The organism is Paenibacillus violae, from assembly GCF_032461945.1.
GTDB lineage: Bacteria > Bacillota > Bacilli > Paenibacillales > NBRC-103111 > Paenibacillus_E > Paenibacillus_E violae.
In genome coordinates, this window is sequence record NZ_JAWCUD010000010.1 from 287,716 (window position 1) to 337,703 (window position 49,988).

49 protein-coding genes, 1 rRNA gene, 1 other RNA gene and 2 riboswitches (1 of these 53 running past the window's edge) are annotated in these 49,988 nt (G+C 48.1%); of the genes, 37 read left to right on the plus strand and 14 right to left on the minus strand.

Annotated elements, in window-relative coordinates:
- Together recQ and RQP52_RS26050 are read left to right on the plus strand one after the other, a co-directional pair.
- A protein-coding gene (gene recQ, locus RQP52_RS26045) for a DNA helicase RecQ (protein WP_315954544.1) crosses the window boundary here: on the plus strand, positions 1–851 show its 3' end. The gene continues 958 nt to the left of window position 1, outside the view; the window shows 851 of its 1,809 coding nt (coding positions 959–1,809); its start codon lies off the left edge, out of view; its stop codon occupies positions 849–851.
- 34 nt (positions 852–885) lie between these two features.
- A complete protein-coding gene (locus RQP52_RS26050) occupies positions 886–1,194 on the plus strand; it encodes a 4a-hydroxytetrahydrobiopterin dehydratase (protein WP_315954545.1) in 309 nt (102 codons plus the stop codon).
- Here the strand turns inward: RQP52_RS26050 and RQP52_RS26055 are convergent.
- Positions 1,191–1,694: a GNAT family N-acetyltransferase gene (locus RQP52_RS26055; protein ID WP_315954546.1), complete on the minus strand. Its 504-nt coding sequence runs from the start codon at positions 1,692–1,694 to the stop codon at positions 1,191–1,193. The two genes, RQP52_RS26050 and RQP52_RS26055, sit on opposite strands and share 4 nt — an antisense overlap.
- A 129-nt stretch (positions 1,695–1,823) precedes the next feature.
- On the opposite strand from RQP52_RS26055, the gene RQP52_RS26060 reads away from it, so the two are divergent.
- The 4 genes from RQP52_RS26060 to RQP52_RS26075 all read left to right on the plus strand — a co-directional run bounded on the left by RQP52_RS26060 (position 1,824) and on the right by RQP52_RS26075 (position 6,282).
- Positions 1,824–2,411 (plus strand): hypothetical protein, encoded by a 588-nt coding sequence (locus tag RQP52_RS26060; RefSeq protein WP_315954547.1) that lies wholly within the window; start codon positions 1,824–1,826, stop codon positions 2,409–2,411.
- A gap of 68 nt (positions 2,412–2,479) precedes the next feature.
- Positions 2,480–2,953 (plus strand): GNAT family N-acetyltransferase, encoded by a 474-nt coding sequence (locus tag RQP52_RS26065; protein ID WP_315954548.1) that lies wholly within the window; start codon positions 2,480–2,482, stop codon positions 2,951–2,953.
- 822 nt (positions 2,954–3,775) lie between these two features.
- The gene (locus RQP52_RS26070) at positions 3,776–5,278 is read left to right on the plus strand and encodes a DHA2 family efflux MFS transporter permease subunit (protein ID WP_315954549.1); all 1,503 of its coding nucleotides are present in this window, start codon (positions 3,776–3,778) and stop codon (positions 5,276–5,278) included.
- 167 nt (positions 5,279–5,445) lie between these two features.
- Complete coding sequence (locus RQP52_RS26075) at positions 5,446–6,282, plus strand: sulfurtransferase (RefSeq protein ID WP_315954550.1); 837 nt, start codon at positions 5,446–5,448, stop codon at positions 6,280–6,282.
- Positions 6,283–6,393: 111 nt separating this feature from the next.
- On the opposite strand, the gene RQP52_RS26080 is transcribed toward RQP52_RS26075, so the two are convergent.
- Positions 6,394–6,972: a TetR/AcrR family transcriptional regulator gene (locus tag RQP52_RS26080; RefSeq protein WP_315954551.1), complete on the minus strand. Its 579-nt coding sequence runs from the start codon at positions 6,970–6,972 to the stop codon at positions 6,394–6,396.
- 259 nt (positions 6,973–7,231) lie between these two features.
- On the opposite strand from RQP52_RS26080, the gene RQP52_RS26085 reads away from it, so the two are divergent.
- The 3 genes from RQP52_RS26085 to RQP52_RS26095 all read left to right on the plus strand — a co-directional run bounded on the left by RQP52_RS26085 (position 7,232) and on the right by RQP52_RS26095 (position 9,851).
- On the plus strand, positions 7,232–8,026 hold the full coding sequence (locus RQP52_RS26085) for a VOC family protein (RefSeq protein ID WP_315954552.1): 795 nt from the start codon (positions 7,232–7,234) through the stop codon (positions 8,024–8,026).
- A gap of 136 nt (positions 8,027–8,162) precedes the next feature.
- Positions 8,163–8,717: a hypothetical protein gene (locus RQP52_RS26090; RefSeq protein WP_315954553.1), complete on the plus strand. Its 555-nt coding sequence runs from the start codon at positions 8,163–8,165 to the stop codon at positions 8,715–8,717.
- Positions 8,718–8,720: 3 nt separating this feature from the next.
- On the plus strand, positions 8,721–9,851 hold the full coding sequence (locus RQP52_RS26095) for a hypothetical protein (RefSeq protein WP_315954554.1): 1,131 nt from the start codon (positions 8,721–8,723) through the stop codon (positions 9,849–9,851).
- Positions 9,852–9,915: 64 nt separating this feature from the next.
- Here RQP52_RS26095 and RQP52_RS26100 read toward each other — a convergent pair whose 3' ends face one another.
- Complete coding sequence (locus RQP52_RS26100; RefSeq protein WP_315954555.1) at positions 9,916–10,671, minus strand: exodeoxyribonuclease III; 756 nt, start codon at positions 10,669–10,671, stop codon at positions 9,916–9,918.
- A 216-nt stretch (positions 10,672–10,887) separates the two neighbouring features.
- Here RQP52_RS26100 and cysK point away from each other — a divergent pair, with 216 nt between their 5' ends.
- Entirely contained in the window at positions 10,888–11,820 is a 933-nt protein-coding gene (gene cysK, locus RQP52_RS26105) for a cysteine synthase A (protein ID WP_315954556.1), read from the plus strand.
- Between the two features lie 64 nt (positions 11,821–11,884).
- Here the strand turns inward: cysK and RQP52_RS26110 are convergent, their stop codons facing one another.
- The gene (locus RQP52_RS26110; protein WP_315954557.1) at positions 11,885–13,738 is read right to left on the minus strand and encodes a putative bifunctional diguanylate cyclase/phosphodiesterase; all 1,854 of its coding nucleotides are present in this window, start codon (positions 13,736–13,738) and stop codon (positions 11,885–11,887) included.
- A 300-nt stretch (positions 13,739–14,038) separates the two neighbouring features.
- Between RQP52_RS26110 and RQP52_RS26115 the strand changes: the two genes are divergently transcribed.
- Both RQP52_RS26115 and RQP52_RS26120 read left to right on the plus strand, forming a co-directional pair.
- On the plus strand, positions 14,039–14,548 hold the full coding sequence (locus RQP52_RS26115) for a HugZ family pyridoxamine 5'-phosphate oxidase (RefSeq protein ID WP_315954558.1): 510 nt from the start codon (positions 14,039–14,041) through the stop codon (positions 14,546–14,548).
- A 28-nt stretch (positions 14,549–14,576) separates the two neighbouring features.
- Positions 14,577–15,038: a DinB family protein gene (locus tag RQP52_RS26120; protein WP_315954559.1), complete on the plus strand. Its 462-nt coding sequence runs from the start codon at positions 14,577–14,579 to the stop codon at positions 15,036–15,038.
- Positions 15,039–15,097: 59 nt separating this feature from the next.
- Here RQP52_RS26120 and RQP52_RS26125 read toward each other — a convergent pair whose 3' ends face one another.
- The 3 genes from RQP52_RS26125 to RQP52_RS26135 form a co-directional block, all read right to left on the minus strand.
- A complete protein-coding gene (locus tag RQP52_RS26125) occupies positions 15,098–15,619 on the minus strand; it encodes a hypothetical protein (protein WP_315954560.1) in 522 nt (173 codons plus the stop codon).
- Positions 15,616–16,086 (minus strand): hypothetical protein, encoded by a 471-nt coding sequence (locus RQP52_RS26130; RefSeq protein ID WP_315954561.1) that lies wholly within the window; start codon positions 16,084–16,086, stop codon positions 15,616–15,618. Before RQP52_RS26130 ends, RQP52_RS26125 begins: the two co-directional genes overlap by 4 nt.
- A gap of 117 nt (positions 16,087–16,203) precedes the next feature.
- Entirely contained in the window at positions 16,204–16,983 is a 780-nt protein-coding gene (locus RQP52_RS26135) for a lipase family protein (protein ID WP_315954562.1), read from the minus strand.
- Between the two features lie 136 nt (positions 16,984–17,119).
- On the opposite strand from RQP52_RS26135, the gene RQP52_RS26140 reads away from it, so the two are divergent.
- From RQP52_RS26140 to RQP52_RS26150, 3 genes are all read left to right on the plus strand, one after another.
- Entirely contained in the window at positions 17,120–18,835 is a 1,716-nt protein-coding gene (locus RQP52_RS26140) for an ABC transporter ATP-binding protein (protein WP_315954563.1), read from the plus strand.
- Between the two features lie 380 nt (positions 18,836–19,215).
- On the plus strand, positions 19,216–20,292 hold the full coding sequence (locus tag RQP52_RS26145) for an ABC transporter permease subunit (RefSeq protein WP_315954564.1): 1,077 nt from the start codon (positions 19,216–19,218) through the stop codon (positions 20,290–20,292).
- Positions 20,289–21,245, plus strand: a complete 957-nt coding sequence (locus RQP52_RS26150) for a hypothetical protein (RefSeq protein WP_315954565.1) — start codon at positions 20,289–20,291, stop codon at positions 21,243–21,245. The genes RQP52_RS26145 and RQP52_RS26150 overlap by 4 nt, the downstream gene beginning before the upstream one ends.
- Before the next feature lie 56 nt (positions 21,246–21,301).
- Here RQP52_RS26150 and RQP52_RS26155 read toward each other — a convergent pair whose 3' ends face one another.
- The gene (locus RQP52_RS26155; RefSeq protein WP_315954566.1) at positions 21,302–21,898 is read right to left on the minus strand and encodes a hypothetical protein; all 597 of its coding nucleotides are present in this window, start codon (positions 21,896–21,898) and stop codon (positions 21,302–21,304) included.
- 178 nt (positions 21,899–22,076) lie between these two features.
- On the opposite strand from RQP52_RS26155, the gene RQP52_RS26160 reads away from it, so the two are divergent.
- Positions 22,077–22,970, plus strand: coding sequence for a methyltransferase domain-containing protein (locus tag RQP52_RS26160; RefSeq protein ID WP_315954567.1), 894 nt, complete (start codon positions 22,077–22,079; stop codon positions 22,968–22,970).
- Between the two features lie 36 nt (positions 22,971–23,006).
- Here the strand turns inward: RQP52_RS26160 and sugE are convergent, their stop codons facing one another.
- From sugE to RQP52_RS26180, 4 genes are all read right to left on the minus strand, one after another.
- The gene (gene sugE, locus RQP52_RS26165) at positions 23,007–23,327 is read right to left on the minus strand and encodes a quaternary ammonium compound efflux SMR transporter SugE (RefSeq protein ID WP_127457638.1); all 321 of its coding nucleotides are present in this window, start codon (positions 23,325–23,327) and stop codon (positions 23,007–23,009) included.
- Between the two features lie 91 nt (positions 23,328–23,418).
- A riboswitch (guanidine-I (ykkC/yxkD leader) is annotated at positions 23,419–23,521 on the minus strand.
- 129 nt (positions 23,522–23,650) lie between these two features.
- Positions 23,651–24,124: a C40 family peptidase gene (locus tag RQP52_RS26170; RefSeq protein WP_145664846.1), complete on the minus strand. Its 474-nt coding sequence runs from the start codon at positions 24,122–24,124 to the stop codon at positions 23,651–23,653.
- Positions 24,125–24,127: 3 nt separating this feature from the next.
- Positions 24,128–24,266: riboswitch (cyclic di-AMP (ydaO/yuaA leader) on the minus strand.
- A gap of 168 nt (positions 24,267–24,434) precedes the next feature.
- Entirely contained in the window at positions 24,435–25,253 is an 819-nt protein-coding gene (locus RQP52_RS26175) for a hypothetical protein (protein WP_315954568.1), read from the minus strand.
- Positions 25,254–25,310: 57 nt separating this feature from the next.
- Positions 25,311–27,266, minus strand: coding sequence for a M1 family metallopeptidase (locus tag RQP52_RS26180; RefSeq protein WP_315954589.1), 1,956 nt, complete (start codon positions 27,264–27,266; stop codon positions 25,311–25,313).
- Positions 27,267–27,516: 250 nt separating this feature from the next.
- On the opposite strand from RQP52_RS26180, the gene RQP52_RS26185 reads away from it, so the two are divergent.
- Entirely contained in the window at positions 27,517–28,008 is a 492-nt protein-coding gene (locus RQP52_RS26185; protein WP_315954569.1) for a YwhD family protein, read from the plus strand.
- A gap of 182 nt (positions 28,009–28,190) precedes the next feature.
- Here RQP52_RS26185 and RQP52_RS26190 read toward each other — a convergent pair whose 3' ends face one another.
- Complete coding sequence (locus tag RQP52_RS26190; protein ID WP_315954570.1) at positions 28,191–30,293, minus strand: transglycosylase domain-containing protein; 2,103 nt, start codon at positions 30,291–30,293, stop codon at positions 28,191–28,193.
- 284 nt (positions 30,294–30,577) lie between these two features.
- Here RQP52_RS26190 and speE point away from each other — a divergent pair, with 284 nt between their 5' ends.
- The 4 genes from speE to argS all read left to right on the plus strand — a co-directional run bounded on the left by speE (position 30,578) and on the right by argS (position 34,942).
- Positions 30,578–31,405 carry a polyamine aminopropyltransferase gene (gene speE, locus RQP52_RS26195; protein ID WP_315954590.1) on the plus strand — a complete coding sequence of 276 codons (828 nt, stop codon included), beginning with the start codon at positions 30,578–30,580 and terminating at the stop codon, positions 31,403–31,405.
- Between the two features lie 726 nt (positions 31,406–32,131).
- Entirely contained in the window at positions 32,132–32,635 is a 504-nt protein-coding gene (locus tag RQP52_RS26200; protein ID WP_315954571.1) for a DinB family protein, read from the plus strand.
- A gap of 217 nt (positions 32,636–32,852) precedes the next feature.
- Positions 32,853–33,263, plus strand: coding sequence for a DUF1934 domain-containing protein (locus RQP52_RS26205; protein ID WP_127457631.1), 411 nt, complete (start codon positions 32,853–32,855; stop codon positions 33,261–33,263).
- 5 nt (positions 33,264–33,268) lie between these two features.
- Positions 33,269–34,942 (plus strand): arginine--tRNA ligase, encoded by a 1,674-nt coding sequence (argS, locus tag RQP52_RS26210; protein ID WP_315954572.1) that lies wholly within the window; start codon positions 33,269–33,271, stop codon positions 34,940–34,942.
- Between the two features lie 56 nt (positions 34,943–34,998).
- Here argS and RQP52_RS26215 read toward each other — a convergent pair whose 3' ends face one another.
- Positions 34,999–36,177, minus strand: coding sequence for a S8 family peptidase (locus RQP52_RS26215; protein WP_315954573.1), 1,179 nt, complete (start codon positions 36,175–36,177; stop codon positions 34,999–35,001).
- A gap of 389 nt (positions 36,178–36,566) precedes the next feature.
- On the opposite strand from RQP52_RS26215, the gene rpoE reads away from it, so the two are divergent.
- The 16 genes from rpoE to RQP52_RS26295 all read left to right on the plus strand — a co-directional run.
- Positions 36,567–37,148 (plus strand): DNA-directed RNA polymerase subunit delta, encoded by a 582-nt coding sequence (gene rpoE, locus RQP52_RS26220; protein WP_315954574.1) that lies wholly within the window; start codon positions 36,567–36,569, stop codon positions 37,146–37,148.
- Positions 37,149–37,474: 326 nt separating this feature from the next.
- Positions 37,475–39,079, plus strand: a complete 1,605-nt coding sequence (locus RQP52_RS26225) for a CTP synthase (protein WP_181646500.1) — start codon at positions 37,475–37,477, stop codon at positions 39,077–39,079.
- 156 nt (positions 39,080–39,235) lie between these two features.
- The gene (locus tag RQP52_RS26230) at positions 39,236–39,628 is read left to right on the plus strand and encodes a response regulator (RefSeq protein ID WP_079418635.1); all 393 of its coding nucleotides are present in this window, start codon (positions 39,236–39,238) and stop codon (positions 39,626–39,628) included.
- Positions 39,629–39,760: 132 nt separating this feature from the next.
- The gene (fba, locus tag RQP52_RS26235) at positions 39,761–40,615 is read left to right on the plus strand and encodes a class II fructose-1,6-bisphosphate aldolase (protein WP_127457626.1); all 855 of its coding nucleotides are present in this window, start codon (positions 39,761–39,763) and stop codon (positions 40,613–40,615) included.
- Between the two features lie 273 nt (positions 40,616–40,888).
- Positions 40,889–42,148, plus strand: coding sequence for a UDP-N-acetylglucosamine 1-carboxyvinyltransferase (locus RQP52_RS26240; RefSeq protein WP_127457668.1), 1,260 nt, complete (start codon positions 40,889–40,891; stop codon positions 42,146–42,148).
- A 69-nt stretch (positions 42,149–42,217) separates the two neighbouring features.
- On the plus strand, positions 42,218–43,516 hold the full coding sequence (gene rho, locus RQP52_RS26245) for a transcription termination factor Rho (protein WP_315954575.1): 1,299 nt from the start codon (positions 42,218–42,220) through the stop codon (positions 43,514–43,516).
- Between the two features lie 41 nt (positions 43,517–43,557).
- The gene (locus RQP52_RS26250) at positions 43,558–44,832 is read left to right on the plus strand and encodes a radical SAM protein (RefSeq protein ID WP_315954576.1); all 1,275 of its coding nucleotides are present in this window, start codon (positions 43,558–43,560) and stop codon (positions 44,830–44,832) included.
- A 127-nt stretch (positions 44,833–44,959) separates the two neighbouring features.
- Positions 44,960–45,157, plus strand: coding sequence for a 50S ribosomal protein L31 (gene rpmE, locus RQP52_RS26255; protein WP_029197218.1), 198 nt, complete (start codon positions 44,960–44,962; stop codon positions 45,155–45,157).
- 91 nt (positions 45,158–45,248) lie between these two features.
- Positions 45,249–45,662 (plus strand): hypothetical protein, encoded by a 414-nt coding sequence (locus RQP52_RS26260; protein WP_315954577.1) that lies wholly within the window; start codon positions 45,249–45,251, stop codon positions 45,660–45,662.
- Positions 45,663–45,729: 67 nt separating this feature from the next.
- Positions 45,730–45,993: signal recognition particle sRNA large type (gene ffs / locus RQP52_RS26265), an RNA gene on the plus strand.
- 174 nt (positions 45,994–46,167) lie between these two features.
- On the plus strand, positions 46,168–47,904 hold the full coding sequence (gene dnaX / locus RQP52_RS26270; protein WP_315954578.1) for a DNA polymerase III subunit gamma/tau: 1,737 nt from the start codon (positions 46,168–46,170) through the stop codon (positions 47,902–47,904).
- Positions 47,905–47,928: 24 nt separating this feature from the next.
- Entirely contained in the window at positions 47,929–48,240 is a 312-nt protein-coding gene (locus RQP52_RS26275; protein WP_127457621.1) for a YbaB/EbfC family nucleoid-associated protein, read from the plus strand.
- Positions 48,241–48,285: 45 nt separating this feature from the next.
- The gene (gene recR, locus RQP52_RS26280) at positions 48,286–48,882 is read left to right on the plus strand and encodes a recombination mediator RecR (RefSeq protein WP_127457620.1); all 597 of its coding nucleotides are present in this window, start codon (positions 48,286–48,288) and stop codon (positions 48,880–48,882) included.
- Positions 48,883–49,024: 142 nt separating this feature from the next.
- Positions 49,025–49,312, plus strand: coding sequence for a DUF2508 family protein (locus RQP52_RS26285; protein ID WP_127457619.1), 288 nt, complete (start codon positions 49,025–49,027; stop codon positions 49,310–49,312).
- Positions 49,313–49,314: 2 nt separating this feature from the next.
- Positions 49,315–49,584: a pro-sigmaK processing inhibitor BofA family protein gene (locus RQP52_RS26290; protein ID WP_315954579.1), complete on the plus strand. Its 270-nt coding sequence runs from the start codon at positions 49,315–49,317 to the stop codon at positions 49,582–49,584.
- Between the two features lie 290 nt (positions 49,585–49,874).
- Positions 49,875–49,988 (plus strand): 16S ribosomal RNA (locus tag RQP52_RS26295); the annotation flags it as partial.

Sequence of the window (49,988 nt, forward strand, 5' to 3'; positions counted from 1 at the left end):
CAGGACGTGACGGAGAGCCGAGCGAATGCATTCTGCTGTTCAGCGCGCAGGATATTATGACGCAGAAGTTCCTTATTGAGCAGAACCAGCTTTCGCCTGAACGCAAAGCCAACGAATACAAAAAGCTGCAGACGATGATCGATTACTGCTATTCGCCGAGATGTCTGCGGAATGTCATTTTGCATTATTTTGATGAAACCAATATCAAAGACACCTGCGGGAACTGCAGCTCGTGCAAAGACGATCGCGATACCGTGGATATTACCGTTGAAGCGCAGAAAATTTTTTCCTGCATCCGTCGCATGAATGAACGTTTCGGTATCTCGATGGTTGCTTCAGTACTGAAGGGCTCGAAAGCGAAGAAAATTGTCGAATATCGGTTCGATCGACTGCCGACGCATGGCATCATGCGGGATTTGCCGGAAAAAGAAATTTCCGATCTGATTAATGTGCTGATCTCGGAGGGGTTCTTGCAGCTGTCCGAAGGCCAGTACCCTGTGGTCCGATTAATGCAGCCCGCAGCGGAAGTGCTTCAAGGGAAGCTGCCTGTGTACCAAAAGGTGCGCAAACAGCCGGTCAAAGCGGCTGCTGTCGACAATACCTTGTTCGAGCAGCTGCGGTTGCTTCGCCGGGAAATTGCGGCACGCGAGAAAGTGCCGCCGTATATCATATTCTCCGACAGCACGCTGCGTGAGATGAGTGAAAGCTGCCCGACTTCGGAAGCCGCGATGCTGCGCATCAAGGGTGTCGGCGAGGTCAAATACCGCAACTACGGGAAGCCGTTCCTTGATTTGCTGCGCACGTATGCGGGTGAGAGCGAAGCCGAGGCGGTCGCTTATGATTTTGAGTAAAAGTAGCAAGTAGGACCGGAAGGGGCGGAAGTACGTGAAACTTGGGGACCGTGAGATTGATCAAAGGCTTGGGGCGCTCGCCGGCTGGACGACGGACGACCATAAATGGATCTTGCGGAAATACCGTTTCGCAGAGTTCATGCAGGGTATTTCTTTTGTAAATCATGTTGCCCGTATCGCTGAAGAGGATAACCACCATCCGTTGATCGCCATCGATTACAAAATGGTGACCTTGCGGCTTACGTCATGGCATGCGGGCGGTTTGACAGAGCTGGATTTTCAATCCGCTGCCAAGTTTGATCATGCATTTGAAGAGGTTGTTGAGGGTTCTGGCGACGCTTAATTGAATAAGCTCTCGTTGTACACCATACAGTGAAAATTCGATACGCCTGTGGGCGTCTGCTTTTCATATGTGTCCGTGATGGTAAAACCAGCACGCTCATAGGTGCGGATTGCGCGCTCATTCCAGACAAGCACTTCAAGGTCGACCTCCTGCCCGGGGGCGTGCTTCAGCGCTTCACGGGTCAGGAGCTGCACGAATTGGACGCCAATTCCGCTGCCTTTTCCGCAGAGATCCGGACGGAGTCCCAGACCTAAGCGCGTGACGCCAACAATCGGGAAGAATTGAACGAAACCGGATAGCCCGCCATTGGCATCGACGACGGCTCGGTACTGTTCAGCCCGAATGTGCGGGTCGGCGAACTCGGTTTGCTCCCGTAGCATGGTTTCCCAAGAGGGCCAATTGTACAGCTCGAAGGGAGACGGATATTTCCACGTGCATAACTCCTCGCATTGCGCGTTAGTTAACGGTACAACTCGCCAGGGTAAGCTTGCTTTTACCACTTTTATTATCACCTTTTCTTTTATCGGTTGGAGGATCGCATGGGTTGGCTTTGGCTTTTACATATTCCATTTACTACATGTATTCTGTTTTCTATGCTCATGCTGGGATTACATACATTTCGAATTTCTGTGAATAAGAAATGGCCACTTGTGCTCATCTTCACCTTGGTTATCTCCTGTTTGGTCGAACTATTTACGTTCCTGGTGGACACGAAGTCTTGGAGTCCCATGCTTGCTATCGTGCTAGAAGCCATGTGTGTTCACTATGTATTACGATTGCGCAAGCTGCATGCACTCATGATCGTATTGATTGGAGCAGTTGGCTATACAATTTATTTATTCATTGTTCTAATCGGGGTGGCGCTAGTAACGGATGTTCCCGTTTACGATTATTTTGACAACCTGGATTCCTGGTATCGTCCTCTGAAAATCTATGCCGCACTGCTTGCGTGCCTTACGGCATTGCTCTTGAACAAGAACCGATTAGGCTTCACTATGCGGCTGGAACGAAATGAGGCCAAACATGCTAATCAAGCGTGGCGTCCCCGGAATCATGTGTTTTTTTCCGCTCTTTTGACGGCTTTTATTTTATTCTCCTCCGCTTATTATGGCGTATCCAGGCATGTGGCGTCCATTTTCTATTGGGCTGCGGGGTTTTGCCTAGTGTTTGCCTGGATGATTTACCTGCTGTATCGCAAGGAGATGGAGGAGCAGTGAAAGACGAATTTTGGAGATTTTGGATACAATAACAATAACGATTTTATTTGGATGAGGAGGTCATTTCCATGGCCCAAGTTACAGTTCGTGAAGCTGTTATACAAGATATTTCCCAGTTAAAAACGTTAATGATCGCCTATATCGTGGACTTCTACCAATATCGCCAGCCAGAGGATGAGAAGTTGAACGGATTGATTCACCGACTTTTGGAGCAAAAAGACGGCATCCAATTTGTAGCGGAATCGGAAGATGGGAAATTGGTCGGTTTTGCGACCTTATATTTTACCTTCAGTACATTACGTGCTTCCAAGGTAGCGGTCCTGAACGATCTCTACGTTATTGAAGCGGAACGCGGTCAAGGTGCGGCTGCCAAGCTTTTCGCTGCCTGCAAAGGGTATGCGGCCAGACATGGCTACGCGAATCTATCATGGACCACGGCTATGGATAACCTGCGTGCACAAGCTTTTTACGATAAAATGGGCGGAGATCGCAGCGATTGGCTCACTTATTCTGTGAATCCTACGATTGGTATCGGGGATTAATTGCTGCGATTGACTGTTGCCTGGTCGGCAGCACGGTAGTACGGTAGGGGAGCAACAGTTCGCTATTTGCGCGATAGTTGCCCCTTTGATGGATGAAGGGGAACTATGAGCCTCTATTTCGCCGGATTTGGTGGAAATGTGGAGTTCCTGGGGCAAATAGAGCCCTGTAGTTCCGCTGAGGAAATGGAATATGCGAGAATTGCAGATTTAGAGGGCCATAGTTCCTCTAAATCTATGGGGGCAGCAAATTCTGAGGTGGCGGGGAGTTCGGTCACCGCTTCTACACCACGAGATTGCCCAGATCTATTACTCGTAACAGGTAATCGTTGCTTCTCAGTCATCTGGACCTCTCGGATCGTCACTCGTCGTAGGTAATCGTTGCTTCTCAGTCATCTGGACCTCGCGGACTGTCTATCATCACAGGCAATCGTTACCTCAGATTGACCTTTCCAGCCCCCATCTCTCGTTACGAGGGAATGGGGTTTTTTTGGCATCGTCTGGTTGACGAGGCTGAATTTAAAATTTTCATATTGTTTGCTAAAAAACAAATAATAAAGAGGTTCTAGATGAGGTCATATATAAAAATTGACATATCATCTGGTTTGGATCATACTAATAATTCGTATACGAAATAATATCAGGAAGTACATTCGGACGATCAGCTGCGCCCTATACAAATCTTCCGTACCTACCAAGAAGTCCATCAAACTTGTTATCAAGTCATGACGAAATCAGATTTATTCACGCGTGAACCAACCGAGTCTGATCGCTGGAGATAATGCTATGGCTATCGGATAATAAACATAGGTGAGGATGATCTCGATGACTAGCATGATGAATGCAACATTGCGTAAGGGACCAATCATGGCCTCGTTGCTTATTGCCGCATTCGTGGCGTTATTAAGTCAAACGGTCTTAAATGTAGCTCTGCCCAAAATGATGATTGACTTGAATGTGAATGAAAGCACCATTCAGTGGCTATCGAACGGGTATATGCTCATGAATGGCGTTCTCGTTCCTATCAGCGCCTATCTTATTAACCGTTTCACAACCCGCAAGTTATTCCTAGTAGCTTCGTCTATGTTTGCTCTTGGGACAGTTATTTGCGCATTATCCGGGAATTTCAGCTGGTTGTTGATAGGCCGACTTGTCCAAGCCGTTGGTGCAGGGGTACTTATGCCGCTTATGTCGGTTGTCGTTCTGACCATTTTCCCAGTCGCCGAGCGCGGTAAAGCAATGGGTATGATGGGGATCGCGATGATTTTTGCTCCAGCGATTGGACCGACGATGTCCGGATGGGTCGTGGAACATTACCATTGGCATGTTTTGTTTTACATCGTGTTGCCACTGGCGATCTTCGCTGTTATTTTCGGAGCTTTCTCGATGAGGGATGTTATAAAAACATCAAACCCGAACCTAGATGTATGGGGAGTTGTTTTTTCCACGCTTGGCTTCGGCGGTATTCTCTATGGATTTAGTGCTGCGGGCTCTGATGGGTGGGGAAGCGCGGATGTTGTCGTTTGTCTCGTCGTAGGCGGTATCTCTTTACTGCTCTTTGTCCTACGATCGATTATGGGGAAGACACCGCTGCTCGAATTCCGAGTATTCAAATATCCGATGTTCTCTCTAACAACGCTTATTAACGCAATTATCACGATGGCCATGTTCTCGGGTATGATCCTGCTTCCTATTTTCCTGCAAAATATCCGGGGCTTTACACCATTGGAATCCGGTTTGCTTTTGCTGCCGGGAGCCATCCTGATGGGAATTATGTCTCCGATTACAGGCATGATTTTCGATAAAATAGGCGCTCGGTGGCTAGCGGTCATAGGCTTAATTATCACGACCATCACGACTTACGAATTCAGCAGGCTTACCGCAGATTCAACTTACAATCATTTAATGCTGGTATACACCTTGCGGATGTTTGGGATGTCCATGCTGATGATGCCGATTCAGACAGCCGGTATGAATCAACTGCCGCGAAGCTTGAATGCGCACGGATCTGCGATGTCGCAGACGCTTCGTAACGTTTCCGGAGCGCTTGGAACGGCGCTTCTTGTCACCTTCATGACGAACAAAGCTGCTTCTCATGCCAAAGAGCTCATCATCTCGGGCAGAATCGATCCAAGCGACAAAGCCAAAATGGCGGAAGTCACACAGGCATCAACGATCTACGGAATCAATCACTCTTTTGTTATCGCTACATGGCTGAGTATTGCTGCGCTAGTGCTTGCCTTCTTCATTCGTAAAGTAAAACCGCATGAGGATACAAGGGAAGTGACGACAACTGCACAAGTCGCCGCTTTGTTGGAGGAAGACTGAGGAAACTATTATGGTTGTATGAAATACAACATAGAAGACTGTCAGGATTACCACTTCGGCGGTCTTTTTCGTATGTCCCAAAGATAACTTCCGCGCGCAACATTTTTACGATAAAATAAGTGGAGGTAACTGGAATTAATTGCAGGTAGGGAAAGGTGGCATAATCTGTGGAAAATATCGTAAGTCAATCATGGCTGCTCGGGCAGCTGGGCGATGCCAATATCGTCATTGCGGATTGCCGTTTTGCGTTAGGACAACCTGAATCTGGCAGAAAACATTATGAACAAGATCATATAACGGGAGCTGTATACGTAGATTTGGAAAAGGATCTGTCCGGTGCCATTATGGCGCACGGAGGCAGGCATCCGCTCCCTGACCTCGGTGCATTCTCCATCCTCGTGGGCAGCCTCGGAATCGACAGTACCAAAACCGTCGTCGCTTACGACGATCAAGGCGGAGCCATGGCTTCGCGCCTATGGTGGATGCTGAAATTCCTCGGGCACTCCGAGGTGTACGTGCTCGACCAAGGGTACACCGCATGGAAAACAGCGGGCTACCCGGTCACAGATGAAGTGACCGCCGCGTACACGCGTACCTTCTCGCCGAAAGTGCAGCGCACCATGCTGGCTTCCATGGATGAGGTCAAGGACAAGCTCGGCCGCCCGGGTGTCGTGCTCGTGGACTCGCGTGAGGAGCGCCGCTACCTCGGTTTGGAAGAGCCGATTGACCCAGTGGCCGGTCACATTCCCGGCGCACGGAACTACTTCTGGAAAGGCGTGCTCGGCGCTGATGGCGCTTGGCTGCCTGCGGCAAAGCAGGAGCAGCATTTTGCCGGCTTGCGCGATGCCGATGAAATCATCGTCTATTGCGGCTCCGGCGTGACGGCTTGCCCGAACGTGCTGGGCCTGAGCGAAGCGGGCTTTGACAATGTGAAGCTCTATAGCGGAAGCTGGAGCGACTGGATCAGTTGGGAAGATAACCCGATTGCGACGGGTGAGGAATAAGAGTTAGCCTAGCAGACTCAGCGAACAATTAAATAAGCCTGATTCCCATTAATGGGAGTCAGGCTTATTTCGCTTTGCCATGCCATCGCATGTTACTGTCATCTCGATGTCTCATACTGCCGCAACGCGATGGCTGTTGATTAGCGTCTTAGCAGCTACCGAGAACAACTCAGGCTTGAAATCATCCTTGTTTATATAAGCTACCATGGCGGCACCGCTCCATAACATCCGAATCTGGTCAGAGAGGTCACGGGGGTTGGGGAGGCCAGCCTCCTCGGCCAATAAGGTTACCTCGTCCCAAATGTCGCTTCTGCTCTCAAGTGCTTTGGCATGGTTGGGGTGCGCCGGTTCAGGGAACTCCACAATTGTATTCATGAAGGAACAACCCCGATACGCAGGACGCTTCATACGTTCAGCTAAATAGTCCATCAAAAAAAGGAGCTGCTCGAGACTGGACTCCGGATGCTCCTTCCGTGCATGCTCGATATTCGCTAGAAACTGGAGACGACGCAGCTCTAAGTACGCAGCTACTAATTCATCTTTGGTCGCAAAGCTTCGATAGAAGCTGGCTTTGGCTACATCGGATTCTTGAATGATCCGATCAATGCCGACCGCGCGTACACCCTCACGATAAAACAACTCATCGGCAACTCGTAAAATGCGCTCCTTGGCTGTTTCTTTCTTTTCCATCTGAAATTCACCTACCCAAAGTTATTTTTCTATATGTTAAAAAAAAGAGACAGATCTGTCTATATTATTTTAGGTAAGAACAAGGTTGCTGTCAATTTATTATCTCCTTACCAATTCGGGCACTATTCGTCCATTTCGAACGGCGATGCCGCTGCCTCCTCTATCTGAGCAAGTAAATAATGGACGAAACTGCCCTCTACCGAGGCTGTTTTTTTGCATATGTTGTTTCATACACATCAGCAAGGGAGGAGCAGCGACCGTGATCACGCATTTCGCTAGAGTAGAGTTGAACACCGTATCCATTCAGGGCGTGAAACAATTTTATGGCAACCAGCTCCAATTTCCCGTCAGTTTCGAAGCTGTGGATGAAATACACGTTCAACCTGCAGACCATTGTACGTTGGTTTTTAAAGAGGACAACCAGCCGTTAAGTCCTGCTCATGTGGCGTTTGAGGTTCCTTTCACTGCGTTTGATGACATAGTGGACCTCCTTCAAAAGGCCGGGGTAACGCTTCTGCAGTGGTCTGACGGCAGATCTGTCGACGAATTCGAAACAGGCAGAAATGTTTATTTTCGGGACGGTGATGGTAATTTGTTAGAAGTTGTTGCGCATACCTATGTGCAAGAAGGAGTCCTTCCTCCTAGCGGTTATCTAAAGATCCTGTATCTGAGAGAAATCGGCTTTCCGGTTGATGACGTTTTTGCATTCAGAGAGCTGCTTGTGGAACTTTTTGATTTTAAGTTGGATAACGTGGAGGACAATTTTACTTTTGCTATCGGGGGAACCGCACATGTCGTTGTTGTTTCGAAAAAGAGAAAATGGCTTCCTATTGCCATGACGGCCCTGAAGTCTGCTATGAACGTTACGTTCGGGGCGCCTAGTGTCCAAGTGTTAAACAAAATTAGTAATAATTTAGACGATAAACACATCCCGTACACCCTGGAAAAAGATAGACTTCATTTTCAATTAGGAGAATATAACCTTCATATACAAGTCACGGCTTTTCCTGAAAACATCCCGGCGCTTTTGCAATTACCTAACGCTAGTAAGTAAAGCTAGATCCTCATCTAACTTCAGTGCATAATTCTATCTGCTGCCCACAAATTTTGTAAAATCTTGACCTATTTTGTCGCCCTCATATGCTAGAATAAGAGAAACAGATGGAAATTATATGCAGAGGGGTTTGTTGATGAGGAACAAGAGTGGGATTTTCATGGTGGGTTGTCTTGGTTTTATCGGCTTACTAGTGTTAATTGCAATCATCACAGCAGCTGTTGTATGGGGGCAACGAGGGACGGCGATTGCGCTGGATGAACAAATCAAGTCGCAGCACGTTGCAAATAAGTCAAACTACGATAACATGTGGAAAAGGTTTAAGGAAATGGCCCAAGTCACCGATATGCAGGCTGATGATATCAAGAAGGTATATACCGACCTCATTGCAGGCCGTTATACGGATACGCAGGTGCTTTTCAAAGTGGTACAGGAGCAGAACCCGCATATGAGTAAGGATTTGTATACGAAGCTTCAAAATGAAATATCATCGGCGCGTACCGAATTTGATCGGAACCAGAAGAAAATTGCCGATCAAGTCCGCGAGTACAACACGCATATTCGGAAACATGTGCTGATGAATGCGATTTTCCATTTCCAAACGATGGACGCGGAGAAATTTATTATTACTTCGGACCGTACGAGCGATGCGTATCAAACAGGCAAAGATAACGAAGTGAAGCTGAGGTAGCAGATGGCGTATTGGACAGCGTTATTCCTCGTTCTGATTGTTGGTTTTGCCATTGAACTTATAACGGGCCGCAAATGGTGGCGATATCTGCTGACATCGGTACTTGCCGTCATCTTATTCGCGGGAGTAGTAGCCAGTGATTTTTTTCTGAGGACGGTCGATACGGAGGTCTGGTCCGGGGCTGTCACGGACTGGGAGCACAAAGAAGAGTGGGACGAGTGGATCGCAGGCAGCGAAGAGTGCTCTACGGACAGCCGAGGTCACAAGAGCTGTACCAAAGAGCCAGGCCACTACGAGCACCACGAGGCGGTAAACAAACTTAAAACATCGGATAACGGATGGTTTGAGGTGAGAAGGTCTATGGACGGAAGGACGAGGTTTACGGACAGGTCACCTAATTCGGCAGCCGAGTTGGCCAAATATTTTCCTCCTGGGACACCTTCTGCCTCCGTGCATCTGTATGTAAATAAGGTGAGAGGTTCCTACAGTCTTTTTAAACATAGCGACATTGATCTGAAAGATTATCCTGATCTGCCTGAATATCCGAGCTTCGTCTCGGAGGTGCTTCATGTGGATAGAATCGTGGGCAATGTGCCAAATAGGCAAAATGCCTTGGCGGCGTTGGCGGCATGGAATACCGAGTTGAACAAGGCGGTGCCTGACCCGGATCGTCCTGGGGAGACGAAGTCGTGGAAGCAGGTCAATCTCATTTTTGTCAATATGGGAACGGATCTGCCGGAAGCGTATGGCTATGCCCTTCAGGATAAATGGAAGAACGGCAACAAGAACGATTTCATCGTCAGCTTTAGTCCAGCTTCGGATGGCTCTATGAAATGGGTGCATGCCTTCTCGTGGAGTGAAGTCGATATGCTCAAGCTGGAAGTTCAGGACTATATGACAGAGCAGGGGTATGGCAAGGACTTTGTGCCGATTGTGGATCATGTGGCTCAGATGGTGGCGGACCAATTCGTGCGCAAGCAGTTTGCCGACTTTAACTACTTGCAAATTGAAGTGAGCGAGACGTCGACCTATATTATTTGGGGACTAGAGATGTTTGTGCTTCTATTTTATGTGTATAGATGCATCATAACCTTCGTTCGTCGACGACGTAACCTGACCTATGATTATTCCTAGATAAAAAAGCGTTCTCCCACCGCATGGTGAGAGAGCGCTTTTTGGTTTTTCACTTTGTGGGGGGTTAAAAGGTTACTTCCAAACGAACAGGGCAATGATCGCTGCCCAGAATTGCGCAGTCGATGTTGGCGGCGACGATGTTGGTGCTCAACCTCGCTGAAGCGATAAAATAGTCGATGCGCCATCCAACATTCCGCGCGCGCACGCCGGGCATATTGGACCACCAACTATAGACGTCGGTGCGGTCCGGATAGAGATGCCGGAAAGTGTCGATGAAGCCGGTCTCCAGCAGCTCGGTCATTTTCCCGCGCTCCTCTAGGGTGAAGCCGGAGTTGTTGTGGTTGCCTTTGGCATTCTTGAGGTCGATCTCCTGATGAGCGACGTTCAGATCGCCGCAGGCAATAACCGGCTTCTTCGCGTCCAGCTGACTGAGATAGCTGCGGAAGCGATCTTCCCACTCCAGGCGGTAGTCCAGCCTGGAAAGATCGCGTTTGGCGTTCGGGGTATACACCGTCACCAGATAAAAATCCTCAAACTCGAGCGTGATGATCCGACCCTCGGGTTCTTCATCCTCTTCCATGCCGTAGCGTACGGAAAGCGGCTCGAGCTTGGTGAACACCGCTGTGCCGGAGTAGCCTTTTTTGACGGCGTAGTTCCAGTACTGCTTGTAGTCCTCGCCAAGTTCGAGGGCGATCTGCCCCTCCTGCAGCTTCGTCTCCTGAACACAGATGATATCGGCGTCCGTTTCCTTGACGTAATCCACGAAGCCTTTATTCACGCATGCGCGCAGCCCATTCACATTCCACGATACCAATTTCATTCGTCAATTTCTCCTAACGTTCGCGATGATTTCTCATCACAGTGTAACATAAGATCACTATTGCTACATTAAGTGAGCGGTAATCCGCATTTATAAGAAAATATCCTACTCCATTATCAACATTACTGATTTCATTTTTCGCCATTTCCGCGCTATACTTTTCTTATCCAAGTAAGTTCATGGGTTTAATAAATATAGAAGGCGAGGTCATACGAAATGGCGACCATATACAATAATTTGACAGAGCTAATCGGCAACACGCCGCTGCTAGAGCTCTGGAATTACAATAAACGGCAGGCCCTTGAAGCCAAAATCATGGCGAAGTTGGAGTATTTTAATCCGGCCGGAAGTGTCAAAGATCGTATCGGTTTCGCCATGATCAAAGAAGCCGAGAAATCCGGCCATATCAAACCGGATACCGTTATTATAGAGCCAACCAGCGGGAATACAGGGATAGGCCTTGCGTTTGCCGCAGCGGCATTAGGATACCGCTTAATCATTACGATTCCAGAATCGTTCAGTATGGAACGCACGAAATTACTGAAAGCGCTGGGTGCGGAAGTGGTGCTTACGCCTGCTTCAGAAGGAATGATGGGAGCGATGAAGAAAGCAGAGGAGCTCGCAGCGAAGCTGCCAAATGCTTTCATTCCGCAGCAATTCAGCAATCCAGCTAATCCTGAGGTACACAGAAAGACGACGGCAGAGGAGATTTGGCGAGATACAGACGGAAATGTTGATATTTTTATTGCCGGTGTAGGTTCGGGTGGGACGATTACGGGCGTGGGTGACGTTTTGAAAAAAAGGAACCCGTCCGTGCAAGTCATCGCCGTAGAACCGGCCAATTCGCCGGTCCTGCTGGGCGGCCAGCGTGGCGCGCACCAGATTCAGGGCATCGGCGCCGGCTTCGTGCCGGATAATTACGACGGTTCCCTTGTCGATGAAGTCTTCAGCGTATCCGACGAGGATGCTTTCGCCACGGCTCGCGCGTTGGCAAAGACCGAGGGTCTGCTGGTCGGCATCTCCTCGGGAGCGGCTGCTTTTGCAGCGACGGAAATCGCCAAAAGGCCTGGAAATAAAGGAAAGACCATCGTGGTCATCCTTCCAGATACCGGAGAGCGGTATTTATCTACGGCACTTTTTGACGAATAAGGGAGACGTTACTTCCTATAAAAAGCAAGAAGACCGCTCCCATTCCGGGAGTGGTCTTCTGTCGTTAAGCTTGAACGAGTGCATGAAAAGCTTGATGCTCGGGCAGCGGTTTGCTGAAATAGTAACCCTGTACAAAATCACAGCCGACCGCCTGCAGGATGAGCAGCTGCTCCTGCTTCTCTACGCCCTCGGCGACTACCTCTTTATCAATTCGCTGAACGAGTGAGATGATCGACTCCATAATTACCCGATCTACGGTTGAATCGTCAATATGATCAATGAAAGATTTATCAATTTTGATAATGTCAGCAGGCAATTGCTTAATATAACTAAGGGAAGAGAAGCCCTTGCCGAAGTCGTCGAGCGCGATGCGCACCCCTTTATCCCTAAGGAGGTTGAGGTGGTTGGTCGATGTTTCTATGGATTGAATGAGCAGAGTCTCTGTGAGTTCAAGCACAAGGTGGCGGGGATCGAGTCCGGTCTCCTCCAATATGGCTAGAACCTGATCCGCAAAATCATACTGCATCAACTGAAGCGCAGAAATATTGACGGATATGGTAAAAGACATCTGCGAGGCAATTTGCCACTTTCTAGCCGTATGACAAGCTGTTTGCAGCACCCAGTAACCGATCGGCACAATAAGCCCGGTCTCTTCGGCTAACTGTATCCATTCACTAGGGGGAATGTACACCCCATCGGGCTGCTGCCAACGCAGTAAAGCCTCATATCCTTTGACCTCTCCGCTGGGCACATGAATTTGCTTCTGGAAATGCAGCGTAAACTGATTCTGTGCCAATGCGCCCTGCAGCGCATCTTCCAGCTTCCGCTTGTAGAGCTGATCTAATCGCATCGTTTCATCAAAAATACGGAATTGATGCTTCCCGCCGGCCTTCGCCTTACGCATAGCGACATCGGCACATTTAAGCAACTGCTCAGCCGTTTGCCCATGATCCGGATACAAGGCGACACCCATACTTACTTTGAGCGGAAAGGAAACGCCGGCAACTTGAAAAGGAGATTGGCAAGCTTTCCAAATAGCATGAACTGTGCTTATGAAATCCGTATCATTGCCGCCTACATCCATAATGAGGTTAAACTCATCTCCCCCTGATCTCGAAACATGCATGCCGGGAGTGAACATATGTACCATTTTACGGGCAAAAAAGCGCAAGTATTGATCGCCTGTGGCATACCCCACAGAATCATTAATCATTTGGAAGTTATCAATATTCACCCAAATAACACAAACTCGGCCATTAACAGCACTGGCTTGCTGGATCGCCTGTTCTAAAAATTCATATGCGGAGAAACGGTTTGGAAGCAGCGTTAATCGATCGGTGGAAGCCATATGCTTGATCTGCTCGGCTTTATCCAGCGTATCTTTCTGAAGCGTGAAGAAGCGTTCCATGAGCTTTCTGTTAGTGCTGGAAACCAGGAGCAAGCTGATGATAATGAGCAGTGACCAGGTAAGAATGCCTGTAAGAATTTGAGACGACAGCACGAAGTTCTTGGCTTCTACAAAAAAGAAGAAGTAAGCGTCCGCTGCCAAGACAAGGGAAATGGCGACAAACATCACTTTTCTGCGCATAAAAACGGCGGCGACAACAACGATGTAAATACTGCTAAAAGTATTCGTTACAGCAGGCACAAACATCATTAGAAGCATTGTGTTGAGAAACTGTCCCCCAATAGGGATATAGCCGATCCAACCGGAATCCTTGTGATAGGAATAAAAGATGATATAGGTGGTAAGGGTCAAGACATTGGCGGCAGCCATGCACAAATAATGGGGAGTAGTTAACCCAAGCCTCATGTAGGCAAAAGTGATGACAAGGATGATGATCGTGAAATTTAGCAGCAACAATCGCAAGGCAATCGTATTTCTTTGACGGCGATTCTCGCTTATTAAAAGATCCATTTGTATAAAGGCCCCTATCAAAATTTGTCTTCTGTAGGTTTATGTCGAATAAGTAATGTTCCTGTTGAAAATTGTAAATTAAAACAAGATTTTTGTAAACCTTTGCCAGAAATCTGGACGAATAACGTCGATAAATAATAAATTGACCAAAAGTTCATTTCTCTATTGATAATGGTTTTCATTATCAATATAATGATAATGAAAACCATTATCAATTATTAGATGGGGACATGAAGCGAGATTACATCAATGAAAGTAAGCTTTATCGTACACAACTAAAGAAAAGCGGAGGAACTCCCTATGAAACAATTGGACAAAGAAAACATGAAACTACAGTACTTAAAATTTACGAACAGCCTGAAATCCCTGATGTTGAGCACAGTAGATGAGCAGGGAAAGCCTTTCATTTCGTATGCCCCTTTTGTTAAAAAAGATGGCAAGTTGTATATCTACCTCAGCCGGATTGCCAACCATTACCGCTATATGGAGTCCAATCCCTCTGTGGATGTCATGCTGATTGAGGATGAAACTTCCACGGAGAATATGTTCGCCAGACAACGGGCGCGCTTTGTATGCCAAGCCGCAAACATCGGCAATGAGGGGCATGAAGACATTTTTGAACTCTTCGGAGAAGCATTCGGCAAGCCGACGATTAATATGCTGAAGACGCTAGACTTCTCGCTGTTTGAACTGATAACTTTGCAGGGCCGCTATGTGGCAGGCTTTGGTCAAGCATTTGATATCAACTTAACGGCGGAACAGTTTGATCATGTAGCAAGAGATGGCCACCAGCAAACAAAGTCCTCATAATTTATTCGAATAAGGGAGTGTAATCACTATGAGTTTTGCAACCGTATTACCGATTTGGAACGCGATTCAAGACCGTTTCCATGCTTCAATGAGAAAATTGCCGGAGGCCGATCTGACCCTTGAACTGGGTTCTGCTTCGATCGGATATATGCTTCGTCATAATGCAGAAGTTGAATATATGTTCGCTAATTGGTTTTTTGGTAAAAGCTTACCAGAGGGACTTAAGTTGCAAACGAGCGGAGGTCCATCCGCTAGTAAAGCCGTCTTTACGAACAAAGAGGAGTTGATCGACCTCCTGGCCGCGTCCAATGCTTACTTAATTGAAGCGATGCGTGAATTGCCGGAGGAAAAATGGCATATTCCCGTTGAAACGGCAATTGGGACATCGACGCCTTTGGAAGCGGTGGGGCGCTTGATGTATCACACAGGTATCCATGCCGGTCAGATTTCATTGATTCAGAAACATTTTGCAGTGAAGGAAAATGCATAAAATTTAAGAAAGATCCCCATCCAGCTCGATGTTGAGTGGAAGGGGACCTTTTGTTTTTTTTACGTATTTTTATTTTCGTTTACACTGCTTTTGTTCACGAGCAGTGTCTGAAACAGCAGGTAATGAATCGACTGCAGAAACAAGTAAATAGGGAAGGAGAACATGAGCCGGTACCCATTTTTGTAATGAAAGACGCCAACCAACAAGCTCAGCCATTCAATGCCTACACTTAGGAGAGACCAGATTACTATGTAAGGAATGATGTAATAACCTTTCAGACCTAGCCATTTATATAGATAGATGAAGAGGTAGCCGAATGGAGCGTACATGGCATAGGAAAAGATATCGAACAAGTGATAGTTGGAATCATCCCCGACATCGTAGAGATCGAAGGGAGGCAGTCCAATTGTATGGTCAAAAATAAGACCAAAGACAATCCCGATCAGCAAGGTGAACAAGGTTTGTACAGGGGTGAATTTTTTTGGTAATATCACAATGGTTAGCAGTCCGAATACGATCATGGCGATAACAAACCACTCATTCGCATTGAAGTGGCTGTCGTAATAGACCTCATCATTCATGCTTCTTTCTCCTTCTGCGTGAAGTGCAGCAGCCAGCGACCTAGACCATACGTCACAGACATCATGATCAGCAGCGTTATACTGTCATAATAGGCGTTCCATGTCAGATTGGTTATGGCACCTGTCCACTTGAGGATGAAGCAGCACATAAGGAGAAAGAGGAAGGTATAGAGGGAAATAATCACTTTCGTGAGAAATCTAGAAGCTGTGAGATACACATTGGCAAAAGTAAGTAACGTAAAGCAATAGATGAAATCTCGATATAGGATCACGGAAAGGAATTCAGGGATTTGAGTGCTAAAGTGGTACAAGTTTAGACTTACACTGAATAATGTCATGCGATTAATGTCGATGATGGACAAAACCATGTAGAGCAGCACATTCGTAATGAGAGGCAATTTTTTGGGCAGTGTGACTAGTACATGTACGCAATACCAGGCTAAAACCAGGAAATAAACCAGGACCAAGGCTGAGCTCCCCTTTTGGATGAAAATAAGGATCAACCTTTATCCTTGCCGTTATTGAGCTGTTTAAACCTTGCGGGTACGTCACGGGTTCAAGGGTCGCGGGTCACGGATCAGGGATTACGGACAAAATCCCGGTGTTCGATTTTGCAATTGTTCCGCATAGCGGGGATCCAGCTTTGCCAATTCGGCAAAGTAGCCGCTAATTGCGTGGTTCGCGGACATGGAGCCGGCTTGGTAGGTGAGCTCGACGCCTTTTTTGACATGCAGATAGTGGTAGACTTGGTCGGTTCGGGGAGATCTATAGATGAAAGGCGGAAGCTCCGGGACGATGTCATTGGTATTATATATGCGATAACGAGGCCCGGTCCTGCGGTTGAAGAGGCTGGAAAATGCCGGATTTCCAACACGCGGTGAACCATAGGTATAGACAGAGGGCTCCTTAAATCTCGTGTTAGCCGTAAGATCGAGTGCGCACAAATTGGCGAGACATCCTCCAAGACTGTGTCCAGTGAGGTAAAGGGTTTTGCGAGGGGAAAGTTTGGACATGACGGCTATAATCTGCTTGCGTGCGCTATTATAGATGTCGAGAAAGCCTTTGTGGACAAGGCCTCCGTCTTTGGCATAGGGGTATGCCGTTTGTCTGGCTATCGCATCGGAAATCCAGTCTGACGTCGAACTCGTGCCTCTAAAAACAATCACAATCTGCGTATCAGACTCTGCAATAAAGCCGAATAACTCTTTATTGCTAAAAACCGAGGTGGCCGTAAAGGAAGAAACCATCCGATAATTGCGTGGTAAAATGACGCTTTCCGGACCATTCGCAAACTGCACGTAGCTCTGACTGCACATAGCGGCAAGGAAGATCGCGGTTCGTGTGTCCAATGTGTTGATTAGCATTGTCCGTTCCTCCACACACAGAATGCTGTTCAACTATATATATGAGAATTGTGGACAGCTGTCATCCGGTAACCGCCTATTTTTTTCCTCATTCATTTTCTATGATGTATAATAATCGATGGAGGTGTGAACTAACGTGTTGAAACGTTTCTTCTCGTACTATAGACCGTATAAGCACTTATTTATTTTGGATTTTACCTGTGCGGTTGTGGCTGGGCTTCTGGAGCTTGGTTTTCCGCTAGCTGTTAATCAAGTGGTCGATAAATTGCTGCCTGCCGGGAATTGGGCTTGGATTCTTTGGGCTTGTGCAGGGCTGCTTGCCGTCTACGGACTGAATACCGTGCTGAATTTTATCGTTACGTATTGGGGTCATAAATTGGGGATTAATATTGAGACGGATATGCGGAAAAAAATGTTCGACCATCTGCAGAAGCTTTCCTTCCGGTTCTATGACAATAACAAAACAGGTCAACTAATGTCGCGTATGGCGAATGACTTGCTGGAGATTGGCGAAGTAGCGCATCATGGCCCTGAGGATCTGTTTATTGCGGTAATGACGCTAATTGGCGCGCTGCTACTGATGCTGAGCATTAATGTGAAGTTAGCTTTGCTAACCTTTGTGATTGTACCTGTGCTGCTCTGGATCGCCGTGTATTTTAATCAAAAAATGACAAAAACGTTCCGCCGGATGATGGGCGATCTCGCCGACATTAATGCCAGAGTCGAAGATAACATTGGCGGCATTCGTGTAGTTCAGGCTTTTGCGAATGAGTCTCACGAGAAAAAACTGTTTGAGGATAACAATGGGCGGTTCCGGATCACTAAGCTGCTTTCATATAAAATCATGGCATGGAATGTCTCCTTAAGTTATATTCTCATGCGTTTGGTGACGGTGTTCGTGTTGATTTGCGGAACTTGGTTCGTGATTGATAAGCAAATTTCTTATGGGGAATTTATTGCTTTCGTTCTGTTGACCAATGTGTTTCTGGGCCCGATTCAGAAGATTAATAACGTCATTGAGAGTTATCCCAAGGGTATTGCCGGGTTTAAGCGGTATTGCGAAGTGATGGATACAGAGGCCGAAGTGTCTGATCGTCCTGACGCCGTGAAAGTCGACCATCTCGTCGGCCAAATAACATTTGATTCAGTCTCCTTCGGATACGGGCAGGAAGACCGGGTTTTAAATGATATCTCCTTAACCATTCGGGCAGGAGAAACCGTTGCGTTCGTAGGTCCTTCCGGTGCAGGCAAAACAACGATCTGCAGCTTGCTGCCGAGATTCTACGATGTAAATGAAGGCAGCATTTCCATTGACGGCATGGATATACGAAGTATCCAGCTGGAATCGCTGCGCCGGCAAATCGGCATCGTGCAGCAGGACGTGTTCTTGTTCTCCGGCACGCTGCGGGAGAACATTGCTTACGGCAAGCTGGGCGCGACGGATGCCGAGATCTGGGAAGCTGCACGGCGTGCGCAGCTGGAGGGTTACATCCAGTCCCAGCCGAAGGGACTGGACACGGTCGTTGGCGAGCGCGGCGTCAAGCTCTCGGGCGGACAGAAGCAGCGCCTTGCGATCGCGCGGATGTTCTTGAAGAATCCGCCGATTCTCATCCTCGACGAGGCGACATCAGCGCTTGACACCGAGACCGAGGCGGCGATTCAGCAGTCGCTCGCCGAGCTGTCGCAGGGTCGGACCACGCTTGTGATCGCCCACCGGTTGGCGACGATCAAGAATGCCGACCGCATCGTCGTCGTGACGGAGCAAGGCATTACGGAGCAAGGCGGTCACGAGGAGCTTATCGCAGTGGGCGGTGTTTACAGCCGTCTGCACCAAGCGCAGTTTAGCTCGTGAAAAAAACCTGGCAGCGATCTTAGTGATCGCGTGCCAGGTTTTTTGTTTTGTCTCGATTTGGTGGACAGTCGGGCAGGACTGGACTGGATCTGTACCGAGCGTAGGGGGAACCCTGGTCCTTTATTCTGCCGGGAATCTACACTTTTGCAGAAGGAGGGGAACTACCGTCCTCTATTTTACAGATATCAGCCAAAATGTTGGCTTTTTCGAGGGAATAGGGCCCTGTAGTTCCCATTTGCAGCTGAATGGAGCGGATTTAGCACGAATAAGGCCCTGTGGCTCCCTTATGCCAGATAAATGGATAGTACTCCCAAGTGAATCATGGTAAACTATAAAATAGTTATCTACCAACGGTGAATAATAGAATGAGGTGACCGGTTTTGAAGTCAACGATTCGGTGGCTGTTGCTCGGGGTGTTTACACTTGTGTGCATCTTTTTTCTAAGCAACATCCGAAATGCCTTCCTATCTACCCAGCCAGATCAAATTCGGGTCACGCTTGGACCGGATACAAGCATTCAGAAAATAAGCGATCAACTGCCGGGGAGTCGCGTCCTCAATAACAAAACGGGCTTGCTGTCCGTTCCCTATGGCGAGTCATGGGATTACGTCAGCAAAGCGTTGACGATCAAAGGCATTTACCGCGTGTCAACGGTTCCATTGGAGCGTCCTATCATCTCATGGCGGTATTACGGATATTCCGTGAAAGATCAAATTCAGGGCTTCTTCCATGGCGATTTCGGTAAATTCCGCAGTCCGTACAACCGCAATGAAATCTCTGTCATCGGAGAGCTTCCTCGCATGCTGCTTCGCACTTGTACGTATTTCATCCCAGGCTTGCTGCTGGCAATTGTGCTTAGCGTGCTCATGGCGATGTCAGCGTCATTGTGGCGGCGATTAGGTCTTGTACTTGATGGCGCACAGGCTTTGCTTGTGGGCTTACCCGATTTCTTTTTAATTGTTCTTATTCAATTAGGCGCAATCTATGCGACGAAGTTTCTAGGTCATTACGTGCTGCTGATTGTACAAGTCGGTGATAAAACGCCGTTCCTCATCCCATTTCTCACCATCGCGCTAATCCCGTCAGTTACGATTTACGGTACAATGCGGGTCGCGATTGCGAGGGAGCTGGGGCAGGATTATGTCGTTACCGCACAAGCCAAAGGATTGACCCGCGGTGAGGTGTTGATCTCTCACGTACTGCGCAACGTAATGCTCGATTTGCTCTCGATTCTGCCGAAGGCGACAACGCTGGCACTGGCGAGTATGGCTGTTGCGGAAGCGATCTGCGGTATATTCGGCCTGGGCGGCTTCATTACTTCACCGGCCATGCAAAGCGTCACATCGATGTCAGTCATTTGCATGTCGCTCGTGCTGCTCGCAATGGCATTTCATGTGCTGTATGCCTTATTGCGTAAAAGGTTTGTCGTTCGCACAGGGGAGGTTGTATCACGATGATCAAACGTTCATCTAGTGCATTCTATCTCTCTGTTGCTCTTATCGTGCTTATCCTTCTTGTTGCGATATTTGGTACATGGCTGAAGCCGCACGGCATCGCGCCGGAGGACAAAATCAACATGATTCAGTATCAGCAAGATGGGAAAACCCGCTACAACATTCCGCCGTTTTCACCGAACAGCACGTTCCTGTTGGGGACGGATCACCGGGGCTTTGACATGGTGAGTCTGCTGCTTAACGGTTTGAAGTATACGCTGGGGACGACTTTAGTGCTAACGCTGCTCCGTTTTATTATCGCGCTCCCTTGGGGATTGTGGAGCGGGACCACCGGCAAAGGGTGGGGTGTTCTAAAAGCGATGCAGTGGGTAGTGGCTTCCGTGCCTGCGTTTGTATTTCTATTTCCGCCATTAGCCGGGATGTATTTCGGGCTGAGGCTCGATCAGTGGGTGAAAGCGGACGCGCACTACAAGTTGCTCTTCTCCGCCACCTTTGTCATTCTCGTCACGTTCATCGGCGTATTTCCGCTAGCTCATCAGATTGCCGAACGAACGCGTTATTATAATGATAAATTATTTATTGAAGCATCGCGTTTAATGGGCGGCTCTGTTTTTCACCGTACAGTCCGGCATTTAATCCCCTGCATGAGGAATGAAATGACGTTCATGTTCCTTAGCGAATTCATGCAAGTGCTCTTCCTGCTGGGGCAATTAGCCGTCTTTAACATTGTTCTTGGCGGTACGGAAACGATTGGCGACAGCGACGCCGGCTACTCCATTACCATTACGACATCGGGGGAATGGTTGTCCCTTATCGCCTACGGCTCCAGGTATATTAGGCTGCATCCTTGGATTATTTTGAGTGTAGGGACCAGCTTCGCCTTGTTATTCCTCTCGCTGCAGTTCTTCTTGAGTCAATTGAAGCGCCGCTACGGGAGTGAACGACAGTTCATGTAAAAAAAGGTCGGGTTCCATCTACGGATGGAGACCCGGCCTTTTCATATACAGATCTTTTATTGCAAGTTGCTAAGTCGAAAATCGAGCCTGGCGGCAACGCCGGCAGGATTTTCCTCGGTGCGCGACCCGCCAAGGTTAAAGGCGATGATAACGACGTCATTGCGTCCGCGCCGTACAAATCGGCGAATGTCGAAAGTGCGGCCCGGGTTGTAGAAGGAAGGTGTGTTCTGCGGTCCGTCAAAGAGGAGCGGCACGCCATTGATGATGACAACGGCATAATTGTCGACAGATAGGAAAAGAGAAGCGCCGAGAATGGCTCTACGCTCAGAAAGCGTGAAACGTGTCGAAATGATGGCATTCTCACTGTTCAAATTGCCGGAGTACCAAACATAGTTGGCATTAGCAACTTGCACCCACGCAGGGTTGCGGGGAATGATTTGCGCATTGAACCACGAGTTGTCGGTGCCGATCGAAACCGTGCGCTGACTTAGAAAGCGACCCGAACCGGGCTTATGGTATTTTCTAAGCTGCGTACGGTACATCAGCATGGCTTTGCTTCTGGGCAGGCCTGCGCTCTTGGGGAGCCGAACAATTTTGCTCGGTTTTCCAGCCATTCGTTGTTTGGGAATCATTTCTCCATCTCCTATCAACATATGAATATACTTTCTTTGTATTCTATGTTTACTAGAGCGATTTGCGAGGGTGAGTGGCCGGTGTCGCCTTCTTCATGCAGCCTAAATTCTCTACTCACATAAAAAAAGTACAATTAATATGTTTTAATGACATATAATATATGTTAATATAATAAAAACGCAAAGGAGGAATCTCCCAATGGACGATAAGAATGATAAGACCAAAAGACTTTCCGTCTACTTGCCTGAAAAGGTGAAGACCGATCTGGAGCGCATGGCTGAGGAAACGGGCTTGTCGATGACACAGCTTATTGTGATGGCGACGCACGGTCTACTTGCGAATTATGCTTCGCAGGGCGGAGCTATTTTTGCCGACTTATTGGCAGCTAAACAACGGATCGTTCACGAAGTGAAGGATAGGCAGCGGCTTTTGAATGAAGAGAAAGAAGGCATGCAGGATTACTACGGCGCGCGAGCAGCCGAATATGAACGGATTTATGCTCGCGAGGATGCGGACTATCAGCAAGAACTTGCGATGCTGGCGGATATCGTGAAGAGGCAGGTTACGGGGAGCCGTGTCTTGGAGGTGGCCTGCGGTACCGGATATTGGACGCAGTTCATGGCGGAAACAGCCAAGCACATCGTTGGGGTGGACGTTCGACCGGAGGTGCTGCAAATTGCTGCAGCCAAATCTTGGCCGCTGCATAATACCTCTTTCGTCGAAGGGGATGCTTACCGGCTTTCGGAAGTACAAGGGGATTTTGACTACGGAATCGCCAACTTCTGGTTTTCGCATATCCCGAAAAATCGTCTGGATTCGTTTCTGCAAGGATTTCATGAGCGGCTTGGACGGGGAGCCCGCGTTTTTATGGCGGATAATGTGTACGTCCCGGGAAGAGGCGGCGAGCTGATTACGAGTGAACATAGCGAAGATACGTACAAAAGAAGGGAGCTGGCCGATGGCTCCAAGCATGAAATTATTAAAAACTACTATTCGTACGAAGAGTTGAATGAAATCTTTAAGCCGCTGTCGGAGCATCTGCGCATATTTGTCGGCAGCTCCTTCTGGTATGTTAGCTACATCGTGGCTTAAGAATCATCGGCCCAAGGAAAGAAGGAAACTCCTGGCTTAATGTCCGGATGTGAATTTAAGGCCGAGAACGCCGACCAGAATGAGGATCATGAATAGGATACGCAGTAAACTAACAGGCTCGTTCAGAAATAGGGTGCCGATAATAATCGCGCCTACAGCGCCAATTCCCGTCCAAGCCGCGTAGGCGGTGCCGATAGGTAGAGTTTTCGTAGCCACCGCCAGAAAATAAAAGCTGATGATCATGCCGACAATGGTGATGCTGGACGGAACCAGCCGTGTAAAACCGTTGGAGAACTTTAGTGAGATCGCCCAAACTACTTCAAAAACACCTGCAATGACCAAGTAAAGCCATGCCATCTGTGAATCACTCCTTAAGAAAGTATGCGAAGATGCCCATCTGACCGCGGCAAAAAGAAAAAGCCTGGAAGCAATATCGCGAATGCGATAAGACTCCCGGGCTTTTTCCCCTCCGTGATCACAGCGTATTCGCTGTGTGTTTTCTCTCGGACCAGACTGGCGCTGCAGCGCCACGGAACCCTAGAAACATGATGCCGTAATTATAGGACGGCTTACACGCTATGTCAAGTTACAACAGCCACAAGAAATGAATAAAAGCCCTGAGAAGCAGCTCATTCGAGCTAACGCTTGTCTGGGCTTTTTATTCATGATGAACAAGAAAATTACTTGGATTCAGCAGTTAGTTGATTGTAGATATCATCCCACAGAACACGTCTAGCGGATACATACCTTTTCGCATAATAGGATTCGCTCAGCTTGTTTTTCACGATGCCTTCATTGGATGCGGAATGAATAAATTCACCGTTACCCAAGTAGATGCCTACGTGAGAAATGCCTTTGCCTCCTGTGTCGAAGAACACAAGATCACCTTTACGAAGATCACTTTTGTCGATCCAGTAGCCCTCTTTATTTTGAGCTGCTGAACTATGAGGAAGGTCAATGCCGAATTTGTTGAACACGTACGCGGTGAAACCAGAGCAATCAAAGCCTCTTGTTGTCGTTCCCGCATCGCGGTACGGTACTCCAATCAATTCGTCAACCGTTGAGTCCAATGTGGATTCTGACGCAGACACACTCCCTAAAGCTACACTCAAAAACAAAACAAGACTAAAAAGAAGAGCAACAACCTTTTTCAACTGCTTGTCTCCTTCCGGTGCCTACGAGGTTAGCTGGAGGGTTCGGTTGAAGGTTCCCTATGATCCCTGTCTTGCAAGATCAATTCACCCGGTATGGTTCCCCCGTTTCCCCAAGAAATGAGGAATTCGGCATGAAATATTTGGTTTTTTAATGCTAGTCCCTTAAATTCGTCATAAACATCGAAATTCCTCCTTTTTCGTGCAATTGGGTCTGAAAAAATGTGTAAAGGTTCGCTTTACAGACAAAAAAACCCCCTTTTGCAAGGGGGTTGAACAAATCTAAACCATTTATGGTTTTATTTATTGCTTTTTAACGACTTAATTTGGCGGAAAGAAGCTGGAATTGCGACGTAATGGACCACATCTGCATGAAAATATGGAAAAGCGGGAAAAGTTGATAAATGATTAGCGCTACCAGACCTGCCCAGATATAGGTCGTTGTGACCGTGATCCCTGCCAAAAGTCCTGAGCTCAGTAAAAGTATCAGAGAAAGGCCGATAATCGGAAGCGAGTACCGCATGAACGTTAGGACTGTGGATATAATGCCGAGACGTGCGGCAATGGCGAACTGCACATACATGAAGAGCAGATGCAGCAGAAAACCGTACACCAGCATGCCCAGCAGCCAAGGCAGTAAATCGAGGGAAGCCTGTTCATAAGATGTGCTGTGAGCGAACACCTTCTGCACTTTGGGCAGCACCCAGATGAGCGGCAGCAGAGATAAGGCGATTCGAATCAAATACACGGCAAAGAAGGGGAGCGTGAGTTCCTTGATGCCGCGGACGAAGCGGTAGCCGGCATTTTGATCGGAATGGGTGAGCGAATAATAGACACCGCCGTTCAGCATCGGGCTAAGGAACATGCGCGCCAGGAGCAGGCCGGCCAGCCACCACAAGTAAGAGTGGCTAAGATCCGTTTTGAATAACTGAAACTGACTTTCGGCCAGAAAAAGCTGGAGCGCTTGCTTCGGCTGATCGCCGCCGGGAAACCGGTGCATGAGGGGAACTAACACCCCTTGTACAAGCTTATATAGGAGCATCCCCCAGCACATTTGGTAGATGAACAAGACAATCGTAGCGAAGGGTTGCCGTAGAGCCGCCCTGAAGCCGGATTTGAGATAGGTTGTCACCGGTGTCCCTCCTAAGCGTTGTTTTCTGAAGGCAAACTTGCCTTGTAGAGTGGGCGCCTACCAGGCTACCCACCCGAAAATAGCTTGCAGGAATTGGATAATGCCGAGATTCAGGCGGAGTTTCCACTTGGTGTCCACTTCTGCTTGCATAAAGTTATTAATATGCTTGTTCTCAAGAATGAGCGAGTAGTTCGGGTCGATACGAACCCAGTCAATAGGCGTCGTGTGGGTTAGTTTGTACTCAATGCTGCTCTCTTTGCCGTCCCACGTTTTGTCGAGCATCGTACCGTCGGCGAAATGGAACTGAATCGGCACTTCGGGCGAATTGCCTCCACGCTTGGAGATGAGGACCGTGCTCTCGTAAGGGCCGGCTCCTTTGCTGCCAGTGGCTTTCACATGGATGCTTTCAACCGTATAATCAACCATCATTGAGCCGTAGACATATTCATTGAAGAAGTCGTCCCACTTCGTTTTCGTTACATCCTCGACCACATTTTGAAAGTCTTTGGTAGAAGGATGCTTGAATTGCCATTTTTGAAAATAAGTCCGCATGATACGATCCATGGTCTTGGTGCCGACCTGTTTCTCGATGGCTTTCAGCACGAGTTTGCCTCTGGTATACACATTTTCTGCGTATTGATCATGTCCGGTATAGGCCCATGCGTTTTGCCGCAGGGCATTCGGAGAAGTAATGTAGCTGGACTCGACAGGCAAATTAGGGGTTGCCCCGAAGTCGGCCTCCATCACTTTATCCTCGGCGTAGGAGGTAAAGCCCTCATCCAGCCAAGCTTCTTCAAACTCATTGCTCGCCACAAGGCCATAGAAATATTGGTGACCGATCTCGTGCACAACGACGCGTTCCAATTCCTGATCCGGCGTTTTGTCGTCCGCGCCCCAAGCGGTTATGAGCGTAGGATACTCCATCCCGCCTGCGCCGCTGCCTCCGGGAGGAGGTACAACGATAGACAAGGTCGAGTAAGGATACGATCCGTACCACTGGCTATAGCGGGAGAGCGCTTTTTTGGCAGCGTACATATAGCGGTCTTTCAAATCCTGATGGTTGGGATCAAGATAAAGCTTGATCTTCACACCGGGTATTTGCGGCGTAGAGAAGGGTTCCTCCACATACACGAAGTGAGGTGAAGCCGACCATGCGAAATCATGCACATCATCGGCATAAAATTGGTACGTCTTCGTCCCGTTCTCCGTCACCGCCGGTTTCACAGGGAAACCTGTCGCGGCAACCGTGTAGTTCGCCGGCACTTGAATTTTCACATCATACAAGCCGAAGTCCGCATAAAACTCCGAATTCCCATGGTATTGATGGAGATTCCAGCCTGGCTCGGTGCGTCCCCTTGTGCCGGCCCGTTCATAAGCGGCGACCTTAGGGAACCATTGTCCAGCCATCACGAAGTCGTTCACATAGCCCATTCTGGCGAAGGCTTCGGGCAGTTTGACGAGAAATTCCGTTTTGAGTGTGACTCGCTCGCCGGCTCCAACCGGCTTTGACAACGGTATTTTGATCAGCGTGTGGTCGTCTTTATTGCCGTCATCAGGTTGTACAAACGCCATGCGTGGCGTAAGGTCCTCGCCATCTTCCGTTTTTACGGAAAGCAAGTCCATCCAACCGGTGCTATCCGCCGTAGCTTCATCTTGCCTTAGCTTGCCGCCGGACTCCCGCATAAACGTGGTTTTCTTAGATGCGAATGCATTCGGATATAAATGCAGATAAATCTCTTGCACAGGAACCGTTCCCGGATTTTCCCACGATAACGCTTGCTGCCCCTTGAGCTGCCTTGTTTCGGGTGTGTAGGCAACATTCATGTGATACTCCGCAATGCGGTAGCTCAGCGGTTCCTGCGTTTGTTTGTCCGAAGATTTGCCGCGATCTGCAGGCTGCATGTCCGGCGCCGGAGCTGACGGTTCCTCCTTAGAGACGACGGGCACCGTCAGTTTACTTGCAGATGGGAGCAAAGTTTCAGACAGCAAGACAGTGCCTGCTGCAAGGAGCATGACAACGAACCATTGTAGCTTTCGGTTTTTGAATAAAACACTCAATAGATTCACCCCGCCTAACAAGCATCTACAGCATGTATATGTAGACAACCTAGGGAATATTTCTGTGAGTGGAAAAGATTTGTTAACACGGCTGAAATAGGCTCTGGCCAAGCTCCGGTTCTCTGCTCTTGTTCTCATGGAGTACTTTAGCTACAATAAAAGCAAAGGTATCATTTTAACATTACGATGAGTGGAAGGTGCAACGATGGAAGCGGATAAAAAGAAGCTGGCCTTGAATATAGTAAGCTCCAAAGTCAATCACAAAGGATTCGGTGCTGGGGCAATCGATCTTAGCAATGTATCAGGGGTAATTATTGATGGAGATGAAGCTTATCTCGATGAGGGCACACTGCATGCCAAGAGTAAAATCGAGAAAGGCATTAAATTTTCGACGAACAAAGAGGATGTGCCGAATGGACGCAAGGCGTGGATCGTATGGGTTGCCGTCGACCGCACCGAAGAAGGAGCGTATTATGCCGGCATGTCTGCTTGCGAGATGCTGATCGATACAGAGGCACGCCGGGGATGGAAAATTCTGGCCGATCATGTGAACAAGATGGATGGCGCCATGAAGCGTAAATTTATCCTGGAAGGCTTGTCCGACAACGAGCGTGCAGCCTTGAAAAAACAGCTGATCAGCCATAACGAAGAATGGTGGAACCGCTCGGACCAAGTGCTGAAAGATGCCCTTTCGTAATTGTAGCAAGGCATAATTGGAAGTTATGAACATTATGTGTCATCCATTGTTACGTTCATGTGAACCGAGTATACTAGACCCTAGTGTATGTTACCTCATATACTAGGACAGCAAAAAGGCAGACTAAGACGCGCTTAGTTCTGCCTTTTTGTGTTCTCCGAAAGCCGCGTGGAGGCTGGAAATCAGTCGTTCCACCAGCGTTTGAGGTCGTTCCACCAAGAGCCGTTTTGGCCTTTTGGCGCGTCCTTTTTATCATCACCCGAAGCGGGTTTGGCGGGTTTGCCCGTACAGTAAGTCGTTGGCTCCGTGCCGGCGAGAAATGCCTCAAGATGAGCGTTCGGGCAATCCTCGTTGGACAGCTTTCCGCTCACAGGATCAATATAGACATTGGCTACGCCTTCTGGAATTTGGAACAGCTTAGGCGGAATGGCCTCCAGCGTTTGTTCCGTGAATTCTGCGAAAATCGGCGATGCCAGATGAGACTCGACGGTAGAGATGTCCCGGTCCTTATCATAGCCGACCCATACCGCAGTAGCGAGCTCCGGTGTGAAGCCGACCAGCCAAGCATCCGTATCGGTCGTTCCGGTTTTACCGGCAATCGGCCGTTTGATCGTGCTGGCAACACGGTTACCCGTACCGCCCTCCTCGAACACGCTCTCCATGAGATTGGTCATCACATAAGCAACCGCAGGGTTAATCACCTGTTCCTCTTTCGGAGCTGCTTGATATAAAATCTGACCATTCGCATCCTCAATTCGCACAATCGCTGTCGCTTCCTTATGCAGACCCTGATTCGCAATTGTTCCGAAAGCGGACGCCATTTCCAGCGGGCTAACAGGGAAGGAACCGAGCGCCAGTGAAGGCAGAGGCTTCATCGGTGAATTAATGCCCAGCTTGCGAGCCAGATCAATCACCTTCGCAGGACCAACGTCCAGAATCGTATGAACCGCATAGATGTTATCGGATTTGGAAATCGCCTGCCGCATATCGATATTCGCGTTTACATATTGATCGTTGAAGTTTCTAGGCGTGTAACGTTGCCGCCCTTCATCGTACGTGAACACCGTCGGTTCACTTTTCACCTGCGTGACGGGGGTATACCCATTTTGCAGAGCTACCATATACATAATAGGTTTAAAAGAGGACCCCGGCTGCCTTGTATTCGACAAAGCTCGATTGAACTGATTTTCTGTATAGTCGCGTCCGCCGACCATGGCTTTAATTTCACCGGTACGCGGATCAATGGCGACGAGAGCGGCCTGCAGCTCTGGTTTGCCAGTTAACTGTTGGTTCACGACATTTTCGGCAATTTCCTGCGCTTTCTTGTCGAGCGTCGTGTAAATGCGAATGCCGCCCTCGTCGAATTGCTCCTCAGGGATACCGAGCTTTTCCGTGGCCAGTGTCCGTACATAATCTCTAAAATATGGGGCGGCTGCTGGCTTTTTCTTCGTGAGCGGTTGGATGGTTAGCTTCTCTTTGCCGGCAGCGTCTGCGGCAGCCTGCGTGATGAACCCGCTGCGGACCATCGTTTGGAGCACGATTTTTTGCCGGTCCAGCGCATTTTTCATATCATAATAAGGGGAGTAGTAACGTGGCCCCTTCGGGACACCGGCAATCAAGGCGCTCTCGGCTAACGTCAATTCACTGGCGTGTTTACCGAAGAATAACTCCGAAGCCGTTTCTATGCCATAGGTCGAATGACCATAGTAAATTTGATTTAAATAATCCGCAAGAATTTCATCCTTGCTCAGCTGCATCTCCAATTGAACGGCATACATCGTTTCTTTGATTTTACGCGCCCAGGTACGGTCATGCGTCAAATACAAATTTCGCGCCAACTGCTGTGTGATGGTGCCTGCGCCCTGCACTTTCGCCATCGCTTTCACATTGACAATCGCTGCACGGGCAACAGCTTTCACATCGACACCGAAATGATCGTAGAAATGTTGATCCTCCACGGCAAGCGTAGCTTTGATAAGGTATGGTGAGATTTCATTTAATGGAACGACCTGCCGATTTTGCCCCGAATAGAATGTGTCGATGAGTTCGCCGTGTGTATCAAACATTTGAGAAGTTTGCAGCATCTTCGTTACAGGCAGCGTCTGCGAACGCAAATATACGAAAAAGATGGCAGCAGCAATGAGCATAAAAACACAGGTAGTGAAGAAGAAGGAAAACATTTTTTTAATACGGCGCATCCATCGCATGGACGCAGGCACCTCTTGCTCCCTTTGTTTTTGCGGAGTGCCTGAAGAGGGTTGACGATTGTTTTCATTATCGGACATCGATTCCTACCTCCTTTCTTGCTTCGCCCTAAGGACGTATTAACCAGTATGGAAAAGCATGGGTTTCCGTATTCAATAAATTGTAAATATTTTTTGTGAATTGGGGAAAAGACCTAGGAAATTATTGCAATTTGGGGGTAATGAACTATAATACAATTTGTGCGTGTGAAGGGACGGGAAATTTTAGCCGACCTTGCATGACATTTTGGGCCGGTGGAACACTGTTAGAGATAACGAATGTCAGTAATTATTCATCCAATATAGAAGCGAAAGAAGGTATGAACATGGATTTGTGGTACACAGAGAAACAGACGGACAGCTTCGGCATTACAGCGAAAGTAAAAGAGACTTACGTAAGAGAGCAAACAGATTTCCAAGATCTGTCGATGATCGAAACCGAAGAGTGGGGAACGATGCTTACCCTGGACGGCATGGTCATGACAACTGTAAGAGACGAGTTCGTATACCATGAAATGGTTGCTCATCCTGCACTTGTGACTCACCCGAACCCTGAGAACGTCCTTGTTGTGGGCGGCGGCGACGGTGGCGTAATCCGTGAGATCATGAAGCACCCGAAAGTGAAAAAAGCCGTTCTGGTCGACATCGACGGTAAAGTAATCGAGTACTCCAAAAAGTACCTGCCGACCATTGCCGGCGAATTGGACAACCCGCGCGTTGAAGTGATCGTAAACGATGGCTACATGCACATTCATGATCACAAAAATACATACGACGTTATCATGGTCGATTCCACAGAGCCGGTTGGCCCAGCGGTTGAACTGTTCACCAAAGGTTTCTACCAAGGCATTTATGATGCGTTAAAAGAAGACGGAATCTTCGTTGCACAAACGGACAACCCTTGGTTCAAAGCAGATCTGATCCAAACCGTTAACCGTGACGTTAAAGAAATCTTCCCGATCGTACGCGTATACAGCGCGAATATCCCTACGTACCCAAGCGGTCTCTGGACCTTCACAATGGGCAGCAAAAAGCATGACCCTCTTCAAGTCGAGGAAGCTTCCATTCCGGAATTCCCGACGAAGTACTATACAGCACGCCTACACAAAGCAGCATTCGTGTTGCCTAAATTTGTTGAAGATTTGATTAAATAAATGAAAAGGCCGTCAGCCCTTGTGAGAGGGAGGCGGCTTTTTTGTTTGTGGTGTCGCTCGGCTGGGCTCGACCTCGGTCGCGAGTGCATGTACAAGTGCAAGTACAAGTACAAGTGCAAGTGCAACCCCAACAGGAAGTGCTCGCAGGTCGAAACTGGCGATCGAAGTCACAAAAATCCACCAAAAGAGCAAGCTAGTTAAGTACCATGGAACCCACCAGTAGAAGCCAGCTAATTAAGTGCCACGAGACCCACCAGTAGAAGCCAGCTAGTTAAGTGCCACGAGACCCACCAGTAGAAGCCAACTAGTCAAAGTAGCATGAGACCCACCAATAGCAGCTCACCCGTCAGCCCTCCCAAGTAGCCACAGTTCTGTAACGGACTCAGGAGCCGTTATTCTGCGGAATTCAGTGGATTTGAGGTGCTATCGGACTGAGGAGCCGTTATTTAGTGGTTTTGTCGCTGTTCTAGGCAATATCATTGCCAATAGCGGCACGTGAGTCCGTTAAATGCTAAATTTGTCCCAAAAGCAGCGAATAGAGTCCCCTCAGTCCGTTAGCCGGCAGGTAGTGCTCGCAGGAGCCGACTAAGCACCGTGGTCGACTCCCCAACGAACCTCCTAAAATAATTCTTCCAGCTCCACAACACTGCCATACTGTTGTCAGTCACACTCCACTATACTGATTACATGAAGTATTAAATCACACAAACCATGGAGGTAATTCCTATGTTCACTACCGTAGATAGCTTTATTAACGAATACCAACGCGAATCCGCTACAACGCAGCAACTGCTCGACGCCTTAACCGACGCCTCCCTGCAACAGCCGCAAGCTGAAGGCTATAGGCCGCTAGGTTTCATCGCATGGCACTTGGTGCACAATGACCGCGGTATGCTGCTCGCAGCCGGGCTCAAATTCGATGCGCCTTCTGCCGCCAGCGCCCCGCCATCAGAGGCTGCAACCGTAGCGGATGCTTACCGCTCAACAAAAGCCGGGATCCTGGAAGCCGCACGCACACAGTTAACAGACGCAAAAATGCAGGACGTCGTGAACATGTTCGGCCAGCAGTGGACCATTGGCGAAACGCTGTTCGCATTTCTTAAGCATGAAATCCACCATCGTGGACAGCTCACGATTTTGATGCGCCAAGCAGGCGTACCTGTCATCGGAGCCTATGGTCCTGCTAAAGAGCAGTGGGAAAGCATCGGTAGGCCGATCCCAGCCATTTAACAACTACAAAGCACGCCAAGGAAAGCCTCAGATTTCACGCATTCGTGAGATTTGAGGCTTTTTGGCATGAGGAAAGAGCTGGCTTCGACATCATTCCTGAACGCTGATCGCAGTGATACATTGAATTCGTCGAACCTTTCATATAAACTAATACCTAACTTGCCTTATCTTGACATAAGGTGCAAAGAGGACCTGCAGAATAGGAGAATGACGAATCATGACGGATAAAGCGCGTGTGCGCATTCGCATTGAGAGCCGGAGCGGGAGCGAGACAACTGTGCAGAAGGCGCGGGGAGACCTGTACCGCAAAGGCAATCACACCTACATCCGCTATGAAGAAGAACGCAGCGAACTTGGACGAACGGTGACGCTTATTAAGCTGGAAGAGAATCAGATCCGCATCGTCCGCCAAGGTGATGTGCAAGCGGAGCAAACGTTTGTGCCTGGCGAGAAACGACTCGGATTTTATCATACGCCGCAAGGTCGCCTGGAACTCGAAATCGAGACGCACGAGCTGACAAGCGAAGCGGAACAGGGCATCGGAATCACGCGATGGAAATACGATTTATATGCATCCGGCACGCATGCGGGTACATACAGGATTAAGTTGTTAATTCAGGAGGAGTAAGAAGAATGGACGTATTAAACGAAGTCAAAGTCATCGTGAAACAAGCTATAGCAGATGCCGTTGCCGCTGCTGGCATTGTGGATGCCGCGCAGCTGCCGGAAATCATTCTGGAAGTTCCGAAGGAGAAAACACACGGGGATTTCGCAACGAACATTGCGATGCAGTTGACCCGTATTGCCAAGCAAAATCCAAGACAAATCGCCGAGCAGATCATTGCGAATCTGCAGAAAGATAAAGCGAATATCGCGGAAGCAGAGATTGCCGGACCGGGCTTTATTAATTTTAAAATGAACAAAGTTTACCTTTATCCGGTTATCGCCGACGTACTCGCTCAGGGTGAGCGTTACGGGGCAAGAAACGTGGGCCAAGGGCTGAAAGTACAAGTGGAGTTTGTCAGCGCCAATCCGACAGGTTCTTTGCATCTCGGACATGCCCGCGGCGCAGCTGTAGGGGATGTGCTGTGTAACGTGCTGGATCTTGCGGGGTATGACGTATCCCGGGAGTACTACATTAACGATGCGGGGAACCAAGTCGTAAATCTGGCCAAATCCATCGAAGCCCGCTATTTGCAAGCGCTTGGACAAGATGCCGAAATGCCGGAGGACGGCTACTTCGGGGAAGATATCAAAGGCTTTGCGGCAGATCTTGCCGCAGAAGAAGGAGATCGCCTGCTGAGCTTGCCGGATGATGAGCGCCGTGCTTTTTTCCGTACGTATGGCTTGAAAAAAGAACTCGACAAAATCAAACGCGACTTAGGCCGTTTTGGTGTACGTTTCGACAACTGGTTCTCCGAGACGTCGATTTATGAAGATAACCTGATTCCACCCGTTCTACAAGAACTGCGTGACAATGGACATATCTATGAAGAAGAAGGCGCTACTTGGTTGAATACGACACCGCTGGGTGACGACAAGAACCGCGTTTTGATCAAAAATGACGGCTCCTTCACGTACCTGACGCCGGACATCGCCTACCACCGCAATAAGTTCGGGCGCGGCTTTGAGCGCTTGATTAACATTTGGGGCGCCGACCACCACGGCTACATCCCGCGGATGAAAGCGGCCATGACGGCGCTGGGCTTCGAGGCGGATCGACTTATTGTGCTGATCGCGCAAATGGTGAGCCTTTTCCAAAACGGGGAAAAGGTCAAGATGTCCAAACGTACCGGCAAAGCGGTCACGATGGAGGATCTCATGGACGAGGTCGGCGTCGACCCGATCCGTTATTTCTTCGCAATGCGCAGCATGGACTCGCATCTGGACTTTGACATGGACTTAGCGGTATCTCAGTCCAATGAGAACCCGGTTTACTATGTGCAGTACGCACATGCACGGATTTGCTCCATCTTCCGCCAGGCGGAGGAGCAAGGCATCGCGGTGCTCCCGCTGGAGCAAGTTGACCTTGCTCAGCTTTCCTCGGAAGCGGAGTTCGACTTGCTGCGCAAGATCGGCGAGCTTCCGGAAGAGATCGCGATCGCGGCGGAGCAGTACGCGCCGCATCGGATGATTCGCTATGTTTACGAACTGGCAAGCCAGTTCCATAGCTATTACAGAGGCCACTACGTCATCACGGAAGACGTGGCCTTGACGCAAGCGCGCCTTGCCTTGCTAGGCGCACTGCGCACGACCCTCGCCAACACGCTTCGCGTAGTCGGCGTGTCCGCACCGGAGCGGATGTAAGTCGCCGCTCCCACCAAAAAGGAGTTAAGCAGCCATGGGCCGCTTAACTCCTTTTTTCATTGCGAGTCTTTGATCTGCCTCGCAGCACGCAAAGCCCGCCTGGCATTCAGGTGCCCTGGCTGCCAGCGTGTGCTTTCGCGCTTGTTAATGCCGAGCGCGCAGCGGCGCAGCGCGGTTTTGATCTGCTGCGGGGACAAGGGCTTGATGGCCAGCATTAACGCGATAACGCCGCTGACGTGAGCGGTGGCCATGGATGTGCCGCTAAGCTCATTGTATTTGCCGTGCAGCCAGGACGAGTAAACTCGTTCACCTGGTGCATAGATGTCAATTTGTTTGCCGCGATTGCTGAAGGGAGCTATGCGGCCTAGCCGAGTTGTGGCTCCAACGGAAACGACCTGGGAGAAGCGAGCGGGATAATCAATCGTTTTCCTTTTGCCATCATTACCGGACGAAGCGACAATGACTTTACCTCTGTAATACGCGTTCAAAACAGCCTGCTCCAGCGCACGGTTGTACGACTTCATGCCGAAGCTCATGTTGATAATATCGAGATCATTGTTTACGCACCAGTCGATTCCGGCAATAATGTCTGAGACATAAGCGCTTCCACTGTGGTCAAATGCCTTAACAGGATGAATAATCGATCTGGGCGCGACGCCAATGATTCCCGAATTGCGGCCAGTCGCCGCAATGGTGCCTGCAATGTGCGTGCCATGGCCATTATCATCATAGGGGAGCATGCTGCGATTTAATAAATTGATTCCCCGTGAGATTGAATTTCGTAAGTCCGGGTGATTGTAGTCGATGCCTGTGTCGATGACGCCTACATGGATGTTTTGGCCTAGCGACTTGCTCCAAACTTCAGGTGCGCCAATTTGATCAACGCCCCAGGGGATGGTGTGGGAGCCGAAGCCAGATAGCGTGGTTGCACGTTTGATGAGGGTTCTGCTTCCAACTGATTGGTGAACGGTAATTTTGGTATCTTCTTCAATGACCGGATTGCCTGTCAACTGCTTGAGTTTCGAGTCGGAACGGAGCGTGCAGGAGAAGGCATGGATGATGTCGAGCGTGCGAACCTTGGACAGGTTGGCCAGACGGGATCTCATTCGCTTCAGCTCGGATTTGCATGCGTAGTAGTCCTTGGCTGATGAGAAACGGATCAAATGCTTCTTTCCGGATTGCTTGGTGAGTCCGATTTCCTCATGAAGCGAATGAAGAAAGGTGGCTATATCCATACGTGCCATCCCCCCATGACAGCTTATAATCGAGTCTCCCCTATCCTATGTACAGGTCACCCCTTCTGACCGTGTGATAGCCTTTATAGAAATAAATGGGTGCGAAGCCGTGTCAGATGTGCTGGTTTTACATAGGATAAATAGAGAGGCGCGAGCAGGAGTGTCTCTTCCTCAGGTACTGGAAACGGCTGTGACTCGCTCATACCGCTTCCTTAGGATACAGTCGCAAGCGGAGGGGGACCTTCGCTTGTATTCATTTTCGGGGGGCTTGTCCGAAAGGTTTTTTGCGGGTAGTTGCAATTTTAGAAAAAATAGGTTTTACTTAATGAAGATATTGGATAAGGTAGATAGAAGAAGTGAAGAAGACGGTCGAAAGGGATGTGCCTTAGATGAGTAGCGAATACACACTCAAAATCACCACAGAACAAGCACGCGAAATGCCGATGGTGGATTTGGCGTTTGAATTATTGAAATCGGCGAATACGCCGTTTTATTACCGTGACTTGATGGCAGAAATTGCAAAAATTAAAGGGTTATCCGAGCAGCACGTTATGCAAGTGATTGCCCAACTATATACGGAAATCAACATCGATGGACGTTTTGCTTGCGTAGGTACGAATCTATGGGGCTTGAAGCGTTGGTACCCTGTCGAGAAATCAGATGATGCGGTTGGTAACGCGAAGCGTCCAAGAATCATCAATGATGAAGACGACGATCTGGATGAAGACATCTACGCTGAGGAAGAAGATACATACGCAGAGGAAGACGAGTACGATGCGTTTGGTACGGAATCCGAAGAGGAAGAAGCGGAAGAAGATACGGAATTCTTTGAGGATGAAGAGATCGAAGAGGATCTTGGCGAAGAAGGTATCGAGGAGTCCGACGACGAGGATGAAGACGATCTGGACGAAGATTCCGATTTGGAAGAGGACGATTCCGATCTGGATGAAGAGGATGACGACGACAAATAACTTGTCTTGACAGCCGCCGCCCGTTCAGAGTAAACTATTGCATGGGCTTTAAAAGAATCTTAACAAATCGCGCAAGCGTTCAAAAAGTGCCCCGTCTACTCACGGGTGTCACTTTTTTTTGTTTTCAGGCTGTTTTTTTCACCAGATTTTCATGAAAACCCTCATTTAGTAGACACTAAATCTGAGGCAGTGGCACCACGACAACGATAGCGAATGCTTACGGTGTAAGCTTTTTGCATAGAAAGACACAGGCCGGTGATCTGGCACTACTAAACGTATGCGTACGTTGCAATTTTCAACTAAAAAACTATTAGGAGGCGTACATAGTGACAAAATACATTTTCGTTACGGGGGGCGTAGTTTCATCCCTTGGCAAAGGAATTACTGCAGCTTCCTTAGGAAGATTGCTGAAGAACAGAGGTCTGAAAGTTACGATTCAAAAGTTTGATCCGTATATTAACGTGGATCCAGGGACAATGAGTCCTTACCAGCACGGTGAAGTTTTCGTAACGGATGACGGGGCTGAAACGGATTTGGACTTAGGCCATTATGAACGTTTCATTGATATCAATCTGTCCAAAAGCTCGAACGTGACTTCAGGCAAGGTGTACTCCTCCGTTATTACCAAAGAGCGTAGAGGGGAATATCTCGGAGGTACAGTACAGGTTATTCCTCACATTACGAATGAAATTAAAGATCGCGTATTGCGAGCGGGCCGTGAGGCTCAATCCGACGTTGTCATTACCGAAATCGGCGGAACCGTTGGCGATATCGAGAGCCTTCCTTTCTTAGAAGCAATCCGTCAAATGAAAAATGATATCGGCCGCGAGAATGTGATGTATATTCACGTTACGCTGATTCCTTATATTAAAGCTGCAGGTGAAGTAAAAACAAAACCGACACAGCACAGTGTGAAAGAACTGCGCGGCTTAGGCATTCAGCCTCACGTTATTGTTTGCCGTACCGAACATTCTTTGACAGAAGATATGAAGCGTAAGCTTGCCCTATTCTGTGACATTGATCCAGCGGCTGTAATCGAGTGTAAAGATGCAGAAACACTTTACGAAGTGCCAATGATGCTTCGCGAACAAGGACTTGACGATTATGTCGTTAATCACTTGAAGCTCAAAACGAATGAACCGGACATGACCGAGTGGGAAAGTCTCGTTCGTAAAGTTAAATCCTTGACGAAAAAGACAGAGATCGCCATTGTCGGAAAATATGTTGCTCTGCATGATGCTTATTTGAGCATTGTTGAAGCGCTTGGACATGCCGGCATTGATAACGACTCCGAGATCAACATTCGTTGGGTAAATGCAGAAGAAATTTATGACCACAACGTGGATGATCTGCTTTCCGGCGTGCAGGGTATCTTGGTGCCAGGCGGTTTCGGCGATCGTGGTATTGAAGGCAAAGTATCTGCTATTCGTTATGCCCGCGAGAAGAAAATACCTTTCTTCGGCATTTGCTTGGGTATGCAGGTTGCTGTTATTGAGTATGCGCGTTCTGTTTCAGGCTTGGATGGAGCGAACTCCTCCGAGATTAATCCGACTACGGCTTATCCGGTTATCGATCTTCTGCCAGAACAGAAGGATATTGAGAATTTGGGCGGTACTATGCGTCTTGGTCTCTATCCATGCAAAATTGTTCCAGGTTCATTGGCGGAGAAATGCTACAATGATGAACTTGTTTACGAGAGACACCGTCACCGGTATGAGTTCAACAATGAATACCGCGAGTTGATCGAATCCGCTGGCTTGCGCATTTCCGGTACGTCCCCGGACGGTCGTTTGGTCGAAATGGTAGAGCTTCCAGGTCACCCTTGGTTCTTGGCGGTACAGTTCCATCCGGAGTTCACTTCCCGTCCGAACCGTCCGCAGCCTCTATTCCGTGAATTCGTGAAGGCAGCTCAAGGAATTGCACGTAGCTAACTCGCTATGTGAACTACCTCCTGTAAAACAACTTATTTGTAAAAGTTTTCAATTTGGTTCTCTCTCGTGAAGGAAAACGGAAATGAATAGCGAATACGTTATGTATCTGTGAAGTGCAGGGGATTTGTTATTCGTTTTCGGGAGGGAACTAGGCTGATGAAGAAAAAGGTACTGATTGTCGATGATCAAAATGGAATTCGCGTACTGCTAATGGAGGTTTTCAGCAATGAAGGATACGATACTTATCAAGCCTCTAATGGTAAATTGGCTTTAGAAATCGTCAAAAATTCTTCGCCGGACCTACTATTACTGGACATGAAAATTCCCGGGATGGATGGCCTAGATATTCTCAAGCATGTGAAAGCTATTGATGCCTCGATCAAAGTAATCATGATGACAGCGTATGGTGAGCTGGATATGATTAAAGAAGCGACGGATTTGGGTGCCATCATGCATTTCACGAAGCCGTTTGACATTGATGAGTTGCGTATGGCGGTTAATATGCAGTTAAATAACGAGTCAAGTAGTGGTTTTGCCGTGGGATCCTAGTCATAGGGTCTTTTTTTGTGGCTGAGAAGCGAGGGCTTGGTTATCATTTGAAAGTATATGTGCTATAATAACTCAGGTATGACAAGAGCGGTCTACGCAAAACTACAAAAAGGTTCTAGGAGGAAGAGAAACATGGCATTGGTTTCAATGAATGAGTTTTTACCTAAAGCAAAAGCGAACAAATTCGCGGTGGGTCAATTTAACATGAACAACCTTGAGTTTGCTCAAGCGATTGTGGAAGCTGCAATGGAACTGAAATCCCCTTTCATTTACGGTGTTAGCGAAGGCGCACTGAAATATATGGGTATCGAATTTACAGTAGCAATTGCTGAAGCTGCAGCCAAAAAATCCGGTCTGCCGATCGCTTTGCACTTGGATCACGGCAGTTCCTTTGAAGTAGCAATGAAATGTATCCGCGCAGGATTCAGCTCCGTTATGTTTGACGGATCACACTACTCTTTCGAAGAAAACATCCGTTTGACGAAAGAAGTTGTTAAAGCGGCTCGTGCAATGGGCGTATCCGTTGAAGGTGAGCTTGGAACAATCGGTGGTGTTGAGGATGACATCTCGGTAGACGAAGAGCACGCTAACCTTGCAAAACCTGAAGAAGCTATCCGCTTCTACGAAGAGACTGGCGTTGACTGTTTGGCAATCGCAGTAGGTACAGCACATGGTATGTACGCTGGCGAGCCTAACATCCATTTTGACATTATCGAGCAAGTTTCCAAAGCGATCCCAGTTCCTGTTGTATTACACGGCGGTTCCGGTGTTCCTGACGAAATGATTCGTAAATCGATCGCTGCAGGCGTTGGTAAAATCAATGTTAACACTGAGAACCAAGTAGCATGCACAGATACGATCCGCGCAGTTCTGAACAAGGACGCAAAAATTTATGATCCTCGTAAATATCTAACCCCAGCTCGTAACGCAATGGTCGAAGTTGTAAAATCCAAAATTCAATTGTTCGGAAGCAGTAACCAAGCTTAATTTTAATTGTATAGATGCAGTGGGAAATGCCGCAAGACGCAAACGGAGGATGCGAAATGTCCGCCGTTTGCATGCTTGCGGGCGTTTCCTTCTTCTATTTTTTGTCTTCAGTTGTTACTAGGACTGTAAGCGTTTTTGTTATTGATGTTCTTATTTCCTTTTATTTGTTCATGTTCATTTCAATAGATTGTGATACAATTTTGGTTGCAATTGGCGTTTAGGTTGAGAAGTTTGCGTTACAGGAAGGCACCTGGATTTAGGGGGAGAATCATGTTGGAGAAATTAATGGTGGTCGGGGGACGTCCACTACGAGGGACTGTTCAAATTAGCGGAGCTAAGAATAGTGCGGTTGCACTTATTCCAGCTGCGATTCTTGCTGAAACGCCGGTAACGTTGGATAATCTGCCGCATTTAAGCGATGTGGCTACATATACAGAAATTTTGACGGATTTAGGAGCTACCATCGACTGGAACGAAGATCGGATGACGATCGATCCTAGCAGAATGAAGTCTCTTCCAATGCCTAATGGAAAAGTTAAGAAGTTAAGAGCTTCCTATTATTTGATGGGAGCGCTGCTCGGAAGGTTCGGGGAAGCGAATATCGGTTTGCCGGGCGGATGCAATTTTGAACCACGTCCAATCGATCTGCATATCAAAGGCTTTGAGGCCTTAGGGGCTGAAGTAAGCAATGAGAATGGCGCATTAAGAATTCGGGCCAAAGAGCTGCGTGGAGCTAAGATTTATTTGGATATGGCGAGCGTAGGGGCGACGATCAACATTATGTTGGCGGCTTCACGCGCAAAAGGAAATACAATTATTGAAAATGCGGCGAAAGAGCCTGAAATTATAGATGTAGCTACATTGTTGAACTCGATGGGTGCAAGAATCAAGGGTGCTGGTACCGATACCATTCGGATCGAAGGGGTAACGGAGATGCATGGCTGCCGCCATTCCATCATTCCTGACCGGATTCAAGCGGGAACGTATATGATTGCTGCAGCTGCTACGCGCGGCGATGTTACCGTAGATAACGTCATTCCTAAACATATGGAAGCATTAACAGCGAAACTTCAAGAAATGGGTGTACATATCTACGAGATGGATGAATCCATTCGTGTAGTAGGTCAGCCTGAGTACTCTAGCGTCGATGTAAAAGCATTAATTTACCCAGGGTTTGCCACAGATTTGCAATCTCCAATGGCAAGCCTATTGTGCCAAGCTAGAGGAGTTAGTATACTAACGGATCATGTTTACAGCAATCGGTTCAAGCACATTCCTGAGCTCGTTCGGATGGGAGCTAAGATGAAAGTTGAGGGACGCTCCGCCATTATCGAAGGATCCGAGCTTAGCTCGGCGAAGGTTCGGGCAACGGATTTGCGAGCAGGAGCATCCCTTGTGCTTGCCGGTCTTAGCGTAAGAACAGGCGGTATCACCGAGGTGTCCGGCGTTGAGTTTATTGACCGAGGGTATGAGAACTTAGTCTTCAATTTATCTTCACTAGGTGCCGAGGTTTGGCGCGAGAGCGAAGAGTAAGGAATAAAGTTCCAGACAACAGGCAATGCTAGAATCCAATTGAAAATTTAATAGTTTGGTGGTTGAAACATGAGCATGCAGCTTGCTGAGCTTGAAGTACTCAAGCTTACTGAATTATATAAACTAGCTAAGAAACATCAGATTCCATACTACGGTACGCTGAAGAAAAAAGAACTCATCTTTGCAATTTTACGTGCACAAGCTGCTGAAAGTGGTCTAATGTTTATGCAAGGTGTCCTCGAAATTCTTCAAGAGGGCTTTGGTTTCTTGCGTCCCATTAACTATCTTCCAAGCTCAGAAGATATTTACATTTCTGCGTCCCAGATTCGCAAATTTGATTTGCGCTCCGGGGATATTGTATCAGGCAAATGCCGTCCTCCTAAGGAGAATGAGCGCTATTTCGGGCTTCTTCAGGTTGAAGCAGTTAATGGCGAGAAACCGGAAACGGCTGCCGAGCGGCTTCATTTCCCTGCCTTGACGCCACTTTATCCAGATACGCGTATTACGCTTGAAACAGAGCCTAACAAAGTTTCCATGCGTATCATGGATTTGCTTGCGCCTGTAGGTTTAGGCCAGCGTGGATTGATTGTTGCGCCTCCCAAAGCAGGTAAAACGTTGCTGCTCAAAGAAATAGCTAACAGTATTTCTACGAACTACCCTGACATTGAGCTTTTCGTTCTGCTGATCGATGAGCGTCCGGAGGAAGTTACGGACATGCAGCGCTCTGTGAAAGGAGAAGTTGTTGCTTCTACTTTTGATGAGCTGCCTGAGAATCATATTAAAGTTGCTGAATTAGTCCTGGAACGCGCTATGCGTTTAGTTGAACATAAGAAAGACGTTGTTATTTTGCTGGACAGCATCACTCGTTTGGCTAGGGCTTACAACCTCGTAGTTCCGCCAACAGGCCGGACACTATCCGGTGGTATCGATCCTGGCGCATTTCATCGTCCGAAGCGTTTCTTCGGGGCTGCCCGTAACATCGAAGAAGGCGGCAGCTTGACAATTCTCGCTACAGCACTTGTGGAGACGGGTTCACGTATGGACGACGTCATCTATGAGGAATTTAAAGGGACAGGTAATCTTGAGCTGCATCTGGATCGTAAAATGGCGGAACGCCGTATTTTCCCTGCTATCGACATTCGCAGATCCGGTACGCGCCGCGAAGAGGCGCTGCTGAGCAAAGATGAACTCGAGAAGGTATGGGCGCTGCGCAAAGGCATGAACGACTCGCACGAATATACCGAGTCCTTCATCAAAAAACTTGCCGAAACGAAGACGAATCAAGAGTTCCTGGATTCTTTGGCTTCCCCATCGACAGGCGCTTCAACAGGGGCAAGCAAAGGGAAAGTGAAAAACTCAGCATCTTAAGGATGCGGAAGATGCGTTAACGCATAAAGAGGAGTACCGTTATGAATTTGGTTTATTCAGACTCACAAGGAAACGTTTTTGACCACCCGGATTTTTTGGCGCTTGGTCGAAATGCTGAAATGATAACAGAAATTATGGAAGACGAATTGATTCCGCTGCCCGAAGGGGCGACGCTTGTCAGTCTTCCTTTTACACGCCCAGTAGGCATAGATGCTGAGACTGGCGATATGAAGTTGGTGCCAGGCGATTATCATGCTGTGGGTGCGCTGCTGCCGCAGGGGTTTACCCGCCTGCTGCTTCCCGGTTACGTCAAATCCGACAAGACCAAGGCGCTGCCGCTGTTCGGTTATACGGCTGTTGTATGGAAGGATGAAGCCTTCTATGTAGCTGCTCGACTAACGGATAATCCCTACTTCTGGAATCCGATTCATTGCGATGTCACGGAGCTGGAGTCTCAAGTCAAAACCTTGACGGCCAAGTATCCGGAAAACCGCTTGTACGCCCACTTATCCAACTGCGCACTCGGTTATGAGTGCCTGACCGCTTCGAATACGTTCCTGCAGCGTTGGGAAGGCGCTGTTCCGGTCTCCTATTCCTGCAACGCAGGATGCTTCGGGTGTATATCGGAACAGCCGGATGAGAGCGGCTTTGTGGCTCCACAGACGCGTATGAATTTTAAGCCTCAGATCGAAGAAATAACGCAGATCATGCTGGAGCATCTACGTACGCCGGATAGCATTATTTCCTTCGGACAAGGGTGTGAAGGTGAGCCTAGCACGCAAGCGGCGCTTATTATTCCGGCGATCAAGCAGGTTCGTGAGCAGACGAAGATGGGCTACATCAACATCAACACGAATGCAGGGCTGACAGACCATATACGCGGCATCGTAGACGCAGGGCTTGACCTGATGCGTGTGAGTACAATCAGTGCTTTGGATGATCACTACAATGCCTATTACAAGCCTAGAGCTTATACGCTGAAAAATGTAGAAAAATCCCTTCGCTACGCAACGGACAAAGGTGTCATCACTTCCATCAATTATCTTGTTTTCCCGGGGGTAACGGATCGGGAGGAAGAGATTGAGGCTATGATCGAATTCGTGCGAAGAACGGGATTAAAATTAATTCAATTGCGCAACCTGAATATTGACCCTGAAAGTTATTTGGGGATTATCCCTAAGGCTCGGGGTGAGCTGCTTGGAATGAAGCAAATGATTGAGATTTTCGAGCAGGAATTGCCGGATGTTGTACTTGGATCCTACTCGCATACGCCAAAGTTCTACGCTAGCGACAGAAATACGACAATGGTTCTCTAAGGTAGAGGTTCCACTCGTTTTTCCATTGCATTCGAACTTGCGAATATGCTACAATGCAAAAGTACGTTAAGTACGTCCATTAACTCTGATTCAGCAAATGATTCAGGGCGGAAAGAGGTGAACCAACATGAAAGCAGGTATTCATCCTACTTATCATGCAACCACAGTGACTTGCGCTTGTGGTAATGTGTTCGAAACGGGTTCAATCAAGCAAAATCTTCGCGTTGAGATTTGCTCTAATTGCCATCCTTTCTACACTGGTAAACAAAAGTTTATCGATGTAGGCGGCCGTGTCGACAAGTTCAAAAAGAAATACGGAATCTAATTGGTATCAATTACTTTGCTGCCAATCAGCATAAGACGTCCTCCCTTGGTCATCCTAAGTTTAGACTTAGAGTCCAATGGGAGGTGTTTTTATGTTCAAGGGTATGCGAAGATTGACCATTGCCATCCTGCTTACCGTGAGCTTGGCCGGGTGCGGCATCAATTCGAGTAACAAAAACCCGCCGCAGACGGATACGGGCAATTATAAAGCGCAAAATTACAAGCGTGACGGGTATTTGGGGATCACCAACGTGAATCCAAACGACCCGCTGAATCCTACGTATCATCACTACGAGGATGATTCGAACTTAATGAAAAATGTGCTCGCACAGTTTCAGGGGATCGAGAAATCCAATATTGCCATCAACGGACCCAATGCTCGGGTGAAAATAAAAGCAAAGTCGAATTTGACGGCGGCGCAGGTTGAGGAGCTTCGCTCCCAAGTACAAAATGCTTTTGATACCAATATGCCGCGATACAAAACAACGGTGAAAATGTCACGTTAATCCAGGGGATCAGGTATATTTTCCCCCTTAGTTGCTATTTACAGGTGAATCAGCTATACTATTTTTACTGTGCTAGACGGGGAGGTAGCGGTGCCCTGTAACTCGCAATCCGCTGTAGCGGGGTTGAATTCCTGTTAGCGGTACTGTGATGTGAGGTCTGGCTCTTACACGTGGTGTTGAGAGTTGGGTCCTTCGCAATGAATGCTCATGAACCCGGTCAGGTCTGGAAGGAAGCAGCCGTAAGTGAGATGTTTCATGTGCCGAGGGGCTGCCTGACTTGAGCCAACGATAAGAGTTCGCTTGTATCACTTTATCAATAACAGGTGCACGGTTTACCATGTAATTTCATATGACTTTGAACTTGGACGCCTTCTTATGAGGCGTTTTTTATTTTGTCTATCCGCATCAGATCCGGATTCCATGTTTGATCCTCTATTTCATCCCCTGTTGCGATATAGTATAATGGATTCAGCATTCCACGCAGGGATTAATGGAGAGGAACACTATGGCACATATTGCTCTATATCGAACGTGGAGGTCTCAGACGTTTCGTGAGGTTGTCGGACAGAAACATATCACGCAGACACTGCAGAATTCTTTGCGAGAAAATCGCCTTACCCATGCTTATTTGTTCAACGGTCCACGGGGAACAGGGAAGACAAGTACGGCCAAAATATTAGCCAAAGCAGTTAACTGCTTAAACGGTCCAGCGGAAGAGCCATGCAATGCTTGCTCTGCCTGTGAACGAATTACAGACGGCGCTGTCATGGATGTCGTTGAGATTGACGCCGCTTCAAACCGCGGTGTTGAAGAAATTCGGGATATTCGGGATAAAGTCAAGTATGCTCCTACCGAAGTCAGACAGAAGGTCTATATCATCGATGAAGTGCACATGCTGACTACAGAGGCTTTCAACGCACTGCTTAAGACACTTGAAGAGCCGCCGGCCCATGTGATGTTCATACTAGCGACGACGGAGCCGCATAAGATTCCGGCAACGATTATTTCTCGCTGTCAGCGCTTTGACTTTCGACGTGTTTCAATGGATGATCAGGTGCAGCGGCTGAAATATATTTGTGATCAGGAACAGATTTCCATTAACGAGGAAGCGCTCCATTATATTGCGAGATTGTCCGATGGCGGGATGCGCGATGCGCTCAGTCTTCTGGATCAAGCGACCTCTTTTGCAACAGGGGAAGTGCAGCTCTCTGACATATTGTCCATTACCGGCGGAGTGGCATCCGACCAATTTAAGAAGCTCGTGCTTTGTATCAAAGACAAGGATCTTGGCGCCGCGCTAGAGCTAATCGATACATTCATGCAAGAAGGCAAAAGCGCTGACAAATGCATCGAGAATTTGATTAATTATTTCCGTGATTTGCTCATGGTTCGTATGGTGCCGAATTCGCCGGTCATTACAGAACGCGTGTTTGATATGCGCGAGCTCAGTGATATTGCCAGCCATTTTACACCAAACGAAATGATGGGCATGATAGAAATACTGAATCATTATCAGAGTGAAATGAAGTATTCTGTCCAGCCCCAAACCCTGCTCGAGATTTCGATTATGAAAATGTGCGGTGGTCATAGCGGCGAAGGACATACGGCTGTCAGCACAGGGGCAGATTCGGGAAGCCGAATGCCGCAAGGCGATCTTTTTGCTCAAATGTCCCAGAAGCTCAAACAACTTGAAGATCAGATAGCTGGACTGGTAAAATCGGGAGTATCGGGTGCGGCAGTTGAAACGAAACCAGCTCCCAAAATGCCGGTGGCCTCTGCGCCGTCCAAGAAGTCAGGAATTAAGCTTGATGGGTACTTGAAGGCTTCGGAAGGTCCGGAAACCAAGGCAGCTCTAATGAAATGGAGTCAGGTGCTGGGTCTGGTCAAAGAGAAGAAGATTACTGTCCATGCTTGGTTTGTGAATGGTGATCTGGTCTCGATGCTGGATGATGTGGTATTGGTGGCGTTCAAGAATGAAATGCACCGTAACACCACAGAGAAACCGGAGAACAAACTCATTATCGAGCAAGTGCTCAGCTCAGTATTCGGCAAACCCATGCGCTTGCTTACGGTTATGCGCAAAGAGTGGGACGACGCCAAGAGTGATGTGACTAGCAGTCCGCCTGAAGTTCTAGAACTTGTGGCAGAGGAAGGCAGCCCAGGATCTCCACCCAAAGAGGAGTGGATCTCCGAAGCGATTCAACTGTTTGGCGAAGATTTAGTGACCATTAAAGAAGACTAGACTAAATACAAAGGAGCAAACAAAATGAATAACATGAACCAAATGATGAAACAAGTGAAGAAAATGCAAGAGCAAATGATGAAGGCTCAAGAAGAACTGGGTACGAAAATCATTGAAGGCACAGCTGGCGGCGGCGTTGTTACTTGTACAGTGAATGGACACAAGAAAGTACAAAGCATCACAATCAAGCCTGAAGCTGTTGATCCGGATGATGTTGAAATGCTGCAAGACCTTGTGCTTACAGCTGTCAATGATGCGATGACGAAAGCGGAAGAAATCGCGAATAAAGATATGGGCAAATTCACAGGTGGCATGAACATCCCTGGTTTGTTCTAGTCACAACCATGAGTTACGATTCTGAAAGATGAGGGAGAACTTCCTTTGTATTACCCCGAACCGATTTCTAAGTTAATCGATGCTTTCTCCCGTCTGCCGGGGGTAGGCCCCAAAACGGCGGGACGCCTTGCCTTTCATGTACTTCGTATGAAGGAAGAAGACGTGATTGATTTTGCGAAGGCGCTCGTCAACGTGAAAAGAAACCTCCACTACTGTTCCGTTTGCTGTAACATTACCGATGTCGATCCTTGCCGGATCTGTCAAGATAAGAACAGGGATGGTTCCGTCATTTGCGTCGTACAGGAGCCTAAGGACTTGGTTGCTTTGGAACGCACCAAAGAGTTCGAAGGCTACTATCATGTCCTGCATGGGGCAATTTCCCCTATGGAAGGAATCGGACCCGATCAAATTCATATCGCCGAGTTACTCAAGCGGTTGGGGGATGAAACCGTACAGGAATTAATTTTGGCCACGAACCCGAACATTGAAGGTGAAGCTACGGCTATGTACCTGTCTCGATTAGTGAAGCCGTTTGGCCTGAAGGTTACGCGTATCGCGCACGGACTACCTGTTGGCGGCGACTTGGAATATGCCGATGAAGTAACACTGTCCAAAGCGATGGAAGGCCGCAGGGAATTATAAATAGCGTTAATCATGCAAAAGGGAGCTGAAGAGCTCTCTTTTTTTGTTTCGTGTAAAAGAAGTGCTTCAGTTCTATTTGCTCTATTTCCCCCATAAGCATAAGGGTAGATTAACCCGCATTTGGGGTCATGGAGGTTTGCTGATGAGACCAGCACTATTAGGCATGCACGGAAGGAAGAATCCACAGACGAAAAAAGGGGCAAAAGAGGAACTTCTGCGGGACAAGCAATTGCTGCTGCAAGAGATTCGTTCGGCACATGCGAATTGGGTGGCTGCTCAGGCACATTTCGAGTTTGCCTTGGACAAGGATCAGATTGACTATGCCATTTATGCGATGGAGGCGGCTGAGAAAAGATTTGAAATGCTGATCAAACAGGCTAAAAGGCTAAATCTGAGCATGATTGACACTGATCGATTACTGGAGGTGTAGACGTGTATATTAAATATGCGGTATGGGGAGTACTCATACTATCCTCACTAATTCTACTTGTTACCGTATTGCGTAACAGAGGGGCCGGCAGATTATTGTCTGGTCTAACGTTGAACGTTGTTGTAGCGGCCTTCCTGCTATATGCTTTGAATTTGCTGAGCGCCTATACGCAGGTGGATTTGCCGATTAATACAGCCACATTAGGGACAGTAACGGTGCTCGGTGTGCCTGGTGTTCTTCTGCTTGTTGGATTAAAGCTGACCTTGTTATAGGTGGAAGGAAAATACAGTTATCATATAGGTTGACTCGGAAGCAGCATCTGTGGTATCTTATAAAAGTTGCCGCTGAGACATGCGGGAATAACGAGTAACTTGAGAAAAACAAGTTGCAAATATAAAGTTAGTGTGGTATATTGAACTTCCGGCTTTCGAAAGAGAGCGGATAGGACAAGAGTTCTTGATCTTTGAAAACTGAACAACGAGTGAGTAAGCACAGTCGAGCAATCGACTATAAATGAGATGAATAATCTCGCTAGCAAGTCAATGAGCTATTCAGCTTTTCTATTATGGAGAGTTTGATCCTGGCTCAGGACGAACGCTGGCGGCGTGCCTAATACATGCAAGTCGAGCGGAGCACTTCGGTGCTTAGCGGCGGACGGGTGAGTAACACGTAGGCA

Coding starts and splice junctions, on each gene's coding strand:
- RQP52_RS26200 (WP_315954571.1), top strand. CDS start 32,132: ATGTTCACTACCGTAGATAGCTTTATTAACGAATACCAACGCGAATCC.
- rpmE (WP_029197218.1), top strand. CDS start 44,960: ATGAAAGCAGGTATTCATCCTACTTATCATGCAACCACAGTGACTTGC.
- RQP52_RS26150 (WP_315954565.1), top strand. CDS start 20,289: ATGATCAAACGTTCATCTAGTGCATTCTATCTCTCTGTTGCTCTTATC.
- fba (WP_127457626.1), top strand. CDS start 39,761: ATGGCATTGGTTTCAATGAATGAGTTTTTACCTAAAGCAAAAGCGAAC.
- RQP52_RS26135 (WP_315954562.1), bottom strand. CDS start 16,983: ATGCTAATCAACACATTGGACACACGAACCGCGATCTTCCTTGCCGCT.
- RQP52_RS26285 (WP_127457619.1), top strand. CDS start 49,025: ATGAGACCAGCACTATTAGGCATGCACGGAAGGAAGAATCCACAGACG.
- RQP52_RS26205 (WP_127457631.1), top strand. CDS start 32,853: ATGACGGATAAAGCGCGTGTGCGCATTCGCATTGAGAGCCGGAGCGGG.
- RQP52_RS26120 (WP_315954559.1), top strand. CDS start 14,577: ATGAGTTTTGCAACCGTATTACCGATTTGGAACGCGATTCAAGACCGT.
- RQP52_RS26095 (WP_315954554.1), top strand. CDS start 8,721: ATGGCGTATTGGACAGCGTTATTCCTCGTTCTGATTGTTGGTTTTGCC.
- RQP52_RS26160 (WP_315954567.1), top strand. CDS start 22,077: ATGGACGATAAGAATGATAAGACCAAAAGACTTTCCGTCTACTTGCCT.
- RQP52_RS26065 (WP_315954548.1), top strand. CDS start 2,480: ATGGCCCAAGTTACAGTTCGTGAAGCTGTTATACAAGATATTTCCCAG.
- RQP52_RS26190 (WP_315954570.1), bottom strand. CDS start 30,293: ATGTCCGATAATGAAAACAATCGTCAACCCTCTTCAGGCACTCCGCAA.
- RQP52_RS26215 (WP_315954573.1), bottom strand. CDS start 36,177: ATGGATATAGCCACCTTTCTTCATTCGCTTCATGAGGAAATCGGACTC.
- cysK (WP_315954556.1), top strand. CDS start 10,888: ATGGCGACCATATACAATAATTTGACAGAGCTAATCGGCAACACGCCG.
- RQP52_RS26230 (WP_079418635.1), top strand. CDS start 39,236: ATGAAGAAAAAGGTACTGATTGTCGATGATCAAAATGGAATTCGCGTA.
- dnaX (WP_315954578.1), top strand. CDS start 46,168: ATGGCACATATTGCTCTATATCGAACGTGGAGGTCTCAGACGTTTCGT.
- RQP52_RS26070 (WP_315954549.1), top strand. CDS start 3,776: ATGACTAGCATGATGAATGCAACATTGCGTAAGGGACCAATCATGGCC.
- rho (WP_315954575.1), top strand. CDS start 42,218: ATGAGCATGCAGCTTGCTGAGCTTGAAGTACTCAAGCTTACTGAATTA.
- argS (WP_315954572.1), top strand. CDS start 33,269: ATGGACGTATTAAACGAAGTCAAAGTCATCGTGAAACAAGCTATAGCA.
- RQP52_RS26155 (WP_315954566.1), bottom strand. CDS start 21,898: ATGTTGATAGGAGATGGAGAAATGATTCCCAAACAACGAATGGCTGGA.
- rpoE (WP_315954574.1), top strand. CDS start 36,567: ATGAGTAGCGAATACACACTCAAAATCACCACAGAACAAGCACGCGAA.
- RQP52_RS26260 (WP_315954577.1), top strand. CDS start 45,249: ATGTTCAAGGGTATGCGAAGATTGACCATTGCCATCCTGCTTACCGTG.
- RQP52_RS26275 (WP_127457621.1), top strand. CDS start 47,929: ATGAATAACATGAACCAAATGATGAAACAAGTGAAGAAAATGCAAGAG.
- RQP52_RS26115 (WP_315954558.1), top strand. CDS start 14,039: ATGAAACAATTGGACAAAGAAAACATGAAACTACAGTACTTAAAATTT.
- RQP52_RS26185 (WP_315954569.1), top strand. CDS start 27,517: ATGGAAGCGGATAAAAAGAAGCTGGCCTTGAATATAGTAAGCTCCAAA.
- RQP52_RS26100 (WP_315954555.1), bottom strand. CDS start 10,671: ATGAAATTGGTATCGTGGAATGTGAATGGGCTGCGCGCATGCGTGAAT.
- RQP52_RS26250 (WP_315954576.1), top strand. CDS start 43,558: ATGAATTTGGTTTATTCAGACTCACAAGGAAACGTTTTTGACCACCCG.
- RQP52_RS26125 (WP_315954560.1), bottom strand. CDS start 15,619: ATGAATGATGAGGTCTATTACGACAGCCACTTCAATGCGAATGAGTGG.
- speE (WP_315954590.1), top strand. CDS start 30,578: ATGGATTTGTGGTACACAGAGAAACAGACGGACAGCTTCGGCATTACA.
- RQP52_RS26090 (WP_315954553.1), top strand. CDS start 8,163: ATGAGGAACAAGAGTGGGATTTTCATGGTGGGTTGTCTTGGTTTTATC.
- RQP52_RS26180 (WP_315954589.1), bottom strand. CDS start 27,266: ATGCTCCTTGCAGCAGGCACTGTCTTGCTGTCTGAAACTTTGCTCCCA.
- RQP52_RS26080 (WP_315954551.1), bottom strand. CDS start 6,972: ATGGAAAAGAAAGAAACAGCCAAGGAGCGCATTTTACGAGTTGCCGAT.
- RQP52_RS26110 (WP_315954557.1), bottom strand. CDS start 13,738: ATGGATCTTTTAATAAGCGAGAATCGCCGTCAAAGAAATACGATTGCC.
- sugE (WP_127457638.1), bottom strand. CDS start 23,327: ATGGCATGGCTTTACTTGGTCATTGCAGGTGTTTTTGAAGTAGTTTGG.